Annotated in this window: 59 protein-coding genes, 1 pseudogene and 1 other annotated feature (2 of these 61 cut by a window edge); of the genes and pseudogenes, 36 read left to right on the top strand and 24 right to left on the bottom strand. The window is 45.1% G+C overall.

The window, feature by feature from the left end:
• Window positions 1-836 carry the 5' portion of a catalase KatX gene (gene katX, locus M1D65_RS19305; RefSeq protein WP_014478383.1) on the bottom strand. It extends 808 nt beyond the left edge of the window, so the window shows 836 of its 1,644 coding nt (coding positions 1-836); it begins with the start codon at window positions 834-836; the stop codon falls past the left edge of the window.
• Window positions 837-964: 128 nt separating this feature from the next.
• Between katX and M1D65_RS19300 the strand changes: the two genes are divergently transcribed.
• The 7 genes from M1D65_RS19300 (at window position 965) to licH (ending at window position 7,316) form a co-directional block, all read left to right on the top strand.
• Window positions 965-1,555, top strand: coding sequence for a DNA-3-methyladenine glycosylase (locus M1D65_RS19300; protein ID WP_003227303.1), 591 nt, complete (start codon window positions 965-967; stop codon window positions 1,553-1,555).
• A 28-nt stretch (window positions 1,556-1,583) separates the two neighbouring features.
• On the top strand, window positions 1,584-1,742 hold the full coding sequence (locus M1D65_RS19295; protein WP_009968374.1) for a hypothetical protein: 159 nt from the start codon (window positions 1,584-1,586) through the stop codon (window positions 1,740-1,742).
• A 161-nt stretch (window positions 1,743-1,903) separates the two neighbouring features.
• Window positions 1,904-3,829, top strand: coding sequence for a transcriptional regulator LicR (gene licR / locus M1D65_RS19290; protein ID WP_456270691.1), 1,926 nt, complete (start codon window positions 1,904-1,906; stop codon window positions 3,827-3,829).
• A gap of 128 nt (window positions 3,830-3,957) precedes the next feature.
• Complete coding sequence (gene licB, locus M1D65_RS19285) at window positions 3,958-4,266, top strand: PTS lichenan transporter subunit IIB (RefSeq protein WP_003218755.1); 309 nt, start codon at window positions 3,958-3,960, stop codon at window positions 4,264-4,266.
• A gap of 15 nt (window positions 4,267-4,281) precedes the next feature.
• Entirely contained in the window at window positions 4,282-5,640 is a 1,359-nt protein-coding gene (gene licC / locus M1D65_RS19280; RefSeq protein WP_003227311.1) for a PTS lichenan transporter subunit IIC, read from the top strand.
• 18 nt (window positions 5,641-5,658) lie between these two features.
• Window positions 5,659-5,991, top strand: coding sequence for a PTS lichenan transporter subunit IIA (gene licA, locus M1D65_RS19275; RefSeq protein ID WP_003227313.1), 333 nt, complete (start codon window positions 5,659-5,661; stop codon window positions 5,989-5,991).
• Window positions 5,988-7,316 (top strand): 6-phospho-beta-glucosidase LicH, encoded by a 1,329-nt coding sequence (gene licH, locus M1D65_RS19270; RefSeq protein ID WP_120027618.1) that lies wholly within the window; start codon window positions 5,988-5,990, stop codon window positions 7,314-7,316. Before licA ends, licH begins: the two co-directional genes overlap by 4 nt.
• 33 nt (window positions 7,317-7,349) lie before the next feature.
• On the opposite strand, the gene M1D65_RS19265 is transcribed toward licH, so the two are convergent.
• The 7 genes from M1D65_RS19265 to M1D65_RS19235 all read right to left on the bottom strand — a co-directional run bounded on the left by M1D65_RS19265 (window position 7,350) and on the right by M1D65_RS19235 (window position 13,724).
• A complete protein-coding gene (locus M1D65_RS19265) occupies window positions 7,350-8,441 on the bottom strand; it encodes a branched-chain amino acid aminotransferase (protein WP_003244231.1) in 1,092 nt (363 codons plus the stop codon).
• Between the two features lie 140 nt (window positions 8,442-8,581).
• Window positions 8,582-9,340 carry an SDR family oxidoreductase gene (locus tag M1D65_RS19260; protein ID WP_003242574.1) on the bottom strand — a complete coding sequence of 253 codons (759 nt, stop codon included), beginning with the start codon at window positions 9,338-9,340 and terminating at the stop codon, window positions 8,582-8,584.
• 90 nt (window positions 9,341-9,430) lie between these two features.
• Window positions 9,431-10,609 (bottom strand): D-alanyl-lipoteichoic acid biosynthesis protein DltD, encoded by a 1,179-nt coding sequence (gene dltD, locus M1D65_RS19255; RefSeq protein WP_003227323.1) that lies wholly within the window; start codon window positions 10,607-10,609, stop codon window positions 9,431-9,433.
• On the bottom strand, window positions 10,609-10,845 hold the full coding sequence (dltC, locus tag M1D65_RS19250) for a D-alanine--poly(phosphoribitol) ligase subunit DltC (RefSeq protein WP_003227325.1): 237 nt from the start codon (window positions 10,843-10,845) through the stop codon (window positions 10,609-10,611). Before dltC ends, dltD begins: the two co-directional genes overlap by 1 nt.
• A 16-nt stretch (window positions 10,846-10,861) precedes the next feature.
• Window positions 10,862-12,049, bottom strand: coding sequence for a D-alanyl-lipoteichoic acid biosynthesis protein DltB (gene dltB, locus M1D65_RS19245; protein WP_003227327.1), 1,188 nt, complete (start codon window positions 12,047-12,049; stop codon window positions 10,862-10,864).
• Entirely contained in the window at window positions 12,046-13,557 is a 1,512-nt protein-coding gene (gene dltA, locus M1D65_RS19240) for a D-alanine--poly(phosphoribitol) ligase subunit DltA (RefSeq protein ID WP_049140910.1), read from the bottom strand. Before dltA ends, dltB begins: the two co-directional genes overlap by 4 nt.
• A 17-nt stretch (window positions 13,558-13,574) precedes the next feature.
• The gene (locus M1D65_RS19235; protein WP_003227330.1) at window positions 13,575-13,724 is read right to left on the bottom strand and encodes a teichoic acid D-Ala incorporation-associated protein DltX; all 150 of its coding nucleotides are present in this window, start codon (window positions 13,722-13,724) and stop codon (window positions 13,575-13,577) included.
• A gap of 149 nt (window positions 13,725-13,873) precedes the next feature.
• On the opposite strand from M1D65_RS19235, the gene M1D65_RS19230 reads away from it, so the two are divergent.
• From M1D65_RS19230 to M1D65_RS19205, 6 genes are all read left to right on the top strand, one after another.
• The gene (locus tag M1D65_RS19230) at window positions 13,874-14,008 is read left to right on the top strand and encodes a hypothetical protein (protein ID WP_021480955.1); all 135 of its coding nucleotides are present in this window, start codon (window positions 13,874-13,876) and stop codon (window positions 14,006-14,008) included.
• Window positions 14,009-14,170: 162 nt separating this feature from the next.
• On the top strand, window positions 14,171-15,106 hold the full coding sequence (locus tag M1D65_RS19225) for a 1,4-dihydroxy-2-naphthoate polyprenyltransferase (protein ID WP_015250916.1): 936 nt from the start codon (window positions 14,171-14,173) through the stop codon (window positions 15,104-15,106).
• Window positions 15,107-15,247: 141 nt separating this feature from the next.
• Entirely contained in the window at window positions 15,248-15,880 is a 633-nt protein-coding gene (gene ywaC, locus M1D65_RS19220; RefSeq protein ID WP_003244564.1) for a GTP pyrophosphokinase YwaC, read from the top strand.
• Between the two features lie 129 nt (window positions 15,881-16,009).
• On the top strand, window positions 16,010-17,203 hold the full coding sequence (locus M1D65_RS19215) for an MFS transporter (RefSeq protein ID WP_064671786.1): 1,194 nt from the start codon (window positions 16,010-16,012) through the stop codon (window positions 17,201-17,203).
• Window positions 17,204-17,209: 6 nt separating this feature from the next.
• Window positions 17,210-17,593, top strand: coding sequence for a carboxymuconolactone decarboxylase family protein (locus tag M1D65_RS19210; RefSeq protein WP_064671787.1), 384 nt, complete (start codon window positions 17,210-17,212; stop codon window positions 17,591-17,593).
• 66 nt (window positions 17,594-17,659) lie between these two features.
• Complete coding sequence (locus tag M1D65_RS19205) at window positions 17,660-18,499, top strand: helix-turn-helix transcriptional regulator (protein WP_064671788.1); 840 nt, start codon at window positions 17,660-17,662, stop codon at window positions 18,497-18,499.
• Between the two features lie 48 nt (window positions 18,500-18,547).
• On the opposite strand, the gene ywaD is transcribed toward M1D65_RS19205, so the two are convergent.
• From ywaD to ywaE, 3 genes are all read right to left on the bottom strand, one after another.
• A complete protein-coding gene (gene ywaD, locus M1D65_RS19200; protein ID WP_456270690.1) occupies window positions 18,548-19,915 on the bottom strand; it encodes an aminopeptidase YwaD in 1,368 nt (455 codons plus the stop codon).
• A 155-nt stretch (window positions 19,916-20,070) separates the two neighbouring features.
• Complete coding sequence (gene tyrS, locus M1D65_RS19195) at window positions 20,071-21,312, bottom strand: tyrosine--tRNA ligase (protein ID WP_456270689.1); 1,242 nt, start codon at window positions 21,310-21,312, stop codon at window positions 20,071-20,073.
• Between the two features lie 41 nt (window positions 21,313-21,353).
• Window positions 21,354-21,568, bottom strand: a binding site (T-box leader).
• On the bottom strand, window positions 21,563-22,078 hold the full coding sequence (ywaE, locus tag M1D65_RS19190) for a tyrZ transcriptional regulator YwaE (RefSeq protein ID WP_064671790.1): 516 nt from the start codon (window positions 22,076-22,078) through the stop codon (window positions 21,563-21,565). (Overlaps the previous feature by 6 nt.)
• Before the next feature lie 149 nt (window positions 22,079-22,227).
• On the opposite strand from ywaE, the gene M1D65_RS19185 reads away from it, so the two are divergent.
• Complete coding sequence (locus M1D65_RS19185) at window positions 22,228-22,941, top strand: YwaF family protein (protein WP_064671791.1); 714 nt, start codon at window positions 22,228-22,230, stop codon at window positions 22,939-22,941.
• A gap of 109 nt (window positions 22,942-23,050) precedes the next feature.
• A complete protein-coding gene (locus tag M1D65_RS19180) occupies window positions 23,051-23,911 on the top strand; it encodes a glycosyltransferase family 8 protein (RefSeq protein ID WP_003242748.1) in 861 nt (286 codons plus the stop codon).
• A gap of 48 nt (window positions 23,912-23,959) precedes the next feature.
• Here the strand turns inward: M1D65_RS19180 and sacY are convergent, their stop codons facing one another.
• From sacY to epr, 3 genes are all read right to left on the bottom strand, one after another.
• Window positions 23,960-24,802, bottom strand: a complete 843-nt coding sequence (gene sacY, locus M1D65_RS19175) for a transcription antiterminator SacY (RefSeq protein ID WP_003227349.1) — start codon at window positions 24,800-24,802, stop codon at window positions 23,960-23,962.
• Between the two features lie 53 nt (window positions 24,803-24,855).
• A complete protein-coding gene (gene sacX / locus M1D65_RS19170; RefSeq protein ID WP_163135956.1) occupies window positions 24,856-26,235 on the bottom strand; it encodes a SacY negative regulator SacX in 1,380 nt (459 codons plus the stop codon).
• A 427-nt stretch (window positions 26,236-26,662) separates the two neighbouring features.
• A complete protein-coding gene (gene epr, locus M1D65_RS19165; RefSeq protein ID WP_456270688.1) occupies window positions 26,663-28,600 on the bottom strand; it encodes a minor protease Epr in 1,938 nt (645 codons plus the stop codon).
• Between the two features lie 227 nt (window positions 28,601-28,827).
• Between epr and celB the strand changes: the two genes are divergently transcribed.
• Together celB and M1D65_RS19155 are read left to right on the top strand one after the other, a co-directional pair.
• Window positions 28,828-30,162, top strand: coding sequence for a PTS cellobiose transporter subunit IIC (gene celB, locus M1D65_RS19160; protein WP_456270687.1), 1,335 nt, complete (start codon window positions 28,828-28,830; stop codon window positions 30,160-30,162).
• 78 nt (window positions 30,163-30,240) lie between these two features.
• Complete coding sequence (locus M1D65_RS19155; protein WP_456270388.1) at window positions 30,241-30,918, top strand: DUF2711 domain-containing protein; 678 nt, start codon at window positions 30,241-30,243, stop codon at window positions 30,916-30,918.
• A gap of 37 nt (window positions 30,919-30,955) precedes the next feature.
• Here M1D65_RS19155 and glxA read toward each other — a convergent pair whose 3' ends face one another.
• The gene (gene glxA, locus M1D65_RS19150) at window positions 30,956-31,336 is read right to left on the bottom strand and encodes a glyoxalase GlxA (protein WP_003243380.1); all 381 of its coding nucleotides are present in this window, start codon (window positions 31,334-31,336) and stop codon (window positions 30,956-30,958) included.
• A 120-nt stretch (window positions 31,337-31,456) separates the two neighbouring features.
• Between glxA and M1D65_RS19145 the strand changes: the two genes are divergently transcribed.
• A complete protein-coding gene (locus M1D65_RS19145; protein ID WP_064671795.1) occupies window positions 31,457-32,644 on the top strand; it encodes a class I SAM-dependent rRNA methyltransferase in 1,188 nt (395 codons plus the stop codon).
• Between the two features lie 33 nt (window positions 32,645-32,677).
• Here M1D65_RS19145 and M1D65_RS19140 read toward each other — a convergent pair whose 3' ends face one another.
• From M1D65_RS19140 to M1D65_RS19125, 4 genes and pseudogenes are all read right to left on the bottom strand, one after another.
• A complete protein-coding gene (locus M1D65_RS19140) occupies window positions 32,678-32,875 on the bottom strand; it encodes a YwbE family protein (RefSeq protein ID WP_015385004.1) in 198 nt (65 codons plus the stop codon).
• 33 nt (window positions 32,876-32,908) lie between these two features.
• Window positions 32,909-34,112: pseudogene (locus M1D65_RS19135) on the bottom strand (MFS transporter).
• Window positions 34,113-34,216: 104 nt separating this feature from the next.
• Window positions 34,217-34,894, bottom strand: coding sequence for a CidB/LrgB family autolysis modulator (locus tag M1D65_RS19130; RefSeq protein WP_003227371.1), 678 nt, complete (start codon window positions 34,892-34,894; stop codon window positions 34,217-34,219).
• Window positions 34,876-35,262 carry a CidA/LrgA family holin-like protein gene (locus M1D65_RS19125; RefSeq protein ID WP_003227375.1) on the bottom strand — a complete coding sequence of 129 codons (387 nt, stop codon included), beginning with the start codon at window positions 35,260-35,262 and terminating at the stop codon, window positions 34,876-34,878. The genes M1D65_RS19130 and M1D65_RS19125 overlap by 19 nt, the downstream gene beginning before the upstream one ends.
• A 105-nt stretch (window positions 35,263-35,367) precedes the next feature.
• Between M1D65_RS19125 and cidR the strand changes: the two genes are divergently transcribed.
• The 7 genes from cidR (at window position 35,368) to M1D65_RS19090 (ending at window position 42,692) form a co-directional block, all read left to right on the top strand.
• Window positions 35,368-36,273, top strand: a complete 906-nt coding sequence (gene cidR / locus M1D65_RS19120; protein ID WP_003227377.1) for a cidABC operon transcriptional activator CidR — start codon at window positions 35,368-35,370, stop codon at window positions 36,271-36,273.
• A 7-nt stretch (window positions 36,274-36,280) separates the two neighbouring features.
• On the top strand, window positions 36,281-37,099 hold the full coding sequence (gene thiM / locus M1D65_RS19115) for a hydroxyethylthiazole kinase (protein WP_456270686.1): 819 nt from the start codon (window positions 36,281-36,283) through the stop codon (window positions 37,097-37,099).
• Window positions 37,096-37,764 (top strand): thiamine phosphate synthase, encoded by a 669-nt coding sequence (thiE, locus tag M1D65_RS19110; RefSeq protein WP_108029178.1) that lies wholly within the window; start codon window positions 37,096-37,098, stop codon window positions 37,762-37,764. The genes thiM and thiE overlap by 4 nt, the downstream gene beginning before the upstream one ends.
• Before the next feature lie 156 nt (window positions 37,765-37,920).
• Window positions 37,921-39,366, top strand: coding sequence for a ferrous ion permease EfeU (gene efeU, locus M1D65_RS19105; RefSeq protein WP_276354495.1), 1,446 nt, complete (start codon window positions 37,921-37,923; stop codon window positions 39,364-39,366).
• A complete protein-coding gene (efeM, locus tag M1D65_RS19100) occupies window positions 39,363-40,520 on the top strand; it encodes an iron uptake system lipoprotein EfeM (RefSeq protein WP_276354318.1) in 1,158 nt (385 codons plus the stop codon). The genes efeU and efeM overlap by 4 nt, the downstream gene beginning before the upstream one ends.
• 18 nt (window positions 40,521-40,538) lie before the next feature.
• On the top strand, window positions 40,539-41,789 hold the full coding sequence (gene efeB, locus M1D65_RS19095) for an iron uptake transporter deferrochelatase/peroxidase subunit (protein ID WP_064671799.1): 1,251 nt from the start codon (window positions 40,539-40,541) through the stop codon (window positions 41,787-41,789).
• Window positions 41,790-42,071: 282 nt separating this feature from the next.
• Window positions 42,072-42,692, top strand: coding sequence for a DsbA family oxidoreductase (locus tag M1D65_RS19090; protein ID WP_021480940.1), 621 nt, complete (start codon window positions 42,072-42,074; stop codon window positions 42,690-42,692).
• 12 nt (window positions 42,693-42,704) lie between these two features.
• Here the strand turns inward: M1D65_RS19090 and M1D65_RS19085 are convergent, their stop codons facing one another.
• From M1D65_RS19085 to slrA, 3 genes are all read right to left on the bottom strand, one after another.
• Entirely contained in the window at window positions 42,705-44,246 is a 1,542-nt protein-coding gene (locus tag M1D65_RS19085) for a solute symporter family protein (RefSeq protein ID WP_064671801.1), read from the bottom strand.
• Window positions 44,243-44,551: a DUF485 domain-containing protein gene (locus tag M1D65_RS19080; RefSeq protein WP_003222190.1), complete on the bottom strand. Its 309-nt coding sequence runs from the start codon at window positions 44,549-44,551 to the stop codon at window positions 44,243-44,245. The genes M1D65_RS19085 and M1D65_RS19080 overlap by 4 nt, the downstream gene beginning before the upstream one ends.
• Window positions 44,552-44,993: 442 nt before the next feature.
• Complete coding sequence (gene slrA, locus M1D65_RS19075; protein ID WP_014478351.1) at window positions 44,994-45,152, bottom strand: transcriptional regulator SlrA; 159 nt, start codon at window positions 45,150-45,152, stop codon at window positions 44,994-44,996.
• 354 nt (window positions 45,153-45,506) lie between these two features.
• Here slrA and slrC point away from each other — a divergent pair, with 354 nt between their 5' ends.
• From slrC to galT, 4 genes are all read left to right on the top strand, one after another.
• On the top strand, window positions 45,507-46,178 hold the full coding sequence (gene slrC, locus M1D65_RS19070) for a transcriptional regulator SlrC (RefSeq protein ID WP_014478350.1): 672 nt from the start codon (window positions 45,507-45,509) through the stop codon (window positions 46,176-46,178).
• Window positions 46,179-46,195: 17 nt separating this feature from the next.
• Window positions 46,196-46,579 (top strand): GtrA family protein, encoded by a 384-nt coding sequence (locus M1D65_RS19065; RefSeq protein WP_029726203.1) that lies wholly within the window; start codon window positions 46,196-46,198, stop codon window positions 46,577-46,579.
• 82 nt (window positions 46,580-46,661) lie between these two features.
• Window positions 46,662-47,834, top strand: a complete 1,173-nt coding sequence (locus tag M1D65_RS19060; RefSeq protein WP_032725135.1) for a galactokinase — start codon at window positions 46,662-46,664, stop codon at window positions 47,832-47,834.
• 3 nt (window positions 47,835-47,837) lie between these two features.
• Window positions 47,838-49,379, top strand: a complete 1,542-nt coding sequence (galT, locus tag M1D65_RS19055; RefSeq protein WP_064671802.1) for a UDP-glucose--hexose-1-phosphate uridylyltransferase — start codon at window positions 47,838-47,840, stop codon at window positions 49,377-49,379.
• Between the two features lie 70 nt (window positions 49,380-49,449).
• On the opposite strand, the gene M1D65_RS19050 is transcribed toward galT, so the two are convergent.
• Window positions 49,450-49,695 carry a GlsB/YeaQ/YmgE family stress response membrane protein gene (locus tag M1D65_RS19050; RefSeq protein ID WP_009968363.1) on the bottom strand — a complete coding sequence of 82 codons (246 nt, stop codon included), beginning with the start codon at window positions 49,693-49,695 and terminating at the stop codon, window positions 49,450-49,452.
• 515 nt (window positions 49,696-50,210) lie between these two features.
• Here M1D65_RS19050 and qoxA point away from each other — a divergent pair.
• The 4 genes from qoxA to qoxD are packed head-to-tail and all read left to right on the top strand — an operon-like array spanning window position 50,211 to window position 54,157.
• Window positions 50,211-51,176: a cytochrome aa3 quinol oxidase subunit II gene (gene qoxA, locus M1D65_RS19045; RefSeq protein ID WP_010886637.1), complete on the top strand. Its 966-nt coding sequence runs from the start codon at window positions 50,211-50,213 to the stop codon at window positions 51,174-51,176.
• Between the two features lie 27 nt (window positions 51,177-51,203).
• Window positions 51,204-53,153 (top strand): cytochrome aa3 quinol oxidase subunit I, encoded by a 1,950-nt coding sequence (gene qoxB, locus M1D65_RS19040; RefSeq protein ID WP_003227407.1) that lies wholly within the window; start codon window positions 51,204-51,206, stop codon window positions 53,151-53,153.
• Window positions 53,154-53,166: 13 nt separating this feature from the next.
• Window positions 53,167-53,781 carry a cytochrome aa3 quinol oxidase subunit III gene (gene qoxC, locus M1D65_RS19035; RefSeq protein WP_003227409.1) on the top strand — a complete coding sequence of 205 codons (615 nt, stop codon included), beginning with the start codon at window positions 53,167-53,169 and terminating at the stop codon, window positions 53,779-53,781.
• Window position 53,782: 1 nt separating this feature from the next.
• Window positions 53,783-54,157, top strand: coding sequence for a cytochrome aa3 quinol oxidase subunit IV (qoxD, locus tag M1D65_RS19030; RefSeq protein WP_003227410.1), 375 nt, complete (start codon window positions 53,783-53,785; stop codon window positions 54,155-54,157).
• A gap of 41 nt (window positions 54,158-54,198) precedes the next feature.
• Here the strand turns inward: qoxD and ywcE are convergent, their stop codons facing one another.
• Complete coding sequence (gene ywcE, locus M1D65_RS19025) at window positions 54,199-54,462, bottom strand: spore morphogenesis/germination protein YwcE (protein WP_003227411.1); 264 nt, start codon at window positions 54,460-54,462, stop codon at window positions 54,199-54,201.
• Window positions 54,463-54,957: 495 nt separating this feature from the next.
• Between ywcE and M1D65_RS19020 the strand changes: the two genes are divergently transcribed.
• The 3 genes from M1D65_RS19020 to M1D65_RS19010 form a co-directional block, all read left to right on the top strand.
• A complete protein-coding gene (locus M1D65_RS19020; RefSeq protein ID WP_064671803.1) occupies window positions 54,958-56,142 on the top strand; it encodes an FtsW/RodA/SpoVE family cell cycle protein in 1,185 nt (394 codons plus the stop codon).
• 105 nt (window positions 56,143-56,247) lie between these two features.
• A complete protein-coding gene (gene nfsA / locus M1D65_RS19015) occupies window positions 56,248-56,997 on the top strand; it encodes an oxygen-insensitive NADPH nitroreductase (RefSeq protein WP_003244098.1) in 750 nt (249 codons plus the stop codon).
• A 173-nt stretch (window positions 56,998-57,170) separates the two neighbouring features.
• On the top strand, window positions 57,171-57,504 hold the 5' end (the start) of the coding sequence (locus M1D65_RS19010) for an LLM class flavin-dependent oxidoreductase (protein ID WP_064671804.1). The gene runs 668 nt beyond the window's last position; 334 of the gene's 1,002 nt are visible here — the first part of the coding sequence; its start codon is at window positions 57,171-57,173; the stop codon falls past the right edge of the window.

The raw sequence follows: 57,504 nt of genomic DNA, 5'->3' as shown, positions 1-57,504 counted from the left end.
TATAAATCCTGTGTGGCATGGTTAAAGTTTTTCCCTTGAATCTCTTCTGCTTCCTTCTGTGTCAGGTTGCGGATGCCCTGCTTCGGTTCAAAATGGTATTTCACAAGAACGGCCTTGCCCTCCTCATTCACCCATTTATAGGCATGTACGCCTGAACCCTGCATTTGCCGGTAGTTGGCCGGAATGCCCCAAGGCGAAAACAAGAAGGTGATCATGTGTGTCGCTTCAGGAGATTGAGAAATGAAATCGAAAATACGTTCACCATCCTGGATGTTGGTCACTGGATCAGGCTGAAATGCATGTACAAGATCCGGAAATTTCAGCGGGTCGCGGATAAAAAAGATTTTTAGGTTGTTCCCGACCAAATCCCAGTTTCCGTCTTCTGTATATAGTTTTACAGCAAAACCGCGCGGGTCTCTCAATGTTTCAGGCGAGTGTTTTCCATGATTCACAGTTGAAAAACGGACAAATGCCGGTGTTTTCTTGCCTTTTTCCTGAAAGAGCTTGGCTCGTGTGTATGTTGAAATCGGTTCGTCTCCGAAGCTTCCGTACGCTTCAAAATACCCGTGTGCACCTGCTCCCCTGGCATGAACAACCCGCTCAGGGATGCGTTCCCGGTCGAAGTGGCTGATCTTTTCGAGAAAATCATAGTTCTCAAGTGTTGTAGGCCCTCTATTCCCGACGGTTCTCACATTCTGGTTGTCAGTAACAGGATGCCCCTGCCTATTCGTTAAGGTATCCTCTGACTCGTTTTTCCCGGATGTCTTATGGGAAAGCGCTTCCTCGCTCCCTTGGGCATTTGATTGGTGCTGCTTGTTTTGATGATCATCTTTCAATGGTTGGCCCTCCTTTTTTGAACGGTAACAATATTCCCTGAATGGAAAGATTTTAAAACAGCCGTTTTTTTTGATCTGCTTCGGGAATGGTACAATGTACAAAAATCGGTAAAAGGAGAGGTCGATTCGTGACGAGAGAAAAAAATCCGCTGCCCATCACGTTTTATCAAAAAACCGCTCTTGAGCTTGCCCCATCGCTTCTGGGCTGCCTTCTTGTAAAAGAAACAGACGAAGGCACAGCGTCAGGCTATATTGTGGAAACAGAGGCCTATATGGGTGCTGGAGACAGAGCGGCACACAGCTTTAACAACCGCCGGACGAAGCGGACTGAGATCATGTTTGCAGAAGCTGGGCGGGTATATACATACGTGATGCACACCCATACATTGCTGAATGTCGTTGCCGCGGAAGAGGATGTCCCGCAAGCGGTATTAATCAGGGCGATTGAGCCGCATGAAGGCCAGCTGTTAATGGAGGAGAGAAGGCCGGGCAGGAGTCCGAGGGAATGGACAAACGGACCAGGAAAGCTGACGAAAGCGCTTGGCGTCACGATGAATGACTACGGACGCTGGATCACGGAACAGCCGCTTTACATCGAAAGCGGGTACACACCGGAAGCAATTTCAACCGGCCCGCGCATCGGCATTGACAACAGCGGGGAGGCACGCGATTATCCATGGCGTTTCTGGGTGACGGGAAACAGGTACGTGTCGCGTTAGAATGTTTAAGGAAGAGGCAATCAGGGGAATGGTTGAGAAAAAAGAAGGGAGAATCGGAGCTTTGAAAAAGATGATCAAAACCGTTATCAAATGGGCGCCGGTCATTTACCCGATTGTTCGAAAAATCATGAAGGATCGCAAGGCGTCTAAACAAAAGAATATGTCCGCATCTAGAACAGCCGGCTGATCCCGGCTGTTTTTTATAGGTCAGTTTTCCCTCTAGTCCTCCGGATGTTCATTGACTTGCCATTCTCTCCATTATAGAATTTATATACATTTCGCATCCCTTCTTCATCCTTTCTGCCTATTCACTGAATCCCTGCATCTACTAGTTAGGAGGTTTTTCTCATGCTTCATGGGCGACTACGTGATATTCTGCGCTTGCTGATGGCGGCTGAAGCCCCGGTGACAAGTTCGTTTTTTGCCGCGCAATTAAACGTAACGACGCGGACAGTCCGCAATGATATAAAGGAACTTCAAGGTGTGCTAAGCGGTCACGGTGCCTTTGTACAATCTGTAAGAGGCTCCGGCTACAAGCTCCGCATTGATGACGAGCAAGTATTCAGAACACTGCTGCAAGATGAGTTTCAGCAAAAAAAGGGCCTGCCGGTATTGCCGGAGGAGAGAATGGCCTATCTTATGAAACGTCTGCTGCTGGCGGACCATTATCTCAAGCTCGATGAACTTGCTGAAGAACTATTTATCTCAAAATCTACACTCCAAACGGATTTAAAGGAAGTAAAGAAACGTCTGCTGCCTTACCGCATCGTCATGGAAACACGTCCGAATTACGGCTTCAAGCTGCGCGGGGACGAGGTGCAGATGAGGTACTGCATGGCGGAGTACATTGTCGATGAAAGAGAAACGGAGATAGATGTTTTAAATGAAAAGGCTGATATTTTGCCAAAAGAAGAAATTGAGATCATCCGTTCCGCCATCTTGAAAAAAATGAAAAACGACCGCATCCCTCTGTCCAACATGGGACTGAATAACCTCATTATCCATATCGCTATCGCCTGTAAACGGATCAGAACGGAAAACTATGTATCTCTTTTCCCGAAAGATATGGATCATATCCTGCATCAAAAGGAGTACCAGGCTGCAGAAGCCATCGTAAAAGAGCTGGAATCAGCGCTTGCCGTTACGTTTCCGAAAGACGAGACGGCCTACATCACCATGCATCTCCTTGGCACAAAACGAATGACACAATCACAATGCGGAGAGGACACATTTTCAATAGAGGAGGAAACCGATCAGCTGACACTTGCCATGATCAAAGCTGTTGATCGTGAACTGAAGCTTGGCATCCTGCATGACAAAGAGCTGAAAATCGGATTGGCCCTGCATATGAAGCCGGCGATCAGCCGCAACCGATACGGCATGAATCTTCGAAATCCGATGCTGGCAGCGATCAAGGAACATTATCCACTCGCTTTTGAAGCCGGGATCATTGCCGGAATCGTGATAAAGGAACATACGGGTATTGAGATTCATGAAAACGAAGTTGGATATTTGGCTCTCCACTTTGGCGCCGCGATTGAACGAAAAAAAACAGAAAGCCCGCCGAAACGCTGTATCATTGTATGCGCATCGGGTGCCGGAAGCGCCCAGCTTCTGCGCGAAAAACTGCGTTCCCATTTCGGCAAGCGGCTCGATATTCTTGGAACGGCTGAGTATTATAGTCTTGATCAAATGTCCTACGAATCAATTGATTTTGTCATCAGCACCATTCCGATTAAAAAAGAGCTCCCTGTACCAGTACTGAAGGTTAACACCATCTTAGGCGGAACTGACTTTACAAAAATAGAATCTATTCTGAGTGATGAAAAGGAAAAAGCCAATCGCTACCTAAAAAAAGAACTCGTTTTTTTTCAGGAGGATCTGCGCTCAAAAGAAGAAGTGATTCAATTTTTAGGGCAGAAAGCGGTCGAATGCGGCTTTGCCGATGAAGAAATCATAGATTCCATTTTTGAAAGAGAAGACATGTCGCCAACGTGTTTTGGCAATCTTGTTGCCATCCCGCACCCGCTTGTTCCGCAGACGAAAACAACGTTTTGGGCCGTTTGTACGCTCAAAAAACCGATCAATTGGGAGAGTCAGCGAGTTCAATTTGTCTGTCTGCTTTGTGTCGAAAAGGAGAACAAAGCGGATTTGCAAAGCATGTATAAACTGCTTGGCAGCATTTTGGATGACCCGGCGGCGGTGAACCAGCTGATCAAATGTCGTTCATATCAAGAGCTTTCGGATGTGTTTGACCAAAAAATGCTGAGCTGACAGCCTGTATATACCTTTTTTCCGTTGCCTGCGGAAAAACCCTGAGTGTTTATGAAAGCGATTTCATAATATGATGATAGCAACAGCAGGACATTACAAAATTGATCAAACTCTAGGGGGTCTTTTACATGAATATATTACTCGTTTGTGCAGCAGGCATGTCTACTAGCTTACTGGTGAGCAAGATGGAAAAAAGTGCGCAGGAACAGGGAAAAGACTATACCATTTGGGCAGTTTCAGGCGATTCTGTACAAAATCATATCGATAAAGCGGATGTATTGCTTCTCGGTCCGCAAGTCCGTTACATGCTTCCGCAGCTCAAAAAATTAGGAGAGTCAAAGGGGGTTCCGGTAGACGTCATTAATACCGTCCATTATGGCACGTGCAACGGGGCGGAAGTGCTGAAATCAGCTGAACAGCTTGGACATGTGTCATAGAGAGGGGCGGGCTATGTGAATAAAGTCAATCAGATCTTAGAAGAAAAGGTCATGCCTATAGCGGGAAGAATTGCGGGACAGCGTCATTTGCAGGCGCTGCGTGATGGTATCATCCTCACGATGCCCCTGATTATCATCGGTTCCTTTTTCCTCATCATTGGCAACCTCCCGATCCCGGGATACGCTGAGTTTATGGCAAAAACGTTTGGCAGCTCCTGGTCTGAAAAACTGGCCTACCCAGTCGACGCGACCTTTGAAATTATGGGTCTTGTCGCCGCGTTCGGCATCGCCTACCGGCTCGCCGAGAAATACGGTGTTGATGCCTTGTCGGCCGGAGCCATTTCACTTGCGGCATTTTTATTAGCAACACCTTATCAAGTGCCGTTTATGCCGGATGGCGCGACGAAAGAAATCATGGTTGGCGGCGGGATTCCGCTTTCGCTCATGGGAAGCAAAGGCTTATTTGTCGCCATGATTATCGCAATGGTGTCCACAGAGATTTACCGCCTTATTATCCAGCGCAATTTAGTCTTCAAAATGCCGGACGGTGTCCCGCCGGCGGTAAGCAAGTCATTTGTCGCGTTAATCCCCGGCTTTGCCGTCATCTTCCTAATTTGGGCAGCCCGGCTGATTGTTGAAGCGACACCGTTTGAAAGCCTTCATAATATTGTAAGCGTTTTATTAGGGACTCCGCTTTCCATTCTGGGAGGAAGCCTTGGAGGAAGCCTTGTCGCCGAAGCCGTCAAAATGCTTTTATGGGCCTGCGGCCTTCACGGTGCAAACATTGTCGGAGGCGTCATGGCACCAATTTGGTACGGCGCAATGGATGCCAACCGGATCGCATTCCAAGCCGGTGAGGAGCTTCCTAAGATTTTCACCCAGCAATTTTTCGATATCTGGGTCAATATCGGCGGAAGCGGCGCCACATTGGCACTGGTTGTCACGATGTTCCTGCGCGCCCGAAGCAAACAAATGAAGCAGCTCGGGAAGCTTGCGGTCGGCCCGGCCATCTTCAATATTAACGAACCGATTATATTCGGAATGCCGATCGTCATGAACCCAATGCTCTTACTTCCGTTTATCATCACACCGCTTGTCACAGTGACACTTACGTACATCGGAATGAGCACCGGCCTTGTCGCAAAACCGGCGGGTATCGCAGTGCCGTGGACCATGCCGCCGATCTTTTCAGGCTACTTGGCGACAGGAGGAAAAGTCTCAGGCGCGGTCATGCAAGCCATTAATATTGTCGTATCCTTTGTTGTCTACTACCCGTTCTTCAGAATGTGGGATAAGCAGAAGCTGAAAGAAGAAAACGATCTGGAGCTGGTTCAAACGCCTGCAGCATCAGATGACAAAGAAGCGGCTCTGTAGAGAAAGGAAGTGAATCGCGTGAATGAGGAAATGGAACAAATCATTTTTCAAATCATCCTTCACGGAGGAAACGGTAGGAGCTCCGCAATGGAGGCCATTGCCGCTGCGAAAAGCGGTGACGCAGAAGAAGCGCGGAAAAAGCTTCAAGACGCTGCTGAAGAATTGTCAAAAGCCCATCATTATCAGACAGAGCTGATCCAAAATGAAGCGGGCGGAGAAAAGACGGAAATGACGCTTCTGATGGTTCATGCACAGGATCATTTAATGAATGCAATGACAGTGAAGGATATGGCTGCAGAGATCATTGAGTTATATGAAAAAATCACCGAGCAAAGGGGAGCAAGCATATGACAAAAGGATTGAAGATTGTAACGATTGGCGGAGGTTCAAGCTATACGCCCGAGCTAGTGGAAGGGTTTATTAAACGGTATGATGAGCTGCCTGTGCGCGAATTATGGCTCGTCGATATCCCTGAGGGCGAAGAAAAGCTGAATATTGTCGGCACACTCGCCAAACGGATGGTTGAAAAAGCTGGCGTCCCGATTGACATTCATCTTACGCTCGACCGGAGAAAAGCGCTGAAAGACGCAGACTTTGTTACGACCCAATTCCGTGTCGGACTTTTGCAGGCAAGAGCAAAGGATGAGCGCATTCCGCTAAAATACGGTGTAATAGGCCAGGAAACAAACGGCCCGGGAGGCCTGTTTAAAGGATTGCGCACAATTCCGGTCATCCTTGAGATCGCAAAGGACATAGAAGAGCTTTGCCCGAACGCTTGGCTTGTTAACTTCACAAACCCTGCCGGCATGGTAACAGAAGCCTTGCTTCGCTACTCCAACCTGAAGAAAGTCGTCGGTCTTTGCAATGTTCCAATCGGCATCAAAATGGGCGTAGCCAAAGCGCTTGATGTAGATGTGGACCGCGTAGAAGTCCAATTTGCCGGACTGAACCATATGGTATTCGGGCTGGATGTTTTCTTGGACGGCGTAAGTGTGAAAGAGCAAGTCATCGAGGCGATGGGTGACCCGAAAAACGCGATGACGATGAAAAATATATCAGGCGCCGAATGGGAACCAGATTTCTTAAAAGCGCTCAATGTGATCCCTTGCGGCTATCACCGTTACTATTTCAAAACAAAAGAGATGCTGGAGCACGAACTGGAAGCATCACAAACGGAGGGCACCCGCGCTGAAGTCGTACAGAAGGTCGAAAAAGAGCTGTTCGAGCTTTATAAAGATCCGAACCTTGCGATCAAACCGCCGCAGCTGGAAAAACGGGGCGGGGCTTACTACAGTGATGCAGCATGTAACTTAATCAGCTCCATTTATAATGATAAACATGACATTCAGCCGGTGAATACGATCAATAATGGTGCAATAGCGAGTATTCCAGACGATTCCGCAGTTGAAGTGAACTGTGTGATGACGAAAACCGGCCCTAAGCCAATTGCTGTCGGCGACTTGCCGGTGTCTGTCCGCGGCCTCGTCCAGCAAATCAAATCCTTTGAACGTGTCGCGGCAGAAGCGGCAGTTACAGGTGACTATCAAACTGCACTCCTTGCCATGACGATTAACCCGCTTGTCCCGTCCGATACTGTGGCCAAACAGATTTTAGACGAAATGCTGGAGGCGCACAAAGGGTATCTGCCGCAGTTTTTCAACAAAATTGAAGCGTAAAAAAAGCCGGCCTGTAATGGGCCGGCTTTTTTCTTACTTGCTTTCAGTCAGCGCTGCAACTTCGGTCGTCCATCCGAATTCGTCTGCGACAGCGCCTTTTTGAATGCCTGTAATCGTGTCATATAGTTTTTTTGCGATTTCTCCTGTTTCACCGTTGTTGATCGAAAGTGTTTCATCCTGCCAGATCAGCTCGCCGACTGGGGAAATAACAGCTGCTGTACCTGTTCCGAAGGCTTCTTCCAGGATGCCGTCTTTATGGGCTTGGATGACCTCATCGATCGCAATTTTCCGTTCTGAAACTTGAAGGCCCCAATGCTTAAGCAAGGCGATGACTGAATTGCGCGTAATGCCTTCCAGGATGCTTCCGTTCAGCATCGGCGTTACGATTTCACCGTTGATTTTGAAGAAGATGTTCATGCTTCCAACTTCTTCGATGTATTTCTTCTCAATGCCGTCCAGCCAAAGCACTTGGGAAAATCCTTTCTCTTCGGCGACCTGCTGCGCTTTTAAGCTTGAAGCGTAGTTCCCTGCGGTTTTGGCATTTCCTGTTCCGCCTTTTACCGCACGGACAAATTCACTTTCAACAGCGATTTTGACCGGCTTAATGCCTTCTTTGTAATAAGAGCCGACCGGAGAAAGAATGATCAAGAGCTTATACGTATGAGATGCCGCAACACCAAGGAAAGGCTCGGTTGCGATGATGAACGGACGGATGTATAGGGACGTGCCCTCCGCATTTGGAATCCAGTCTTTATCAATTGCGACAAGCTGCTTTAAGCCTTCAAGAACCTGTTCTTCATCAATTTGCGGGATGCAGAGGCGGTCGTTTGATTGATTCAGGCGTTCCATATTTTTTTCCGGTCTGAAAAGCAGAACATGGTCATCCTCTGACACGTAAGCCTTTAACCCTTCAAACACGGTTTGGCCGTAGTGATAGACCATTGCGGCCGGATCCATTGATAAGGGCTGATAAGGAATGATTCTTGGATCGTACCAACCTTTATCTGCGGCATAGTCCATTACAAACATGTGGTCTGTAAACACTCTTCCGAACGAAAGCTGATTTGGGTCTGGTTTCGGTTTTTTTGTTGATGTCAATTCAACGCGAATTGTTTGTTTAGTCATGGTCAATCTCCCTGCTGTTAAATTGTTTATATTATCAAACTTATTTGAAAATAATTATATTCTATTGTATACCTTCAACAAATAATCGCAATAGGTTTGCTCAAATTTGTAAGAAATTCATATGAAAAAAGCAGGAGAAATTAATTCTCCTGCGTGTTCATTTGCTCGAATAACCTGTCATAATCGGCGCGAGTGGCATCCCGAAGACCTTCAACACGTTCATTTGTAATCTCCTGTTTGCCTTCCTTCAAGCCGTCCAAGAAATATTGAACATATTCTTCAGATGAAATGCCCCGGTACGTCAGGCCTTGTTTATCGCGTGATTTTTGGTTTAAGCCCGTGTCCACCATAGGCGGTGCCATTTCAATCACTTCCACGCTCGTGTCGCGGAGCTGGTGTCTGAGCGTAAGCGAGAACGAGTGAAGTGCTGCTTTTGTTGCGCAGTACACCGGATAAACAGCTAACGGGTTAAACGCAAGCCCGGATGTGACCTGAACGATTGCCGCCTCGGGCTGCTTCATCAAATGAGGTGTGAAAAGGGCGGATAAATGGACAGGCGCTTGGAAATTAAGTTCAATTTCATCACCGTCCACAAAAAGCTCCTCTGTCCCTTTTTTAAAGTCAATTTCCTTTTGAATGCCGGCGTTGTTGACGAGAACATTCAAGTTCGGATATTCCTTTAAAGCCCATTCATACAATGCTTCCCGCTGCGAACGGTCTGCAACATCACATTGCTTTGTATGGATGTTTGGGAGCTGCTGCTTCGCTTCTGCAAGACGTGCTTCGCTGCGTCCGCAAATGATAACTTCATTGCCGAGTTCCAGCAGGCGCTTGGCCAGTTCAAGCCCGATGCCAGCAGAACCCCCTGTGATTAAAACCGTATTATTTGTCATCTTCATTGGATGTAACACCTCTTAATTAAGTTGGCTGTGATTCCTTTACTATTTCAAATCTTAGCAGGAAATATGCAGCCGCGTCCTATGAGATGCTCAGGATGAAGTGACTTTTCCGGTTTTATAAAATTCGTCAATTGCTTTATCGACATACACCCAGCCTTTCCAGCCGATGTGAATGGTGTCTTTCATGAAATACGGGTCATATTCATGCCCTGAGAAATCAGCAACCTGGAAGCCCTTCGCTCTGATTTGTTTATTTACCTTTTTGTAATAGTCAGTGCGTCCTTTTTTCGGGAAGCCCGTGTAATCGTACCATTTCCCGTTAACAGGAATGGTGACAAACATAGGCTCTGCGCCCGCATCCTTCAGGATATCGAGCATCATTTCAAAGTCGCCATATTCCGGTGACACCGCATACGATCTTCCTTTGTTTTTCCCTTTCAGCTTAGGCACTTTCGGCTTCAGCTTTTTATAGACAGGGTTGTCGATGTGAAAATCGTTAGAACCGGAGTGGCGTTTGCCTGATTGATCCGCTAGTTTATTCAATTCAGACCATGACTTATCCTTTACTGACTGCGAGATATAGCGCTTTGGCCCGGATGATTCTGTCGTTGAATAATACAGATCTTTCTTTTCCAGCATGCTGTAATACACTTTCGCCGCCGGCTTCAGCGCGTTCACTTTCCACGTCTGGCCGTTTACCATTGCTTTGTACAGCTCAGAAAGAATGGCATCGTTTTGCACAGCCTTAAAGCGAAGCATGCGTTTCATCATTTTCTTTTTAATTTCAGGATCGATCTGATCGTTAAATGCCAAATCAAGCCCTTGCAGCGCAGAATAGTTCGGCGCGAAATGCTGTTCATCAGACCCGCGCTTAATAAACCATTGCGGAGACACGATGAATACGATTTTTTTGCCCTTCAGCTGATCCATATGGGCAGCGAAGTTTAAAGAATGAATCAATGACTGGGATCCGCCTTTGCCGACAAGGTATGGCGTGAATCCCTCATTGTTTACCTGAAAATAATTAGATGGGTGGAACTCGTCCAGCCGAGAAAGCTCAGAAGACCCGTAAATCGGAAGATATGTCGGATCTTTGAGCATCTGATCTTGTAAATATAGCCCTTGAAACATACTCGGATTCAAGGCTGTTGCTGACTCTTTCACACGCTTATCGGTGATGAAGCCTGTCAGCCATGAAGATGGAATTGCGATGGCGCCTGCGAATAGAATAAACGCCAAAATAATTGGACCGAAAAAACGCTTTTTCATTATTTCAACTCAGACAGCTGATTTACAATGTTGTTAGGTGTATTCCAAACGTCCCGGTCAAATTCAGTGATCGGCACTAAAATATCAAAACGGTTTTCAATCGCAAGCAGCAATTCTACTGTTCCAAAAGAATCAAGCAAACCTTCTTCAAAAATTTCAATATCAGGATTTTCCTTTACGATGTCATCTTGGCAAACCTCTGCTAAAACGTCTAATACCTCTTGTTTAAAATCCATAGCTTTCTAATCTCCTTTAATGGTGGTGATGAAATGGTTTTCCTGAGAAAATATAAAACCCGAAGCAAACGAAATGGAATGTGATCACAATCGCGAGAATGGTTGTCCAGCGGTTGGACGGCAGCCATTTATATTTCTTATTCCACTTCTCGAAAAAGTTGTAACACGTCATCAGAACGGCGTGATAGAGGCCGTAAATGATATATTGCGGCGCGAGCCCGTGCCAAACCCCCATCAGCATAAACAGCAGGAAATACCCGATGTTTGAGACGGCCATACGGTTTTTGATCCACTTTTTCTTAGTCATCCAAAATACGAATCTCATAAACACATAATCTCTGAACCAAAATGACAGAGACATATGCCAGCGATTCCAGAAATCTTTAATATTTTTACTGATAAACGGTTTATTAAAGTTTTCCGGTGATTTAATGCCCATAATGTAGCTGACCCCGACGGCAAACATCGTGTAGCCGGCGAAATCAAAGAATAAATACATGCTGTAGCCGTACATGTACAGCAGGTTCCCAAGAATCTTATTGTGCGTGATTGCGGGAAGATTCATGATGAAGTACGTATTGATCGCGTAGCCGATAATAAATTTATACAGAAAACCGATGAAGATTTTATGGATTCCCGTATACAACAGGTCGGCGTATTCTTCTTTCGTCCAGGCCTTCTGTTCATCCTTGACGAACCGGCGGTATCTGTCGATCGGGCCGGAGGAAATCGTCGGGAAAAACAGGATGAAATACAGCAGGCGGTGCAATGGCAGCTGTTCTTTCAGCAGTCCGTCTCTTGCTTCCATAATCAGCTGAACGCCTTTAAAGGTTAAATATGAAATCCCTAAAAAGCTGATCAGGTTATGCGGCGGATGATGCGGCTGCGGGTGTGAAAGAAACGGCCATATTTTTGACAGAAATAAAGGCAGAATCGACGCGATAACAGCCCCGCAAAAGACAAAGCCGCTGTTCGCTTTCTGCCGGTATGCCAGATAGCCGCTGATCAGGAGCACCTGCCATATTGTAAACAGGCACAGCGCGATGACCCCGTGTAAGTCGTGCGAAAAAATTAAAGCCAATATAATGATAGATATGAACATGTTGTATGCTTGAAATCTTTTTCCGTTTAAGCCGAGAATGATCGTCGGCAGAAGAAGAATGCCAAGCAGTATAAAGAATAAAAACGAGCTGTAAGGCGTCATACAAGAACCTCTTCGCCAATGCGTTTTCGGTCAATTTTGCCGTTAGCCGTCATTTGAATGTGATCCTGATAGATAAATTTTCTCGGGATCATATATGCCGGAAGAGAAGCGGCAAGCTCTTTTTTAATAGCGCTTGTCAGCTGGAATTCCTTCTCGAACTCATGCTCCTCAGGCACAATAGCAGCGATCAGGTACTCAACTGTTCCGTTTGGCTGATAAGGAATCACGACAGCAGAGCGAACGTACTGTGACTGTCTGACATGGAACTCGATTTCCTCCAGCTCCATTCGATAGCCGTGAAGTTTAATCTGAAAATCCAAACGTCCTTGGCAGAAAATCTGACCGTCTTGAATAAAGCCGGCATCGCCAGTTCGGTATGCCCACTGGCCTTCATGAGAGAAAAACGCTTTTTCCGTCAGCTCTGGCTCACCAAGGTAGCCTCGGCTTACACTCGGCCCTGCAATGACGATTTCTCCTTTTTCTCCATCAGGAAGCGGCTGTCCCTGTTCATCCATAATGAAAATGTTCATATCTGGTTTGGCGAAGCCCACTGGAAGCGATTCGCTGCGGCTGATGACGTCAGCCGTAATTTCAACCGATGTGACAGCCACTGTCGCTTCAGTCGGGCCGTACGTATTAAAAATCTTCGCTTTCGGAAAACGCTCAAGCAGCGCTTTTGCCACAGAAACCGGAAGAACCTCTCCGCAAAACATAAATGTGTCCGCATGAGGCAGCAGATCCTGTGAAAAACCCGGATCCATCAGGCACATTTGCACAAAGGAAGGTGTTGATGTCCACACATTCAGTCCGGACTTCTTCAGCTCTTCAAATAAGACTTTCGGCTTGTTCACAGCATCCTTTGTCACGCAATGTAAAGTCCCGCCTGATTGAAGGCACGGATATAGGTCCATGACAGACAAATCAAATGAGAACGGCGCTTGGTTTAAAAATATTTTTCCTCCGCTGACTGGAAAGTCTGCACAAATCCAGTCTGTGAAGCTTTGAAGATTCGCAGCGGAAATCTGCACGCCTTTCGGATTTCCTGTGCTTCCGGAAGTGTAAATGATATAAAACGTTTCGTGTTCTTTGACCCATTGATCTTGGCTGACAGAGCCGCCTTCGTTTTCCAGCAGTTCTTCCGCAGAAACTGTCTGAATCTGCTGGCCGACTGCATCAATTGAGAGTCCTGCTGCATGGATCAGCAATTCTGCTCCAGAGCTTTCGATAATTTTCGCAATCCGTTCGGACGGAATAGAAAGGTCAACCGGAATATAAGGATGTCCCGCTTTGACACTTCCCAAGAAGGAAACGATCATGTGCGGCTCCATGTGGCCGTACACAAGGATAGGAGATTTCTTTTCCCCAGAAATGCGTTTTTGGATCGCGGCAGCCGCGCGGTCAGACTGCTCCCATAATTCCTGATACGTGAGCGACTGGCCTTGAGAGCGGAAGGCATCGGTTTGCGGATAAGTTTCCGCATGTGTTTGAATAGCATGTAAAAGTTTCATAGTTATTCTCTCTCCAATTAGAAATCGTTATAAATATATGAACCGGTATTCGCGGTGTGAAAACCATACATAAAAAACAAAACAAGCAGTATCATCAAATAAAAGCCTGTATGACATGTCCACTTGACAGCGGGTTTTTCATACAGCTGTTTCATTAATTGCAGCATATCAAAAATTCCCTTCCCGTTTTTTCGACAATCACATGATTATTTGACGATCAGATGCTCAAAAAGTTTCATTTTTTCCCTAATCTCCCTCAAATTAATATATCGGCGTATGTTTTTGAAAATGAATCTTTATACCTGCAAGGGCAAGAATGGAATGTTTCGAGCTGATTCATAATAAAGGAAAAGATAGCTGGAGTCAAAAGATCTTTTTAACTTTTAAAAAGTGTAATGTACTTAAAAAAATTTTTCTGTACCTGTTCGTTCAAGTGAAAGCAGAAACCTAATGAAATCAGGGCGAGAAGCGTATAATAAGAAAGAAAACGCCTTCTTGCGGTATCTTGTGAAATAAGGGAGAAGTCATTATGATAGATAAGGAAGCAAAAGGAGTTTTTTATTAAGCTGCCGGCTGAAAAAAAGTAAGCCTTTTAATAGAAAGGAAGAGGAAGATGAACCAAACAAATAAGGGTGAGGGTCAGACAGCGCCGCAAAAAGAAAGCATGGGGCAGATCCTTTGGCAGTTAACCCGTCCTCATACGTTAACCGCATCGTTTGTGCCTGTGCTGCTCGGAACCGTTTTGGCGATGTTTTATGTGAAGGTTGATCTGCTGCTGTTTTTGGCTATGCTGTTTTCTTGCCTATGGATCCAGATCGCGACGAACTTATTTAATGAATACTATGATTTTAAACGCGGATTAGATACAGCAGAATCAGTCGGAATCGGAGGGGCAATTGTACGCCACGGAATGAAGCCTAAAACGATTTTGCAATTAGCTCTGGCCTCATACGGGATTGCCATTTTGCTCGGTGTCTATATTTGTGCGAGCAGCAGCTGGTGGCTTGCGCTGATCGGCCTTGTCGGCATGGCGATCGGCTACCTGTATACAGGCGGGCCGCTGCCGATTGCGTACACGCCGTTCGGTGAATTATTCTCAGGCATTTGCATGGGTTCGGTGTTTGTGCTGATTTCGTTTTTCATTCAGACAGATATGATCAACACGCAAAGCATTTTGATTTCCATCCCGATTGCGATTCTTGTCGGCGCGATTAACCTGTCGAACAACATTCGTGATATTGAAGAGGACAAAAAAGGCGGACGCAAAACATTGGCGATTTTGATGGGGCATAAGGGAGCTGTTACTCTGTTAGCTGCGTCGTTTGCCGTCGCTTATATCTGGGTTGTCGGTTTGGTTATTACCGGTGCCGCAAGCCCATGGCTGTTTGTCGTCTTTTTAAGCGTGCCTAAGCCGGTTCAAGCAGTGAAGGGTTTCGTCCAAAAAGAAATGCCGATGAATATGATTGTTGCAATGAAATCAACAGCCCAAACAAATACATTTTTCGGATTCCTGCTCTCGATCGGATTATTGATCAGCTATTTCCGATAATAAAAAAGACCGCTCGTTTCGTGCGGTCTTTTTTTGTTACAATCGACCGCATTTTGTAAAAAAATTCATAGAACCTTGCAGCAGACAGAGACGTCTAGTACATGGACAGCGGATAAAGTTCCGTTAAAGGAGATGACGAACATGGATTTATCTGTAACACATATGGACGATTTAAAAACAGTAATGGAAGATTGGAAAAATGAGTTATTAGTTTATAAATTTGCGCTAGATGCGCTCGATACAAAGTTCTCAATTATCAGCCAGGAATATAACCTCATTCACGGACACAACCCGATTGAACATACAAAATCCCGTGTCAAAAGCTTTGAAAGCATCGTGAATAAGTTAATGAGAAAGGGCTGTGAGATTACGACGAAGGAAATGAAGGAGCATATTCACGACATTGCCGGCGTGCGCATCATCTGTTCCTTTATTTCTGACATTTATAATGTCGTGAATGTGTTGAAGCAGCATGAAGATTTGAGAATCGTAAAGGTAAAGGATTATATCCAGACACCCAAACCGAATGGCTATCGAAGCCTGCATTTAATCATTGAGATGCCTGTGAATTTAACGAACCGTGTGGAATACGTCAAAGCAGAAATTCAAATCCGGACAATCGCGATGGATTTCTGGGCGAGCCTTGAACATAAAATTTATTATAAATTGAACAATGATGTTCCTAAGCAATTAACAGATGAGCTGAAGGAAGCCGCGGAGATTGCCCATTACCTAGATGAGAAAATGCTGGGGATTAAGAAAGAAGTGGATTGATAACAAAAGCGAAGCCTGACAGGGTTTCGCTTTTTTGCTTTGCTTGCTAGTACTTTTTATACCAGTATAAACTCACTTCTGTTTCCATGATTGAACCTGCTTTATCATGCATGAAGAAAGGAGGTAAACATGAACCATTCCATTTCATTATCGAGAGGTTTGATTTTTCTTATCGCGGTGACTAGCGGGTTTACGGTAGCCAATGTCTATATCAATCAAACATTGCTTGTCAGCATGGCAGGCACGTTTCATATGACGCCGGCACAAGCTGGAATGATTGCTACATTGGCGCAGATTGGCTATGCGGCGGGGAACCTTCTGCTTGTTCCATTGGGAGATCTTTTTGAACGCCGCCGCTTAATTGTGAGCCTGCTATTCTTAGTGGGGGTTTGTTCGGCCGCTTCAGCGTTAGCTGTAAGCTTTCTATGGCTAGTCATCACAAATTTATTATTGGGATTCTTCACGATTATTCCTCAAATCCTTGTGCCGTTTGCGGCAGGTTTAGCAAATGACAGGAACAGAGGAAAAGTACTCGGAAACGTAGCCATCGGCTTGGTTTGCGGAATTTTAGGGGCGAGAGTGGTCAGCGGGGCGATAGATGCCCATTATGGCTGGCGCGTGATGTATTGGATTGCCTGTGCAGCAGCCGTCATCATTATGTTGATTATTCACTTCTGCTTTCCGAAAAGCAAAGGGACACATGCATTTCATTACGGAAAACTCATTTCTTCATTATTTCCGCTTTTGATCAAGGAGAAAGTGTTAAGAAAAGCATGTGTAAACCAAGGCTTCATGTTCGGCGCCTTCAGTTTATTTTGGACGACGTTAGTGTTTATGGTGAGTGAACCTCCATTCTCGTTTGGCAGCCAGACTGCCGGAACAATCGGTTTGGTGGGAATTGGCGGGGCTTTTGCAACTCCGCTGATCGGCCGGATTATTGATCAAAAAGGAGCTGCTTTTTCCAACAAGCTTTGTATGTCTTTTACCTTATTGTCATTTGTTTTATTAATGGCAGGCCAGACTTCATTGATTGTGATTGTATTGGGCGCTTTATTCATCACCATGGGCATTCAGGCGAATCAGGTGGCGTGTCAGGCGGAGATTTTCCAATTGTCGGCTGAAATGAGAAGCAGATTGAATGGCCTCTTTATGGTCAGCACGTTTTTAGGCGGCGCCTTGGGATCGTATGCAGGAGGTGCAGTCTGGATGCTGTTTCATTGGAACGGTGTTTGTATTCTGGGGATGATCATGGTCGGTATTGCCTTCAGTTCAAGGATTACCATAAATCGTACTACTAAAAAAACGATATTGGAAGGGAGATAGAAGCTGGTGCGAACAAGTGAACGTTATAAAAAAGGGTTAGATATTCTGAAACAAATTGATGAGAAGAACTATGAAGCGATCGTGGACAATTTTAAACATTCCATCGCTCCAGACCTTGGTGTGCTTGCCGTGGAGTTTAACTACGGTCAGATTTTTTCAAGACCAGGTCTTGATCTGAAATCCAGATTATTAGCAACCGTTGCTGGATTGACTGCATTGGGCAATACCCAGCAGCTAAAATTCTATATTAACGGAGCCCTGAATGTCGGATGGACACAAGAAGAACTCATAGAAGTCATGATGCAGATGATTATTTACTCAGGTTTCCCGAATGCACTGAATACCATTCTTCCTGTGGCCGCGGAAGTATTTGCAGAACGAAACAAATAATATAAAAACCTTCTCCTTTTTATGTAGAATACTAATAGGAAATTCTATGCAGAAGGAGAGTGTGTTGTGGACAGTATCGCAGAAAAACGGAAAGAGCTAGGGGAGTTTTTAAAACTGAAAAGGGCACAGCTTTCTCCGCAAGAATTTGGATTGCCTATGGGCACCAGAAGGAAAACAACAGGCTTGAGAAGAGAGGAATTGGCCCAGCTGTCCGGTATAGGTGTCACATGGTACACATGGCTGGAGCAGGGAAGGGATATTCGGGTATCAACACAGGTACTGGAAAGCATATCGAGAGTGCTCAAATTGAATTATGAGGAAAAGCGTCATGTCTTTCTGTTGGCTGGCCATCATGTTCCTTTAGATGATCAGGATGAAGATAATAAGAGCCTTCCTCTGGCTGTGCGGCACTTTATTGATCATTTAACCAATTGCCCTGTTTATGTGACTGACGAAAAGTGGGACGTTATTGCTTGGAACACAGCAGCTTGTGCTGTGTTCGGCAATTTTGGCCAAATGGGCAGTAAGGAAAGGAACGCCATATGGCGATGTTTCACCTCGAAGGAGTATCGGAATCTGCTTGACGACTGGGAAAGCCACGCCAAAAAACTTATCGCACAGTTTCGATCGACAGCCAGCCGGTTTCTTGGGGAAGCATGGATAAAAGAGCTGATCGATGAGTTAACTGAAAGAAGCCCCGAATTTAAAAAATGGTGGAACCACCACGAAGTATTAGGCACACACGCAGGAGAAAAAGTACTTCATCACCCGGCAGCCGGAACAATGGTGATGGAGCATATGACATTACAAATATATGACTCTCCTGATTTGAAACTGACCATTTATCGGCCGTTAGAAAAAGAAAATACAGTTGATAAACTGAAAGCTTTACTTATAGACGGCTAAACAGCTGATCATTATAAAAAAAAGACGGCACCCAAGTGCCGTCTTTTTTTATTTGATATCTTCAAAAATGTCAGTTGCTTTGGCCTTCATTTGTTTCTTAATGGTTTTCGGTTTCTTCTCTTTTTTCACAGCCTCATAGACAGCGGCTGTCACAAGATCGCCTGCTTGCTGGAGGCGTTCTTTGCTGATATGTTCAATCGAGTCTTCAGGGGTATGATACCACGGCTCAACTTCTTCTGTTTCCGGGTCTCCCCAAATAAAGTTGGCGGAATCAATGCCGGCTTCGTGGAATGGCACATGATCAGATGATCCTCCCTGTGTCAGAGACAGGCTGTCAAACCCAATTTTTTCAGCAGCCGTATGGCTGGATTCCCAAACATAGTTAGATTGGCCGTCCAATGTGTTGACATACAACTCAGACGCTTTTTCCCAGCTTGTGCCTACCATATCTAAGTTGAAGTTCACTTCGCTTCGTTTCAGCTCTTTTTCCGATAGATGATCTACATAGTGAGAGGAGCCGAGCAGGCCGAGCTCTTCGGCGCCGAAAGCGATAAAGCGGATTTCTTTATCAGATGGAACGCTTTTTAAGACACGCGCCATCTCCAGCATAACAGAGGTTCCTGAGCCGTTGTCATTTGCTCCGGGTGAAAAAGGAACACTGTCGTAATGGGCCGTCACGTACACAATGTCTGGATGTTTGATGTTCTTTGGTTTTTTAATTCCGATGATGTTCTGAGAGGTTTGGTTTGTGAATGCTTTTAGTTTTAAGGTGGCTTCTTTTTGCTGGGTAAGTGCTTCGCCGTCTTCTTTCTTAATGCCGACGACCGGAATGCCGACTTTATTTCCCGACAGGTTTGGCGTCATAGGCACGAGGCTTTCTTTGTTGTTATAAATGATGACAGCTTTCGCTCCGGCGGCTTCGGCATTTTTGGCTTTCTCGTAATAAGTCAGGTCTCCTCTGGAAATCAAGGCGATTTTGCCCTTGGCGTCAGCGGTAAAGTCCTTTTGATAGCCCAATCCCGCATTGTAAAGCGGGGCCGTCAGCCCTTGTTCCTCAGTCGGAGTTGAGCCCGACGCCGCTTGGAGAAGAATATCGCGTCCTGCTGAAGACAGTGTACCCTCAAGCCGGTCAGGAATGTTGAATCGTTGAACCTTCACATCAAGCTTTAATTTTCTCAAGGATGAGGCGATCAATAGGGCACTCTTTTTTTCAGCTGCAGTTCCGGCTATTCTGGGGCCGATTGCTTCACTTAGCTGAGAAATGGTAGAGTACGCATGCTTTGCTTTGAATGGAAGCTCGCGCTCGCTATTTGATATTTGTAAAGCGTGCGCGGCAGGGGTGACACTCTGTGCCGGCAAGAGCAGTGTGCCGGCAGTTAAAACAGCCATCGTCATGACAGTCAAAAGCTTTTTCATCAAAAATAAACCTCCCCTAAATGTATGGTTGGGGAATATTTCGGGATGCTAAAGGAGTTTCCTGCAAGATGGAGAGCGTTTTTGAAAAGACAGTGCTTTATACCTGCAAAAAAACGCTTATGAATGAAGGGTCATAAGCGTTTCGGAATATCAAACTATTGGAGCTTTAAAAACTTGCGTTTGCCGACTTGGATGATCATATTCTCTCTTATCTCTGCTTTGGCGTGAATATCTGTTATTTTCTCTCCGTCGATGCGTACACCGCCGTTTTGAATCATGCGGCGCGCCTCGCTCTTCGAAGAGAGGAGTTTTAGCTTGACGAGCAGATCAATCATCGCTATCGTTTTTTCGCCTTTCCAGTTTACGGTCGGTATATCTTCCGGCAGGCTGTTTTCCTGAAAGACTGTTTTAAACGAGTGTTCGGCAGCTTCTGCTGCTTTCTCTCCGTGATACATTCGGACGATTGTTTTGGCTAAAAGCATTTTGGCATCACGCGGATGAACGGCGCCGGTTTCTAAGTCTTTTACGAGCTGTTTTTTCTCTTCAAGCTCTAAGTCTGTCGCCAAGTGGATGTATTTTTTCATCAGGCTGTCGGGCAGTGACATCGTTTTTCCGTACATGTCGTTTGGATGTTCGTTAATGCCAATGTAGTTGTGTTTCGACTTCGACATTTTCTCGACGCCATCCAAGCCTTCCAAGAGCGGCATAAGGATGACGACTTGTTTTTCTTTGTTGTATCGTTCTTGGAAATGCCGTCCCATGAGGACATTGAAATGCTGATCCGTTCCGCCTAATTCAATATCACTTTCGAGAACGACAGAATCATATCCCTGCATCAATGGGTAAAAGAATTCATGCAGTGAGATTGGTTTTTGCATGGCGATGCGTTCTTCAAAGTCGTCGCGCTCCATCAGGCGGGCTACCGTTATTTTCCCTGCTAATTCAATGACATCTTCCAGATTCAATGTTTTCAGCCATTTTGAGTTATAGTGAAGCTCGACTTTTTCTGGATCAAGCACTTTTCCGAATTGCTCAAAGTAGGTTTTGGCATTGTGCTGAACTTCTTCATCAGTCAGTTGCTTTCGGGCTGCCGATTTTCCGGTCGGATCACCAATTTTTCCTGTGAAATCCCCAATTAACAGCTGGACAATGTGGCCGTTTTCTTGAAATTGGCGAAGCTTATTTAACACAACCGTATGGCCCAAATGTACATCCGGTGCAGACGGATCTAATCCGAGCTTAATTTTAAGCGGCGTGCCCGTGGAAATTGATTTCACGAGCTTTGCCTTTAATTCCTCCGGCGGTATGACTTCGTGGGCGCCTGTCATGTATAGCTGAAGCTGTCTTTCTACCTCTTTTTGCTGTGACGCTGTGAGCTGCTCAAATGTTCTCATCATTTTTCCTCCTTTTTTACAAACACAAAAAAGAGCCCATCCCAATAAGGGACGTGGCTCAATGCACGCGGTACCACCCTGGTTGAAGACATTGTCTTCCGCTCATTCGAATAACGGTTTCCCGTTCTTTGCTACTTTTAAGGTTCACAAAGAAAGCTCGGGGAGGTAATTCACGTTTGCTGTGTGCCGGCTCGCACCTTCCGCCGGCTCTCTGAAACAGGGAGACAAACCGCTACTGGATTCCCGTCAAAGCTTATGTTGTATGAAGATTGTCAGCTACCTTTCTAAGCAGCCCTGTCAATATTTTCTGTTCGTCCTTCGTCATTCCCGCAATGAGCTCTGTTTCCCCTTTGTGAAACTCCGGGTAGAGTTCTTCGATCGCTTGTTTGCCGGAATCGGTGATTGAGACAAACACGAGTCGCCGATCTCTTGTGTCGATGCTTTTACTGCAAAAACTCTTTTTTTCGAGCGTTTTGATCACGTTGCTTGCTGTAGCTGTAGATATCCCTGACAGCTCAGCGATTTTTCTCGTTTCGAGCGCTCCCCATACCCATAGATCATAAAGAATGGAGAAAGCGGTCCAAGAAAGGTTATAGGAAGAAAGAACCTCAGTCTCCATTTTGACACGGAGCCTTTGTGCAGACCGATACAGATTCGTAGCGATCGAAATTGCTTCTAGGTTGAGTGACTCGACGGGCATTTGTTTGAGCTTAGAAAGTGTATCGTGTTCTTCCTTCCGAAGCTGCTGATGTTGATGGGAACGTTCCATTTTTTAGGCCTGCCTTAAATTATCAGAATCATTAGCTATGAAACGAATTGTAACAGACTCTGATGTGAACTTCAAGCCCATATATCGGTGAATAAAAAAAGCCCAAACAACGCCAAAATAAACAAAAACCCGCAAACGGGGGTGCAGTTTTGCAAAAATATGTTCAATCCGTCTATAAGCATGATCCGTTTCATCTGTTTTCGACAGAGCATGTAGTGACGTTAGCGATTATCGCCCTTTTGGCCATTCTGTTGTTTTTGTTCCAAGAGGGGGTCAAGCAGCCGAGGGCCAGCCGGTTTTTACGTTCTCTGTTTGTGTTTCTTTTGCTTGGTTCGCAAATCGGCTATCAAATATGGATGATCGCCACGGGCAGGTGGTCGGTGCGCACTTCATTGCCTCTCCAGCTTAGTGACCTGTCGGTGTATTTGTCAGCTATTATGTTAGTGACAAAAAGCAGAAAGCTGTTTGTGTTTTTGTTTTTTGTCGGCATCGGCAGTTCGATTCAGGCTCTTGCCACTCCTGACCTCGGAATGTTTTCATTTCCGCATATCCGATATATCCTCTTTTTTATTTCTCACGGGTCTGTGTTTTTATCCTGTCTGCTGATGGCTGTGATTGGCACCTACAGAATGGGCCAGCGCTCGTTATGGGTGACAGTCCTGCTTGTTAATGTGTACGGCGTCTGTATTTTTCTGATTGATCGCTGGCTTGGCGCGAATTATATGTATTTGACGAAAAAACCGGGCGGTTCCTCTCTCTTAGATGTTCTCGGGCCATGGCCTTGGTATATCGTCTCGGCTGAAGCCATCACGATCGCCAGCTTTTTCATTCTTTATTTGCTTTATCGCATCTTCAAAAAATGACACCTTTTTTGTTGTATCACACATTCTGTTTAAAAAAATGTCGGAGAACGTGTTTATTTTTTTGAAAAAGGGTATGTAACTTGTACAACAAAAAGGGAGATGAATACCATTGAGGAAAGATGAAATCATGCATATCGTATCATGCGCAGATGATAATTATGCTCGTCATTTAGGTGGGATGTTCGTTTCTTTATTGACTAACATGGATCAGGAGAGAGAGGTAAAATTATACGTCATTGATGGCGGAATTAAGCCTGATAACAAAAAAAGACTGGAAGAAACCACTTTGAAATTCGGAGTGCCGATTGAGTTTTTAGAAGTGGATACCAACATGTATGAACATGCGGTAGAGAGCAGCCATATTACAAAAGCCGCGTATTACCGCATTTCGATTCCCGACTTAATTAAGGATGAAAGCATCAAACGAATGATTTACATCGATTGTGATGCGCTTGTCCTAGAGGATATTTCTAAGCTATGGGACTTAGACATTGCGCCATACACCGTAGCCGCTGTTGAGGATGCGGGGCAGCATGAACGACTGAAAGAAATGAACGTCACTGATACAGGGAAGTATTTTAACTCAGGTATCATGATTATTGATTTTGAGTCTTGGAGAAAGCAAAACATCACAGAGAAAGTCATCAACTTTATCAATGAACACCCAGACGAAGACTTTCTTGTGCTGCATGACCAAGATGCACTGAATGCGATCTTGTATGATCAGTGGTATGAACTTCATCCGCGCTGGAACGCTCAAACCTATATCATGTTAAAGCTGAAAACCCCATCGACTCTGTTAGGGCGGAAGCAATATAATGAAACGAGAGAAAACCCGGCAATCGTGCACTTCTGCGGCGGAGAAAAGCCTTGGAACTCCAATACAAAACATCCGTATCGCGATGAGTATTTCCATTACATGTCCTATACGAAGTGGAATACGATTGGGAATCCGGCGATCAACCAATAAATTAGATAAAAAAACGCTTTTGAGATGATCAAAAGCGTTTTTTTTGTCTCAGCGTGCGACTGACCGTTGGTAGAACCGCTGAATATGCATGGCGATGTAGCATAATTCTTTTTCAGGAAACTCAAAGCCGTACTCCTTCTTCACAAAGGTGCCGATGCTTAGGGCACACAGGAAGGCATCCTTAAACTTCTCTTTAATGATGTCGATCATTTCTGCGTCCAGCTCGTAAATGGATTCGCCTGCTTTGATATGCTGAATGGCAAAGCGGAGATGGGTCACAAGCCGTTCATAAGAGATGGTATCTTCAACGATATTAATAGACAATTGAATTTCGATAATCTCGATAATATCACGGATCATTGTTGTAATATCAAGCGTTTGTGTCATATCGCCGGCATTGTTTCTTGCTGTGTGGATATGCATGGCGATATTGCCGATTTCATCATCAGGAATGTGAATCCCCAGTTTATCTTTAATCAGTGTTCTGGCCCATAAGCCGATCTGGAACTCCTTTGGATAAAGGACTTTGATTTCATTCAGCAGCGGATTTTTGATAACCATCCCATTGCTCAGGCGTTCAATCGCAAAGGAAAGATGGTCTGAAAAAGCGACATGAATGCGCTCGTTGATTTTGATATTCAGCTCTTTTTCGGCATGAGAGATAATTTGCTCAGAAATCTGAATGTGGTCTTCAGGCAATGTTTCTAAAATCTCTTCGAACTGCTTATAGTCAGGTGTATCTTTTCTGATAAAGGTTTTTTCTATTTTTGACGGATCGACAATATCATTCTTCTTTTTGTTAAACGCAATTCCTGCACCTAAGAGAATCTTCTCTTCATTTTGATCCTTTACGACGATAGCATTATGATTTAAGATTCTTTTAATTTTCATAGCTTTTTTGTCCTTTCATCCCCCGTTTTATGAATGAAAACGAATAAATCCAGTTATTCTGTCTCTTCTTTAAACCCGAGAAACAATGTAGCTATAAAAGCAGAGACGGCTGCGATCAAGAAACCGATCATATAATGAACAAAATTAGCGGCGCCAAACGGCAGCACGATTGAAATCATCGGAATGCCTGTCAGTCCGTATGAATTTGCCACAACTTGTACCGCAACCACGTATGCTCCGCCAATAGCACCGCCGATGGCTGCTCCGATAAAGGGACGGATCAATTTGAGATTTACCCCGAATACAATCGGCTCAACAATGCCTAAAAACGCGGTCAGAGAAGCGGGGAGCGCAATTTTCTTCAGGCTTGATTGTTTCGTTTTGAGGAATACCGCAAGCCCCGCTCCGCCTTGGGCCACATTCGCCATCGACCATATCGGCACTAAAAAGTTGACACCGACATGCGGATTAGCAAGCAGCGTTGCCTCAATTGCATAAAAGCTATGATGCAATCCAGATAGGACGATGGTGGAGTAGATGCCGCCGAAAAGAGCTCCGGCGGCAATGCCGGCGTGATCATAAATATAGACGATCGATTGTGTCATGATCTGGCCGATGATGGACGCGGCGGGATTCATCACAATCAGCGCGAGGCATCCTGTCACCATGACCGTAATAAAGGGAATGATCACGACATCAAGCGACTTCGGCACAATCGATTTTAATAGCTTCTCAATTTTGCTCATGACAAAAACGGAAAGAAGAATCGGTATCATGGAACCCTGATAGCCCATCATTGGGATATGAAGCCCCCATATGTCTAAAGAAGACGGGGTTTTGCTGCCGAGCATAGACGGGTCCAGCAGATCAGGATGCGTCAAAAGCCCTGCAATCACTGCCCCTAGGTATGGGTTGCTGCCAAATTGCCGTGCAGCACTGAAGCCGACTAAAATCGGCAGTAAAATAAAGGCTGTGCTGGACACGAGGTCGAGCATTTTAATCCATGGGCTGCCGGCAGCGAACCAGTGAAACACTTTAATCATGCCGATCAGCCCCATGAGCAGGCCGCTTGCTGTTATTGCCGGAATAATCGGCACAAAAATATCGGACAGTGTTTTCGCAAAAGCTGCGGCAGGGTTCAGCTTCCGGCTGGCTTTTTTCTGGTGGACAGGTTCTTCAGAAGGCGCGTTCTCCCATACATGAACGACTTCTTTATATATTTTGTTGACGACGCCTGCTCCGAAGATAATCTGGAAAAGCCCATAACGGAAAAAGGTGCCCTGCACACCTTGCAGGTTCTCAATGGCATGTATATCAATTTTCGTCTCGTCCTTTACATCAAAACGAAGACGGGTCGTACAATGGCTGATGCTGATAACATTGTTTTTTCCTCCTGCGAGCAGCAGTAATTCTTTTGCAATCTCTTTATGCAAGCAATCAAAACCTCCTTTGCTGAAGAAAAGTCGGCTTGTTCATCGTATCAAATGAAAAGTTGACAATCAAAATGAAAAAAGTGAGAAATACCGGCTGAAAATGACAAAAATGCCCGCGTCGACGACGGAGCATGAGAATAGGGGGTTGTCCAAGGCGCCGTTATGAGCCCAACACGAAAAGAAGAGTTAAAATGCCCTGCTTTTTAGGCATTAATACTCCCTTTGCATCATTGGGTCTTGCCTGCCTGCCCAGTCACAATCCCGCCATATGTGGTGATAACTGTAATAACGTTCATTTTATGCTGTTCATGGCTCTATAGCAATAGTATGAAAAGCCTGTACAATGGATGGGAAAAAGGTTGTGTGTGATGTTCTTAGAATGTAAAAAACCTTTAAGACCTGGAATGTAAGTCTTAAAGGTTTTTGGTTACTTTTTCGGTTTGACGGCGTTCAGCCGTTTTTGCAGCTTTGTTTTTTCATGGGATGCTTTTAATTGATTCACTGCAGACTGAGCGGATGTCTTTGATTTCTTTGTTTTGTCTTTTTCCGCTTTCTTCACTTTTGCCTTGGCAGTTTCGACTTTTTTTGCTTCAGCCGCCGCCACCTTTTTCTTCACCTTGTCTAACCGTTTTTGCAATGCTGTTTTGTCCTTGCCTGCTTGAAGCTGATTGACGGCTGATTGTGCTTTTTCCGCATTTGCATCAGTTGATTTCTTTTCAGCCGCAGATACGGATTGCTGTGCCGTCTTCAAATTGGTGCTCTTCACTTTGTTAAGGCGTTTCTGCAGGGACGTTTTTTCTGAACTTGCAGGCAGCTTGCCAATTGCTGATTGTGCGCTGTCCACATCTGTTTTCTTTTTGCTTTTTTCCGCTTTCGCAACTTTGTCTTTCGCTTGCTTTGACGCGATGTATCGTTTTACTTGGTCTAAGCGTTTTTGAAGGTTCTTTTTGTCTGTTCCGTTTGGCAGCTTGTTGATGGCAGTTTGTGCTGTGTCAACGGTTTGCTGTGTTTTATATTTTTCTGCCTTTGCGACTTTGTCTTTCGCATCTTTTACATTTCTGTATGACTGTACTTTATCCAGTCTTTTGTGCAGGGCAGTTTTGGCGTCGGAGCCCGGCAGCTGGCTGATGAGTTCTCGCGCTTTGTTGATATCGATTTGTGCTTTTGTTTGTTCCGCTTTTTTCACCGCTTGCTCTGCTGCCGCGTACGCTGAATCTGTTGCCTGTGCTTTATACTGGATTAAGCCGTAGCCAAATTGCTGATCGCGGCCTGCGGTACCAAGATCAACGATGTTTTTCCGCATTTCCTCGCGAAGCTGGACGTTTGTCTCGGCAGGATCACGCTGTTTTAACAAGGCAAACATGGCAGCGGCGTGCGGTGTCGCTTGGGATGTTCCGCTTCCCGTTGCATAATACTGGTTTAAGTAAGTGCTTGTGATGTTTGTCCCCGGTGCTGAAAATTCAACTTCATCTCCAGTTGTTGAAAAGGAGGCAAGCTGATTCTTTTCGTTTGTTGCTGAAACCGCAACGACACTGCTGTATGCCGCCGGATAATTCACTGGCTTACCGTTTCCGTCGTTACCGCTTGCGGCAACAAGCAGAACGCCTTGTTCATATGCTTTGTTCACGGCGTCATGAAGGATTTTGCTGTCTGACGTCGTGCCAAGGCTCATATTGACGATGTCCATCCCGTTTGCGATCGACCAGTCAATTCCTTGGAGAAGGCTTTGAAGATCCCCCGAGCCGTTCTGATCAAGCGCTTTAACCGCGTATATTTGTGCTTCCGGTGCGATGCCGTCAATTCCGTAGCCGTTATGCTTGGCTCCGATAATCCCTGCGACATGTGTTCCGTGGCCGTTATCATCTTTGTAAGAAGAGGTATAACTGACAGCTGAATACCCGCCGGCAATCGACAGGTCATCGTGGGGGGAGATCCCGCTGTCAATGACGGCAATTTTGATATTTTTTCCTGTCAGTCCTGCCTTCCAAGCCTGTTTCACCTGAATGGGCTCAAGGTTCCATTGCTCAAAGTTGTCAGAGGTGTCAGTGCCGTCTGACAGCACTTTGAAATCCGTGCTGTCTGCTGCGGTAAATGATACGTTGTTTTCTACATACAAAATATCAGGATCCTGCTTTAATTCTTTTACTGTCTCCTGGTCTGCTGTGACCGCTACCGCGGGAAGATGCTTATACTGCTGTTCAACATCAGCATCACTATCCAGGATGGTTTCCTTTCCGGCCTTGTTTTTATAAACCACAATAACCTCTTTCTCGCTGCTGTTTTGCGCATGAGCGAGAGGGCCTATGGCGAGAAAACTGAAAAACAAAGTGACTGATACAACAAGTTTGCAAGACATGTTTTTCATGATTCATCTCCTTTTTCTATGATGTTTGATATATATATCGGAGAAAAAAAGAGAGATTAATAGTAAGAAGGAAAAAAATTTTCATGGGCAGGGTTGTTTAGCAAAATACAGATTTTTTCCGCATGAACAGGAAATTTTCCAAATGAATTTGTAAGCGTTTTCAAAATAAGATAAAGAAAACATTGCGGAGGTTGTTCACAAAGCAATGAGAAAAGGGGGCTTTTAAGATGAGCACATTCACTCGGGTGATGGAGGAAAAAATAATGCCTGTCGCCGGGAAAATTGCCGGGCAGCGGCATCTCAGCGCTTTGCGTGACGGAATTATCCTGACCATGCCGCTGATTATTATCGGGTCTGTCTTCTTGATTTTAACGAGCCTGCCGATTCCGGGGTATGCTGATTTCATGGCGAGTGTGTTTGGGAAAGAGTGGGCTGATAAGCTCGGATATCCTGTTAACGCATCGTTTGATATTATGGCGATGATTGCCGCTTTTGGGATCGCCTATCGGCTGGCAGAAAGCTATGGTGTCGATGCCCTTTCTGCCGGAGCGATTTCAATTGCCGCATTTCTGCTGGCAACGCCGTTTGAGGTGCCGTTTACACCGCATGGCTCAACGGAGTCCATCATGGTAGGGGGCGGAATCCCGATCACGCTGCTCGGCAGCAAGGGCTTATTTGTCGCCATGCTGATCGCCTTGTTTTCAACCGAAATCTATCGGTACATTATTCAAAAAAATATCGTCTTCAAAATGCCAGACGGTGTGCCGCCTGCGGTAAGCAAATCGTTTGTCGCGCTGATTCCCGGCTTTATCATTGTGTTTCTCGTGTGGCTGGCGCGCCTTTTGATTGAAATGACACCTTTTCAGAGTCTGCACAATGTCGTAGGAGACCTGCTTGGGACACCGCTTTCCATCCTTGGCGGCAGTCTCGGCGGAAGCCTGATCGCTGAATTTGTGCAGATGCTGCTTTGGTCGTGCGGGATTCACGGGGCTTCCATCATTGGCGGAATCATGGCGCCGATTTGGTACGGCGCGATGGATGCCAACCGTCTTGCCTTCCAAGCGGGCGAGGTGTTGCCGAGTATTTTTACGACTCAGTTTTTTCAAATTTGGATCAATGTCGGCGGAAGCGGGGCGACGTTGGCGCTTGTCCTGACGATGCTTGTGCGCTCCCGGAGCAAACAAATGAAGCAGCTTGGACGATTAGGAATCGGCCCTGCGCTATTTAATATCAACGAGCCGATCATTTTCGGCATGCCGATTGTCATGAATCCGCTCCTTATTGTCCCATTTATCATCGCACCTCTCCTCACGATTACCGCGACTTATATCGGCATGAGCACCGGGCTGGTGGCAAGACCGGCCGGAATCGCGGTGCCATGGACGATGCCGCCGCTCATATCAGGTTACCTGGCGACAGGCGGAAAGGTGTCGGGCGCCGTTATGCAGCTGGTAAATCTGCTGATCACCTGTGCTATCTACTATCCGTTTTTCAGAATATGGGATCATCAAAAATGGCGGGAAGAGAGTGCGGTTGAATCTGGGGATAAAAATGTGATGTGATAGATGATCAGCCTGTCATAGGGCTGATCATCTCCTTTTAAATGAAAGAGAATGTTAGAATATGTAAAGGAGGTGCGCATGCTAGATTATATATGGTTAGATGACGAATCACCAACCTTACAACAAGTACCAGTTGAATACTCATCTGCTGCTATTATCTTTTCTCCTTTTATCCAAATGCCTGAAGGATGGGGAAATGCAAAAAGAAAAAATGATTATGAACATATTTATCCAAACGATGATGAAATAAGAGGAATAGGCAAGGCTGTTTCCTGGAAGAAGGTTATGTCTTCTTGTTGCTTTCAAACACATGCTGAGCTGGCGCTAGCTTTAATGACGTCGATAGGCGCTTTAAGGGACGAGTTCGCGAGAGAGGATTTGGCTGAGGTGTTATATGAAAACATAAATGGAGACCTCTATTATCCCAGTGAGGATCATATTTCAAATTTTCATATTCCGAGTTTGGTAAAGGTATTAGGTGCGAACGGATCCAATCGGTTTTATTACGCAGAACCGATTGTGGAAAACCGCGGCGTTTTGGACATAACTGAAGCCAACTTGCGGACGGTTCTTGATGAAGCCGCAGCAGAGCTCGTTTTAACTGATGAGAAAATGGACTTTGTGTTTATGAGTGTATATGACTCATTCATTAATGTCTTTTTAGCCAAAGATAAAAACATCCATGAATTGGTTGAGCGTATGGGCTGGGAAGCTATGATTTGCGATGAGTCAACGTATATCAGTTGGTATAGATAAAAAAGAACGTACATCACAAAATGTACGTTCTTTATTTTTACCGCTGAAAGAACTCAATCCACTCACCGTCAGGGCCTTCGATATAGAAATAACGGTATCCGTTTGGAAGTGTTGTGATCTCCTCGTCGATAAATTTTGCGTTCATTTTTTCCGCTTTTGTATATTCAGCCGCGATGTCATCAGTCAGCAGGGCAATGTGGTGCACTTTTCCTTCAGCAGGAAGCTCGCTGCTGTAGCCTTGAATCAGTTCGATTTCTGTTTCCGGGCCGTCTTCAAAGCCGAGAAAAGCAAGCTCGATTACACCGTTCGTATGTGTGATGCGATCCTTCAATTTCATGCCTAGTACCTCTTCATAAAATGTGATGGACGCGTTAATATCTCTTACCATGATGCCTGTATGGTCAATTCGTTTTGCCATGCTGCTCCTCCTCGTAACTCTTTTTGTCTATCGTAGAAAAACCTTTCCTTTCTGTCAATGCAGACATCTTGGCGTTTTGTGGTACCATAAGAGAAAGCAAACGGAAAGAGGACGACATATATGAAGCTACTCACCCTAAAAAAAGCACACGCTGCCAAAATAAAAAAAGGCTATCCCCTTATTGAAAAAGAAGCTCTCGCAGGGAGTGCGGGGCACATGAAAGAAGGAGACCTCGTTGATATCGTGTCTGAGAGCGGCGAGTTTCTCGCGCGGGGCTATTACGGCCTGCAAAACAAAGGGGTCGGCTGGACGCTTACCCGCAATAAACATGAACGGGTTGACCAGGCATTTTTTCTCACCAAATTAACAAAAGCGGCCCAAGCGCGCGCCAAACTATTTGAGGCTCAAGATACAACAGCTTTCCGCCTGTTCAACGGTGAGGGCGACGGTGTCGGGGGCGTCACCATCGACTATTATGACGGCTACCTGCTGATTCAATGGTACAGCAAGGGGATTTACACCTTTAAAGACATGCTGATTTCCGCATTGGATGAGATGGATCTTGATTATAAAGCGATTTACGAGAAGAAACGCTTCGACACAGCTGGACAATACGTTGAAGATGATGACTTCGTGAAAGGGAGAAGAGGCGAGTTCCCGATCATCATCCAGGAGAATGGCATTCAATATGCGGTGGATCTGAATGAAGGCGCCATGACGGGCATCTTTTTGGATCAGAGACATGTGCGCAAGGCGATCAGAGACCGCTATGCAAAAGGGAAAACCGTTTTAAATACGTTTTCTTATACGGGTGCATTCTCCGTGGCAGCGGCGCTTGGCGGAGCGGAGAAAACAACAAGCGTTGACGTGGCAAACCGAAGCCTGGCCAAAACGATCGAGCAATTCAGCGTGAACAAGCTGGATTACGAAGCGCACGACATTAAAGTGATGGACGTGTTTAACTATTTTTCATATGCTGCAAAAAAGGATTTGCGCTTTGATCTGATTATTCTCGATCCGCCTTCCTTTGCGCGCACAAAAAAACGCACCTTCAGCGCGGCCAAGGATTATAAAAACCTGCTGAAGGAAACGATCGCCATCACTGCTGACAAGGGTGTCATTGTTGCCTCTACAAACAGCAGCGCCTTTGGCATGAAGAAATTCAAAGGCTTTATCGATGCCGCATTTAAAGAAACAAACGAACGCTACACCATCATTGAGGAATTTACGCTGCCGGAGGATTTCAAAACGATTTCGGCATTTCCGGAAGGCAACTACCTGAAAGTGGTCCTTCTGCAGAAAAAATAATGAAAAAGCTGCCCTGTTCAGGGGCAGCTTTTTTTATGTAGAAATGATCTGCTGGACGCGGCCGATGCGGCCATCTTCAAGCCGGACTTTAATGCCATGCGGATGAAAGCTTGATTTCGTCAAAATATCCTTCACTGTCCCTCTCGTCAGTTTTCCTGTTTTTTGATCTGCTTTCAATACAATATCAACCTGCAACCCTTTCGAAATGCTGTTTCGCTCTTGCCCGTTCATAACGCACATCCTTTCTTTTGTTCATTATAGTCATTATGGTTTAAAAGTAACAGCCGGCTGATGAAGTGTATGTTTGTTTTTTTTCAGCCTTCATTAAATATAATGTCAGGCCAAAGCCTGCTATGCTCAGAATGCCAAAAAGCAAGTAGACTGCGAAAATCGACACGTAGTCAAAAATGTACCCGCCTGCAAATGTGCAGAACCAGTTGCCGAACCCGTTGCCAATGGCGGCGTACATAGTCAGCGCCGTCGCTTCAACGTGTCTTGGGGTAATCTTTTTCACATATTGAAGCGCCGCCGGGATAAATAAACCGATGGCCACTCCCTGAAGAAAGACCGTCGCATAAATGATCCATAGTGAAGGCGCCGTGAAATAGAGCGCCCACCTGAATAATGAGACTCCGCCTGACAGCATAATGACGTTGAGCAGCCCCATTTTATCTATAAATGTTTGGGCGAATCTCATAAATGGAATTTCTGAAATCACGCCGATGAAAAATAAAATGCCGATAGCGGAAAGTGACGCGCCGCTTTTGTCCAGAAAAAGACTGAAATACGTATTGTTCGCTAAGTTTGGAGCAAATGTCGTAAAGGTGATGATCATAAAGATGAGGAAGGTTTTGTTGCTGATAAGCTCCCGGAATCCTTTGCGGATATTGACCTTTGTTTTTGTTTTCTGCTGGCCGGGCATTTGTGAAGCCAATAAGGCAGCAATGCACAGAAAGGCACAGCCAAAGATAAAGATCACGTGAATGGGGTACAGCTGGTTCGTTACCTGTCCCATGGCAAACACCGCGACGCCGAAGCCGAGAGAACCAAACAGGCGGATTCCGCCGTAGTTGCCGTTTGTTTCTTGTGTGTACCTTAGTGAAATGCTGTCCGAAAGTGGAATAATCGTGCTTTGAAAGGCTGCAAAACAGGCCGCAATCAAAATAAACAGAGGGAAACTGTCAAATGCAATATAGGCTAATCCAATGATGCCTGTGATTGATGTGCAAACCGCCAGCAGGCCTTTCGTTTTTTGCGTATAGTCGCTCAGCATGCCCCAAAACGGCTGAAAGAAAATCATCACAATCGGGCCCAGTGACATGATCAAGCCGACCTGTGATCCACTTAAATGCTGTTCCTTCGTTAAATACATACTGAGTAAGGGAATTATGCTGCCCGTACCGAGAAAAGCAAACAAATAAAATCCTTTTAACGCGGCATAATGCCGCCTCACCTGCAAGTTGTGCATCAGGGTGCCTCCTTTGGTATCCACAAATACATTATATTGGAATTCGCCAGCTTTTCAATAAGGGGAAGCACATAAAAAAAACTGCCCTCGAGAGGACAGTTTTTTTACATAAATGAAAGCAAAAATGGTGCAGCGCAAAGCGTCATAATCGCAGCCAAGATCATCGACACGCTGGAAATCGTGCCGGACACAGAGCTGAGCTCAAATGCCTTTGACGTTCCCGCTCCGTGTGCGCTTGTGCCAAGCAGCACGCCCCGCGCGATTTCGTTATCAATACGGAAATAGCGGATGACCATCGGGCCGATCACTGTGCCGAGCAAAGCGGTTAAAATCACAAACACGGCTGTGACGGCAGGCATTCCGCCGATCATTTCAGATACGTTCATCGCGATCGGCGTTGTCACTGATCTCGGGACGAGGCTGTCAATTAAGCCGGTGCCGAGGTGAAGCCATTTCGCAATAAGAGCGGTAGAAATAATCGCGATGCATGAACCGACGGCCACATTCAAAATAATTTCCACTGCGTATTTCTTTAAAACAGGGAAATATTTATATAACGGGATCGCGAATGCCACGGTGGCCGGCTGTAGCATATCGGTCAGCAATCCGCCGCCGAGATTATAGGACTCGTACGGGACATTCACCAGCAGCAGCAGACCGACTAATACAGCGGGCGTCACCAATAGCGGCGACGTATAAACACGCGGAAAGCGTTGATATACCTTTTTTGCTCCTAAATACACCAAAACCGTTAAAAACAAACTTACAATTCCGATGAACACGTATGCTTTTTCTCCTTTCTCTTTGCAATGAGTTGTGTAAGCGTTCCTGTAGACACCATCACGACAAACGTGCTGATGATGACAACAAGCAGGATGCTGACACCAAATTTCGACATAATGTCTCCGTATTCAATCACTCCGACGGCAGACGGGATAAAAAATAAAAGCAGCTCCCCGAGAAGCCACGCTGCACCAAGCTCGATCCATTCAAGCTTGATAATGTTAAAGTGCAATAATGTGAAAAGAATCACAATCCCTATTATACTGCCGGGAATATTTATATGAAGAAGGGCTGTCACCCAATTAATCAGCCGAGCAAATATAAATAACAGAGCGATTTGAATAACGGTTAGCAACAGTTTTTTCATATTGATGCCTCCCTTATATACTTATTGTACATAAGGTCTCTCTATAGGTAAAATATATATTAAGAATAAGAAGTATTCCTTTTGTCTATAGAAAGGGTGAAGCGCATGGATATCCGCCATTTAACATATTTCTTGGAAGTCGCCCGTTTAAAAAGTTTTACGAAGGCTTCCCAATCCCTTTATGTTTCTCAGCCGACGATATCAAAAATGATCAAAAATTTAGAAGAAGAGCTCGGAATTGAACTGTTTTACCGAAACGGCAGGCAGGTGGAACTGACTGATGCCGGTCATAGCATGTATGTGCAGGCGCAGGAAATCATTAAATCATTTCAAAACCTGACGTCAGAATTAAATGATATTATGGAAGTCAAGAAAGGGCACGTACGGATTGGACTGCCGCCGATGATCGGATCGGGGTTTTTCCCCAGAGTGCTCGGCGATTTCCGTGAAAACTATCCGAATGTCACCTTTCAGCTAGTCGAAGACGGTTCTATAAAAGTCCAAGAAGGTGTCGGGGACGGCTCTCTTGATATCGGCGTTGTGGTCCTTCCCGCAAACGAAGATATCTTTCATTCGTTTACAATCGTAAAAGAAACCTTAATGCTTGTCGTTCACCCTTCCCACAGGCTGGCTGATGAGAAAGAATGTCAGCTACGTGAGTTGAAGGACGAGCCTTTTATTTTCTTCAGGGAGGATTTTGTCCTGCACAACCGAATTATGACGGAATGTATCAAGGCTGGGTTCCGGCCCCATATCATTTATGAAACATCACAATGGGATTTTATTAGTGAGATGGTATCCGCCAACCTTGGGATCGGGCTTTTGCCGGAACGGATCTGCCGCGGCCTTGACCCGGAAAAAGTGAAAGTCATTCCGCTTGTCGATCCGGTCATCCCTTGGCACCTCGCCATTATTTGGAGAAAGGACAGGTACTTGTCGTTTGCCGCCAGAGCTTGGCTCGAACATACGAAATCGTATTTATGGGACCCGAAAAAAGATAGTAAAGGATGATGCAAACATGGATGCACAATCAGCAGCAAAATGTCTTACGGCTGTCCGCCGGCATAGCCCACTGGTGCATAGCATAACCAACAATGTCGTAACGAATTTCACAGCAAACGGCCTGCTTGCGCTCGGCGCATCGCCCGTTATGGCGTACGCAAAAGAAGAGATCGCCGATATGGCGAAGATTGCGGGTGCACTCGCTTTAAATATCGGAACGCTGAGCAAGGAGTCAGTCGAAGCGATGATCATCGCGGGGAAATCAGCTAATGAACATGGCGTTCCCGTCATTCTTGATCCTGTCGGTGCCGGAGCAACACCGTTCCGCACTGAATCGGCACGTGACATCATTCGTGAGGTGCGCCTTGCTGCAATCAGAGGAAATGCGGCGGAAATTGCCCATACCGTCGGCGTGACCGATTGGCTGATCAAAGGTGTTGATGCGGGTGAAGGCGGAGGCGACATCATCCGGCTGGCTCAGCAGGCGGCACAAAAGCTAAACACGGTCATTGCGATAACTGGTGAAGTTGATGTCATAGCCGACACGTCACATGTATACACCCTTCATAACGGCCACAAGCTGCTGACAAAAGTGACAGGCGCCGGTTGCCTGCTGACTTCCGTCGTCGGTGCGTTTTGCGCTGTGGAGGAAAATCCATTGTTTGCTGCTATTGCGGCCATTTCCTCGTATGGGGTCGCCGCTCAGCTTGCCGCACAGCAGACGGCTGACAAAGGCCCTGGAAGCTTTCAGATTGAATTGCTGAACAAGCTTTCAACTGTTACTGAACAAGACGTCCAAGAATGGGCGACTATGGAAAGGGTGACTGTCTCATGACTCGTATTTCTCGGGAAATGATGAAAGAGTTATTATCTGTATACTTCATTATGGGGTCAAACAATACGAAAGCCGATCCTGTTACAGTTGTACAAAAAGCGTTAAAAGGCGGTGCCACCCTGTACCAGTTCCGTGAAAAAGGCGGGGATGCGCTGACAGGAGAGGCTCGGATTAAATTTGCTGAAAAAGCGCAGGCAGCTTGCCGTGAAGCTGGTATTCCGTTCATTGTCAATGATGATGTGGAATTGGCTCTGAATCTGAAAGCTGACGGTATCCACATCGGCCAGGAAGACGCAAATGCGAAAGAGGTAAGAGCTGCCATAGGTGATATGATTCTCGGCGTTTCTGCCCATACGATGTCTGAGGTGAAGCAAGCTGAAGAAGACGGAGCCGATTATGTCGGGCTTGGGCCGATCTATCCGACTGAAACGAAAAAGGATACGAGAGCGGTACAGGGTGTATCACTTATCGAAGCAGTGCGCCGCCAAGGCATCAGCATTCCAATTGTCGGCATCGGCGGAATCACAATAGATAATGCCGCACCTGTTATCCAAGCGGGGGCCGATGGTGTCAGTATGATCAGCGCCATCAGTCAGGCGGAGGATCCTGAGAGTGCTGCACGCAAGTTTCGTGAGGAAATTCAAACGTATAAAACAGGAAGATAATCGTTCATTTTCCTTCAAAGGGCTGTTCTGTAAAAGGACAGCTTTTTTGCTGTCCATCAAGGTTTTCAGACCTTCAAATTTTAATTGACAAAGGACAGGAACTGGCTATGATTATGTTATACAATGATAATCATTTTCAATTATAGGAGGAACATGATGGCTCGGGGGCTGGCACTTATTCTATTCAGCTTGTTGATGGTTTTCGGTTCTGCGGCACATGCGGAAGATGATCCGATCGCCGCATTAATTCAATTAAACAAGCAAATGATCAAATCCGTAAAAGACGGGGATATGGATTCGGCACAACAAACGTTTGACACCTTCAAAGCGAAGTGGAAAAAAGAAGAACCTTCTATTAAGAAAGAAAACCTTTCTTCTCACAGTGAAATGGACGCGAATATCGCGATGATTTCTCTTTCTTTTATCAATCAAGACGCACGTAAGCTCAAAACACAGCTTGAAGAGCTTGCGTCTCATTTAGAAACCTATCAGCAGGCTGTCGTGCTGAAAAAGACATCCTCAGGTCAATCAAGGGCGTCCTTAACAGCCTATATACAAAGCTTGAAAGACACAAAACAGTTCATAGAAAAAAAACAATTGGATGAAGCGTCATCCGCAATCGACAATTTAGTTACATCCTGGCTCGCTGTTGAGGGAGATGTCGTGTCCCAATCGAAAGAAGCCTATACGACATCGGAGGAAAATCTGGCGCTGATGAAGGCGGAGATCGGCAGCCATCCTGAAAAGGTATCAAAGCAAATTGACGAAATGATTCAATTGCTCGAGCCGATCGCTTCAAGCAGCTACAGCTGGTGGGATGCGGCGCTGATCCCGGTTCGTGAAGGAATGGAGGCCCTCCTTGTCATCGGAGCGCTATTAACCATGACAAAAAAAGCGCGGGTTACGCGTTCCTTGACATGGATCTGGGGCGGGGCGTCCGCCGGCATGGCTGTTTCCTTAGCAGCCGGCATCGGTGTCACGGTTCTGTTCTCCTCCAGTGTATTCGGAGAAAACAATTTCTTGCTTGGCGGCGTTACCGGCGTACTGTCCGCTGTCATGCTTTTGTATGTCGGGGTGTGGCTGCACAGAAACGCCTCAATGGATAAATGGAGAGAAAAAATCAATATCCAGAAGTCACAGGCACTAAAAAAACGAAGCCTGCTTTCCTTTGCGCTCATTGCATTTCTGGCAGTTGTAAGAGAAGGTCTCGAAACGGTCATCTTTTTCATCGGGCTTGTCGGGAAGCTCCCGCTCACTGAACTGATCGGCGGAACTGCCGCAGGGCTTATCGTTCTCGTCATCGTCGGTGTTCTGATGATCAAGCTCGGAATGCGTATTCCATTGAAGCCGTTTTTTCTTCTATCAATGGCGGTTGTCCTGTATATGTGCGTGAAATTTCTCGGAACCGGCGTTCACAGCCTTCAGCTGGCGGGCATTCTTCCGTCTGATGCAGAAAGCTGGCTGCCGTCTGTATCGGTGCTAGGAATTTATCCGTCCGTGTACAGCACGATTCCGCAAATGTTGATTTTACTCTTTTTACTGATTGCGCTTGTTTCAGAAGCGGCAAAACATTTTACAAACGGAAAGGAACTGACAAAATGAATTTCACAAAAATCGCTGTATCAGCCGGATGCATCCTTGCGCTGTGCGCAGGCTGCGGAGCCAATGACACATCTTCAACTAAAGAAAAAGCTTCATCTGAAAAAAGCGGGGTCACTAAAGAAATCACCGCATCCGTAAATAAAATGGAAACCATCATTTCTAAGCTGAATGACTCAGTGGAAATAGGAGACCAAAAAGAGATTGAAAAGAAGGGGAAAGAGTTAAACAGCTACTGGCTTTCCTTTGAAAACGATATTCGCAGCGACTATCCATTCGAATATACAGAAATCGAAAAGCATCTTCAGCCAATCTACACAGAAGCGCAAAAAGACAAACCGGATGCAGCAAAAATCAAGACAGAATCCGAGTCATTGAAAGCATCCTTAGAAGACCTGACAGAAGCGAAGAAGAGCGGCAAAAAGGCTAGCGATCAGCTGGCAAAAGCAGCGGATGAGTATAAAGGCTATGTCAAAGAGCAGAGTGACCAGCTTGTCAAAGCGACTGAAGCATTTACGGGTGCTGTGAAATCCGGCGATATCGAAAAGTCCAAAACGTTATATGCGAAAGCGCGTGTTTATTACGAGCGAATCGAACCGATCGCTGAAAGCCTCGGAGATCTTGATCCGAAAATTGACGCCCGAGAAAACGATGTTGAAGAAGGAGACAAATGGACAGGCTTCCATAAGCTTGAGAAGGCCATTTGGAAGGATCAAGATATTTCCGGGGAAAAGGCAACAGCTGACCAGCTTCTCAAAGATGTAAAAGAGCTTGACGGTTCAATTCAATCACTGAAATTAACCCCTGAACAAATTGTTGCAGGCGCGATGGAGCTTCTGAACGAAGCCGGAATTTCGAAAATCACGGGAGAAGAAGAACGCTACTCACGAATTGATTTAGTTGACCTTATGGCAAATGTGGAAGGCTCCGAAGCCGTTTATCAAACAGTGAAAAGCGCGCTTGTAAAAGATCACTCCGACTTGACGGAAAAACTGGATACGGAGTTCAGCGAATTTGAAGTTTTAATGGCAAAATACAAAACAAATGATCAGTCCTATACGTCTTATGATAAATTAAGTGAAAAGCAAATCAGAGAGCTGAGCACTAAGCTGACGACTCTTTCTGAAACCATGTCGAAGATTGCGAATGTGCTATAAAAGGAGTTTTGTAACATCATGAGCGATGAACAAAAAAAGCCAGAACAAATTCACAGACGGGACATTTTAAAATGGGGAGCAATGGCGGGGGCAGCCGTTGCGATCGGGGCCAGCGGACTCGGCGGACTCGCTCCGCTTGTTCAGACCGCGTCTAAGCCATCGAAAAAGGATGAAAAAGAGGATGATCAGGTTGTTCCGTTTTACGGAAAGCATCAGGCCGGAATCACAACTGCCCATCAAACGTATGTCTATTTTGCTGCACTGGATGTAACAGCAAAAGACAAAAGCGACATCATTACGTTATTTAGAAACTGGACAAGTCTCACACAGATGCTGACATCTGGAAAGAAAATGTCAGCGGAGCAGAGAAATCAGTATCTGCCGCCGCAGGATACAGGTGAGTCTGCTGATTTATCCCCTTCCAACTTAACGGTCACATTCGGATTCGGGCCTGGCTTTTTTGAAAAAGACGGAAAGGACCGCTTCGGACTGAAAAGCAAAAAACCGAAGCACCTAGCCGCTCTTCCAGCGATGCCCAATGACAACCTGGATGAAAAGCAGGGAGGCGGGGACATCTGCATTCAAGTATGTGCAGACGATGAGCAAGTGGCGTTTCACGCGCTGCGTAACCTGCTAAATCAAGCGGTCGGCACTTGTGAGGTCCGTTTTGTGAACAAAGGCTTTCTAAGCGGTGGAAAAAATGGTGAAACACCGCGCAACCTGTTCGGGTTTAAAGATGGAACAGGCAACCAGAGCACGAAGGATGACAGCTTGATGAACTCGATCGTGTGGGTTCAGTCCGGTGAGCCTGACTGGATGACGGGCGGCACCTATATGGCTTTCCGGAAAATTAAAATGTTCCTTGAGATATGGGACCGCTCTTCCCTCAAGGACCAAGAGGATACCTTCGGCCGCAGAAAAAGCTCAGGGGCGCCTTTTGGGCAGAAAAAGGAAACAGATCCCGTGAAGCTGAATCAAATTCCGTCTAATTCACACGTCAGTCTAGCGAAATCTACGGGAAAACAAATTTTGCGAAGAGCTTTCTCTTACACAGAGGGACTTGATCCGAAAACCGGCTATATGGATGCAGGTCTCCTGTTTATCAGTTTTCAAAAAAATCCCGACAATCAGTTTATCCCGATGCTGAAGGCTCTTTCAGCAAAGGATGCGTTAAACGAATATACACAAACAATCGGTTCTGCTTTATACGCATGCCCAGGCGGCTGCAAAAAAGGAGAATATATTGCCCAGCGTTTGCTGGAATCATAAAAGAAGCCTTTACAGGCTTCTTTCAGCGTGTCGACAAACCCTCGCATTCGTTGTCAAGCCTGTGCGTTGGTGCTCACGAATTAGAGCATTCGCTCCGCTCCAATGCTCGGCTTTCCTAGACTTCAAGGGTTTTCAATCACGCTGAAAGGATGACAAAATCCTAAAACTTTTTAGGATTTTGTCATCAATCTGAAAGAAGCCTTAATCGGCTTCTTTATTTAAAAAACAGTTGTAACTTTAATTGTTACAGTTTAAAATCAATTTATACGAAAGGAGATTATCATGACAGTACACATTAAAGTTTATTCAGATTACGTCTGCCCATTTTGTTTTGTTGGAAAAGCCGCTTTTGAAGAAGCGATAAAAGGAAAGGATGTTGAAGTCGAGTGGATGCCGTTTGAACTGCGCCCAAGCCCATCTCCTCAGCTTGATCCGGTCAATGATCCTTCCAAACAGTACATGTGGCAGACATCTATTCAGCCAATGGCGGAGAAATTAGGAGTCGAGATCAATTTTCCAAACGTCTCGCCTCATCCGTATACAGACCTTGCGTTTGAAGGCTTCCATTTTGCGAAGGAATACAATAAAGGACATGAATACAACACCCGTGTCTTTCAGGCGTTTTTCCAGGAGGGCCAAAATATTGGCGATATTGACATCTTGACGAAGCTCGCCGAGGAAGTGGGATTAGACGGTGCATCATTCAAATCAGCACTGGAAACAAGAACATATCAGGACGTGCAGCGCCAAGCCTTGAAGCACGCTTATGAAGAGGCTGACATCACAGCCGTTCCAACCTTTATTATTGGCGACACTGTCATTCCAGGTGCTGCCGGCAAGGATGTATTTGAAAAAGCGATTTCTGAAGAACAGAAGAAAAGACAAGGAAAAAGCTCTCTATAAAGAGAGCTTTTTTTATTCCTGTTCCATATGGACGCCAGTATGCGCCTTCACCTGTATTTCTGCAAACGTATCTTCATCAATTGTTTTATCAGACGACAACACCGTTCCGAGCCACGCGCCGAGAAAGCCGAGCGGGATGGAAATAATTCCTGGATTAGACAGCGGAATGAGCGGATCACCGGTAAAAATAGCACCTCCGGCCGGGTCCCACACACTAGGGCTCATCGATACCAGCACAAGCGCGCTGATCAGGCCTGTCAGGCTGCCCCATAAAGCGCCTGAGGCATTGAATCGTTTCCAGAAGACTGTAAACACAATCAGCGGAAGGTTTGCGCTGGCGGCTACTGCAAACGCGAGTGCAACAAGGAACGCCACATTTAAGGATTGTGCAAAAATCGCAAGGAGAATCGAGAGTACTGACACGGCGACAGAAGCCCATCTGGCCGCTTTCATTTGTTCTTTTTCAGTTGCTTCTCCCTTTCTGATGATCTGGCTGTAAATATCATGGGCAAATGCTGAGGCGGCAGACAGCACCAACCCTGTCACGACAGCCAAAATGGTGGCAAAGGCGATGGCTGATACAAACGCGAACAGAAAGTCTCCTCCGAGCGCTTTTGCTAAAAGCGGAGCCGCCATATTTCCCGCTTGATCAGCCCCTGTAATCGCGTCAAAACCGACAAATGCCGCGGCACCAAAGCCGAGAAACACCGTCATAATGTAAAACACACCGATAATCCATGTCGCTGACACAACGGATGTACGGGCCGTCTTGGCATCCTTAACGGTATAAAACCGGATCAATATATGCGGAAGCCCGGCGGTTCCCAGCACGAGTGCCAAGTTTAACGACAAGGTCTCAAGCGGCACCTTGTATTTATTTCCGGGATTCAAAAAATCAGCGCCAAGCGGAGTAGCCGTTTTCATCTGTTCAAACATGGTATTAAGGCTAAAGCCGAATTTCGAAAACACGATAATCGAAATCACGAGTGTACCGGCCATCAGCAAAACGGCTTTAATAATTTGAACCCAGCTTGTCGCGATCATGCCGCCAAACACGACATAAATGGTCATCAGCACTCCGACGATGAGGACAGCCGCGGTATAATCCAGCCCTAGAAGCAGTTTGATCAGCGCTCCCGCCCCCACGAGCTGAGCGATCATATAAAAAGTAGAGATGGCAATGGTATTGAGAGCCGCGACACCGCGGATTTTCTTTTCTTTAAAGCGAGCGGCAATCATGTCTGCCATCGTGTACTTTCCAAGATTCCGAAGCGGCTCCGCCACGATGTACAAGACAACGAGATAAGCCACCAGAAAACCGATGCTGTAAAAGAAGCCATCAAATCCATATAACGCAATCATTCCGGCAATCCCGAGAAACGAGGCGGCAGACATGTAGTCACCGGCAATTGCCAGTCCATTCTGAACGCCGGTGAGCCCGCCGCCCGCCGTATAAAACTCACTCGTCGTTTTCGTCCGCTTCGCGGCAAAATACGTGATAATAAGCGTCAGGCCAACAATCGCCAAAAACAATAAAAAAGCAGTCATATTCATGTCTGTTCACCCTTCAGATCCTCTTTTAAAGCGCTTACATACCGATCGAAATGAGCGGCTCTCCGGGAATACACAGTACTCAGTATCCAGGTCATAGCGAATTGGGCGATGGCGAACAGCCAAGCCCATGAAACAGCTCCAATGGCCGGTGCATTCAAAAAGGTGAAATAAGATGTCAAAACAGGGAGTGAAAAATAAAAGACAAAAAAGAAAATCGCAGAAGGAACAATAAAAGCGCGTTTCTGCTTTAAAAAAGCTTGAAAAGACGGCGTTGCAGCAATCTGTTTATAATCAGCTTTGTACATGGCTTTCCTCCTTTTATTCGCTAAACGTAAGCAAAAAGGTACACCAATAGGTATGTACTGAAAGTCCGATTTATGCGTTGAACAATATCTGGAGGATGAAAAAAGAAGGAGGTCGTGAAGAGGTGAACACAGTGGTCTAAAGACAGGCGAAGGTTTTCAAGCTCGGCCGTGTATAAACGAGTTTGCTTTCAAAACCTCACCGAATGCAGCTTGTTCTCAGCAAAGCTGCTGTTTACCAGAGCACGGTTATCATGTTCGCATCACCTCTTTATGACAATGCATGTGCCAAGAGGTGATCGCATCACCGGCTGTCTGTCGTAGTTAGCTGACACACCGTTTGTCCTCAAGCTCAGCGCAGCGATTTGCTTTTGAATAGAGGATATGGTGAAAACTCAGATCAGGTGATAGAAAAGCCAGAGGTAAATAGATCCGCCTGTTCGGACTAGTCTTGCCGGACGGTTTTTTTGTGGTTTTTCTTTCTCGATGCTGTCTCAGATTCTAAAAACTGCCTCACATCATGAATGCCTAATCCAATGGATCTAGCTTCTTGAATTAACATATGCCAATCTTTGTCCAAATCTTTTTTAACATGAGTTTTCATAGTAACCTCCAATTGTATAAAATGTTTTCCTGCAACATGCGGGCAATAAAAGACAAGCCAGCGCGATGATGAGGCGAGTACAACAAATTTCACACATAGTTGCTCGGTGTTCACAAACTGAAGGAAAAACCACCTACCTATTCCCTAAAAAAATGACTAATATAACCAATGGACCTTATTTATAATAATAAACAATTAAATACTGACTGGATAGTATGTAAATGAAAATAAATCATTTAGCCTATTAAAAATGACCCCTGGGAAACCGAATAGCATAACCGTTCAAAGAAATAAATACCGCTAAAGATTGATCCGGTGTAAGATAAGGGTAATCATTACCGCCAGGAGAAAAATATGAAAAAAAACAAATTTCAAATTAAAAGAGAAGCAACATTTGAAAGTTTTATAGACGCTGGCGTGAATTTGTTGATTGACCGAGCGTATGATCCGGTTTCTGTAGAAGATATCAGCAGAGCCGCCGGGTACAGCAAAGGAGCATTTTATGTTCATTTTGTCAGCAAGGACGATTTTCTGCTGTATCTTCTAGAAAAACGTCAGATGAAAAAAAAGATCATTATAGGGTATCTTGATCAAATGGAGCGGGAGTCAGTGAAATCGCTGACATTGGACGAGGCTGCAAAACACGCTGCAGAACTGCTTTATTCCTATTACATAAATAAGCCATCGTGGGACATCACCTCGTTTGCCATGAACATGCCGACGTATAAAGTCTTAAAGAAATGCAAGGCCTATGTCCGGCTGTACGAATTGTGGGTGGAAGAAAATGTGTTATATATTAAGTGGCTGAAGGAGAGAAAGCTGATTGACGCCTGTATTGATCCTGAATATACGGCTAAAATAATATGTGCAGTCCTCGACGGAATCATCAAACAATCATATGTATTGGGCCAGCCAGCCACCTTCCGCAGCTTTTTAGACGCACTCTCGGTATTTTTCACTTTAGACAGAGAGCACGAGACGCCAAGAATTTTGAAAAGTTTTTCAGAAAGCGAGGAACATCAGTGAAGTATAGAGAAATAATTATGTATATCATTATGGGGGTTTTCACAACCATTGTGAATATCGCCAGCTTTTATATATTGGTAGAGATCATGAATATGGATTACAAAGCCGCCACTGTCGCCGCTTGGATTTTGTCCGTGCTGTTTGCTTACATAACAAATAAATTATATGTGTTTCAGCAAAAAACACATGATCTGCAGAGCCTGCTGAAAGAGCTCACTGCTTTTTTCAGCGTTCGGGTCCTGTCTCTCGGCATAGATTTAGGCATGATGATCATTCTTGTCAGCCAGTTCAATACAAATGAAACCTTGGCCAAAATACTCGACAACGCTGTCATTGTTGTCGTCAACTATGTTGCGAGCAAATGGCTCGTCTTTAAAAAAACAAAAGAAGAAGGGGTATGACAGAGGACAGCAGCATATGATCTGCCGTTTTCTATGGAGAAATAAGGGGAATAAAAAATAAAAACCAGAAAGGTGATTGCACATGCGGGAAGAGCTAAAGGGGATATTTGCAAGTGTATTCGGAGAAAAAGAGGGGTTACGGTTTTTTTTCGCACCTGGAAGAGTGAATCTGATTGGAGAACATACAGACTATAACGGCGGGCATGTCTTTCCGTGCGCGCTGACAATGGGTACATATGCTGCTGTTGCAGAAAGAAAAGACGGGGTTGTCCGGATGTATTCAGACAACTTTAAAGACGCGGGGATCAAGGAATGCAGCCTTGACGACATTCGCTATCAAAAAGAAGACGACTGGGCGAACTACCCAAAAGGCGTTATTTATGAATTTCAACAGAGGGGATATGCAGTTCCCCATGGCTTTGACATTGTATTTTCAGGGAATATTCCAAACGGGGCGGGGCTGTCGTCTTCCGCTTCTATTGAACTGCTGATGGGGGTCGTGCTCCAAAGCTATTTTCATCCTGAAGTAGATGCGCTAGAGCTTGTGAAAATGGCGCAGCATGCGGAAAACCATTTTATCGGCGTCAATTGCGGAATTATGGACCAATTTGCAATTGGAATGGGGAAAAAACATCATGCGATGCTGCTGAACTGTGACACGCTTGACTATGAATATAGCAAACTCAATGTCTCAGGCCTCGCGCTGGTCATCGCGAACACGAACAAAAAAAGGACATTGGCTGACTCCAGCTATAATACGAGACGCCAAGAATGCAATGATGCATTGCTTGATCTGAAAAAAGGCCTCGATATTGCCGCACTGGGCGACATCAAGCCTTCTGATTTCGATGCGCATTCCAGCCTGATCCAAAATGAAACGAACAGACGCCGGGCAAAGCACGCTGTATACGAAAATCATCGTGCTATTAAGACGGCCCATATGTTCAAAGAGAACAATATAGATGAAATCGGGCAGTTAATGAAGGAATCCCACCTTTCATTGAAGGATGACTATGAAGTAACATGCCCTGAACTTGATGAGCTTGTGTTTGCGGCATGGGATCACGAAGGTGTAATTGGATCAAGAATGACGGGAGCAGGCTTTGGCGGCTGCACCATCAGCATTGTAAAAGATGAGTTCGTTGATGATTTTATTCAGAAGGTTGGAGACAGATATCAAGAAAAAACAGGGCTCCGAGCGGACTTTTATGTCGCGGATATCGGAGAGGGAGCGAGAGAACTAAAGGGGGAGTGACATATGAGTATTATTGAACATCTGGAACAGCTGCTTGAGTATGGCCTGGAACGAAAATTGATTTCGATCTGGGATCGGGAATATACGAGAAACCGTCTTTATGAAGCGCTGGGCATCACACATCCCGAGCCGATCTCCAGCACCAGCATCAAGCAGTCACAAAGCCTGCCGGACTTGCTCGCTCCCATCTATAAATGGGCTGCGGAAACCGGCCGAATGGAAGCGGATACAGATACGTACCGTGACCTGCTCAGCGCAAAGCTGATGGGCTGTTTTGTGCCTGCCCCGTCCGAGGTCATTCGCAAATTTGAAGAGACAAAAGCATTATACGGCCCAAAACAGGCGACAAAGGAATTCTATCAATATTCAGAGGATGTCTATTATATACGGACTGACAGAATTGCCAAAAATGTTCATTGGACGGTGCCGACCGAATATGGCGAGCTGGAAATGACCATTAACCTATCAAAGCCTGAAAAGGACCCGAAAGCGATTGCGGCTGCAAAAGAGCAGGAACAGACAAATTATCCGATGTGTTTGCTGTGTAAAGAAAATGTCGGCTTCGAGGGAAGCGTGAATCATCCAGCCCGGCAAAATCACAGAATCATTCCGGTCATTCTTGAGGACGAACAATGGTTCCTGCAATTCTCGCCATATGTCTATTATCCGGAGCACTGCATTGTCTTAAAAGGTGAACATGAACCGATGGAGATCAGCAAAAAAACATTTGAAAGGCTGCTGTCATTTCTTGGCCAATATCCGCATTATTTTATCGGTTCAAACGCGGATCTGCCGATTGTCGGCGGCAGCATCCTAAGCCATGATCATTTCCAAGGCGGCGCGCATGATTTTCCAATGGCACGTGCAGAAGCGGAAGACGTTTATGAATTAAATGATTATCCCGGCGTGTCGCTGGGCTTAGTGAAGTGGCCGATGTCTGTGCTCAGGCTCCAAGGAGACGAACCGGGTCATGTCGCCGAAGCTGCTGACCATATCTTCCGCACGTGGCAGACGTATTCCGATGAAAAAGCCGGCATTGCCGCCTATACAGGCGATACGCCCCATAATACGGTCACACCGATTGCGCGGCGCAGGGGAGAATTGTACGAACTCGATATCGTACTGAGGAACAACCGGACGGATGAGGAGCATCCATTAGGAATATTTCATCCTCATCAAGAAGTCCACCATATTAAAAAAGAAAATATCGGCCTGATTGAGGTCATGGGATTGGCGATATTGCCTGGCCGCTTACAGGAGGAAATGAAAGAAACGGCAGCGGCGCTATGTTCTGCTGATCCGAAAACAGCCTTAGAACAAAATCCGCTCACGGCAAAGCATAGTGAATGGGCTCTTCGGATGATGGAAAAAAGAACCATAACAAAAGAGAATGCAGATCTAGTCATAAAAGAAGAGCTGGGACATGTATTCGCTCGCATTCTTGAACACGCCGGTGTATTTAAGCAGACAGCAGTGGGAAAACAGGCCTTCAGAAGGTTCATCGATCAGTTGGGCGCCAAACCAGTCAAAAGCCTCAACCGCTAGGGTTGAGGCTTTTTCGATTTTTATCGCAAAACAAACACCCAAAGCGCTGACGCTTCGGGTGCTGCTGCTTTTATCCTCTTTTTCTGGTTAACAGGCTTACTAGAAAGACAACAATGGCTGCGCCGATTACCGCTGGAATAATGGCAAATCCGGCTAGGTGCGGCCCCCATGTTCCAAGCAGCCCGTGTCCGATCCAGGCGCCTATAAGACCTGCGATCATAGACCCGATAATTCCTCCGGGCATATCTCCTTTTACAAACAGGCTTCCAAGCCATCCGATAATAATAGCGACGATAAGTGAAATAAGAAAACTCATCATGCAACACATCCTATTTTTTATTTATTTGCTTATATCATTCCTCTTTTTTGTATAAGATAAACAACTGGATGCTCTCATAAAAAAATGCGGACAATTCAGAGCATATTGGCTCTTCATTGCGCCTTTTCTTTCAATATTTGATGCGTTAAAATGGTAACCGTGTGAAAAGATGCTAGACGAGGAAAAAATAATTCCTATCTAGAAAGTTTAACAAAATGAAATTTTTGATTGACCTAAGTTTTTTATTGTGGTAAACCTTAATTTGTCAGAATTAGTTCTTCATCATCTTTCTTTACTTTATATGCGGAAATAACTAGAAACTTTTCATATTAAGCGATAGATGTGAATAAAGTTGGAGCAATTTTTGTCGATTTTATGACATTTAAGCGAAAATGGGATGAAGTTTATAAAAAAATAAAGCTAATAAGTGAAGTTTTTGATAGCATAACAAAGTAGAGAAAAGATTTTGAGGAAGTATGCACTTCAGATTTATTACATCAATAGGAAGGATGGTGATCTTCTTGTTCAGAGCATTAAAACCGTTGCTTGTATTAGCGCTGTTAACTGTGGTTTTCGTCCTTGGGGGATGCAGCAATGCTTCAGTACTAGATCCGAAAGGACCTGTAGCTGAACAGCAAAGTGATTTAATCCTGTTATCTATCGGATTTATGCTGTTTATCGTCGGGGTCGTCTTTGTTCTATTTACCATTATTTTAGTAAAATACCGCGACCGTAAAGGCAAAGATAATGGATCTTATAACCCAGAAATTCACGGTAACACGTTTTTAGAAGTAGTCTGGACAGTGATCCCAATTTTAATCGTCATTGCACTTTCTGTGCCAACAGTACAGACGATATATTCGTTAGAAAAAGCTCCTGAAGCAACAAAAGACAAAGAGCCTCTTGTTGTTTATGCTACTTCGGTAGACTGGAAATGGGTATTTAGCTACCCTGAACAGGATATTGAAACGGTCAACTACTTAAACATTCCTGTCGACCGCCCGATCTTGTTCAAAATCTCATCTGCAGATTCAATGGCTTCGCTATGGATTCCTCAGCTTGGAGGGCAAAAATATGCGATGGCAGGAATGCTGATGGATCAATACTTACAGGCTGACAAAGTGGGTACTTACGAAGGCCGCAACGCGAACTTCACAGGTGAACATTTTGCAGACCAAGAGTTTGATGTGAATGCAGTCACAGAAAAAGACTTTAACAGCTGGGTGAAAAAGACTCAGAACGAGGCTCCTAAGCTGACAAAAGAGAAGTATGATGAATTGATGCTTCCTGAAAATGTGGACGAATTAACGTTCTCTTCTACTCACTTGAAATACGTTGATCACGGACAAGACGCTGAGTACGCGATGGAGGCGCGCAAACGCCTTGGCTATCAAGCCGTTTCACCGCACTCTAAAACAGATCCGTTTGAAAACGTAAAGAAAAACGAATTTAAGAAGTCTGATGATACAGAAGAATGATATTGATCAGGAAAGGAGGAAGCCTGCATGAAATTCAAATGGGACGAATTTTTCGTAACTGGTGACCCATTAATTCTGGGCGCACAAGTTTCCATTGCGCTTTCAACCATTGCCATTATTTTTGTTCTGACTTACTTCAAAAAGTGGAAATGGCTGTGGTCTGAATGGATAACTACTGTTGACCATAAAAAACTCGGAATCATGTATATTATATCTGCTGTAATTATGTTATTCCGCGGCGGTGTCGACGGTCTGATGATGCGTGCCCAGCTAGCGCTTCCGAATAACAGTTTTTTAGACTCAAACCACTATAATGAAATTTTTACAACTCACGGTACAATCATGATCATCTTCATGGCGATGCCGTTCTTAATCGGTCTTATCAACGTTGTTGTGCCTCTTCAAATCGGTGCCCGCGACGTTGCGTTCCCTTACTTGAACAACCTGAGCTTCTGGACGTTCTTTGTAGGGGCGATGCTTTTCAATATTTCTTTCGTTATCGGAGGTTCTCCGAACGCAGGCTGGACGAGTTATATGCCGCTTGCAAGTAACGACATGAGCCCTGGGCCGGGTGAGAACTACTACCTCCTCGGACTTCAGATTGCCGGTATCGGTACCCTGATGACAGGGATCAACTTTATGGTAACAATCTTAAAAATGAGAACAAAAGGCATGACATTAATGCGTATGCCGATGTTCACATGGACAACACTGATCACAATGGTTATTATCGTGTTTGCGTTCCCTGTACTTACAGTAGCATTAGCACTTTTATCATTTGATCGTTTGTTCGGCGCTCACTTTTTCACATTGGAAGCAGGCGGTATGCCGATGCTTTGGGCTAACTTGTTCTGGATTTGGGGACATCCTGAAGTATATATCGTTATTCTTCCGGCGTTTGGTATTTTCTCAGAAATCATCTCAAGCTTTGCAAGAAAACAACTGTTTGGTTACAAAGCGATGGTTGGTTCTATTATCGCCATCTCTGTATTGAGTTTCTTAGTTTGGACTCACCACTTCTTCACAATGGGGAACAGTGCGTCCGTTAACTCATTCTTCTCAATTACGACAATGGCAATCTCAATCCCAACCGGGGTTAAAATCTTTAACTGGCTCTTTACAATGTATAAAGGCCGAATCAGCTTTACAACACCTATGCTGTGGGCGCTTGCGTTCATTCCTAACTTCGTTATCGGCGGGGTTACAGGGGTTATGCTTGCGATGGCAGCAGCGGATTATCAATACCATAATACGTACTTCCTTGTATCTCACTTCCACTATGTGCTGATTGCGGGTACTGTATTTGCTTGTTTCGCCGGATTTATTTTCTGGTATCCAAAAATGTTCGGCCACAAGCTGAACGAAAGAATTGGAAAATGGTTCTTCTGGATCTTTATGATCGGGTTCAATATTTGTTTCTTCCCGCAATATTTCTTGGGGCTTCAAGGCATGCCTCGCCGTATTTACACATACGGACCGAATGACGGCTGGACAACATTGAACTTTATCTCAACAGTCGGAGCTTTCATGATGGGTGTAGGATTCTTAATCCTTTGCTATAACATCTACTACAGCTTCCGTTACTCTACTCGTGAAATCAGCGGAGATTCATGGGGTGTGGGACGTACGCTTGATTGGGCGACTTCTTCTGCGATTCCGCCGCATTACAACTTTGCGGTGCTTCCTGAAGTCAAATCTCAAGATGCATTCCTGCATATGAAAGAAGAAAAAACTGAATTATACCCTGAAAGCAAATTCAAGAAAATCCATATGCCAAGCAACTCAGGCAGACCGTTCTTTATGTCTGTTGCCTTCGGTCTTGCAGGCTTTGGACTTGTCTTTGAATGGTACTGGATGGGCGTAGTCGGATTGATCGGAGTCCTGCTCTGCATGGTTCTGCGTTCATTCGAATACGACAACGGCTACTACATTAGTGTTGATGAAATAAAAGAGACGGAAAGAAAGATTTCCGAATAAGGAGGCGTGAGTTATGGAACATGCAGAACACGGCAATTCTAACGCGCCTATGGAATATCAATCTGAAACCGGCAGACTTAATATTCTCGGGTTTTGGATCTTTTTAGGGGCAGAAATTGTGTTGTTCTCAACACTATTTGCAACCTTCTTCGTTCTTAAAAACAGAACAGCTGGAGGTGTCTTGCCAGACGAACTATTTGAAGTCAATCTGGTAATGATTATGACGTTCTTGCTGCTGATCAGCAGCTTTACCTGCGGGATCGCTGTTCATGAAATGCGCCGCGGAAGTTTAAAAGGCGTAGTCATTTGGACAATTATCACTCTTCTTCTCGGTGCCGGCTTCGTCGGATGCGAGATCAACGAGTTTGTTCACTATGTACATGAAGGAGCGGCTCTCAGTACAAGTGCGTTCTGGTCTGGATTCTTTGTTTTACTTGGAACTCACGGAACTCACGTAACAATCGGGATTTTCTGGATCACAGGAATTCTGATTCAGTTGAAGAAACGCGGCTTAACTCCGCAAACTTCATCTAAAATCTTTATCTCAAGCTTGTACTGGCACTTCTTAGATGTTGTATGGATTTTCATCTTTACAGGTGTCTATCTCATGGGATTGGGGGGTCTGTAAAATGGCAAACAAATCTGCTGAACACAGTCACTTTCCATGGAAACACATTGTAGGTTTTATCCTGTCTATCGTTTTGACCCTGCTGGCTCTATGGGTTGCAGTGTATACTGACCTGAGCTCATCAGCAAAACTTTGGATTATCTTCGGCTTCGCCTTCATTCAGGCGGCGCTGCAGCTTCTCATGTTCATGCATATGACAGAGAGCGAAAACGGCACGATCCAAGTCGGAAACACGCTGTTCGGATTCTTTGGCGCGATCGTTATCGTACTTGGATCCATCTGGATTTTCGCGGCTCACTATCACCATGGTGACCATATGGACGGAAATCCTCCTGGAGGCGCTGAACACTCAGAGCATTCAGGCCATAACGAATAATACAAAAACCCTCTTCATTGGAAGAGGGTTTTTTGCTGTCTTCAGCTGCTTCGCTTTCTGCGAAGATACGGAAGGCCGTAAATGATAAATGCGGCGATATGAGCGACAATGACGTTAACGGCAAACAAGATAATCATGAGAGTGTGTCCAAGTGGAGAAAGGCTTTCTGTTGCGTAAAAGAAGAAGAATACCCACATTAAAATGATTGGCGGAATAGCTGAGAGTGCGACTTTTTTGTTATCAAGCCAAATAAAGAGAGGCGTTGCGCTGGCAACCAGTAAGTAAGCAAAAAACATGTCCATCATACCCGTCTCCTTTCATTTTGTGATAACGTTTACAAAAATGAAATAGAGGAACTGAGTTGTGTCTGTTTTGTGATTGTTTTTTGAACATTCTGTTACAATTATTATACCATGTTTTCCAGAAATTGATACGTGTTTTTGCAGAAATGGACTGGATCTATCGTCTTATTTTTTTTGTTTAATGTGCTAGGAGAATGTATGGGCATGGGGCTCTGAATTTTTAACTATTTCTATATGAGGTATCACATTATTTGGGAACATAACACATTATCGTATTCGTTTTTTAACAAATTCTATTGGTATGGCGTTTTTTCATTTGAAAAGTTTTGTGTCAATCGAAACATTTCGGTTTATGATACGTCATATTTCGTGTAGCTGAAAAAGCGCCGCAAATGCTGAAAAAACATAAAAGGAAGCGAGCTTCACGTGTCATCTTGAACGTGGTTCATGTATAATAAACATTAGTGATTTTCCGATGAAAATGTAAGGCGGGATAGAATGAGTCGATATAAGAAACAGCAAAGCCCCTTTTACCAGGGGGATTTGATTTTTATATTTGGTGTGTTTTTTATTATAAGCGTAGTATCAATTTATGCTGCCGGTCAGTTTGGGCAGTATGGAGATAATGCCTGGACGAAACAAATTATTTATTATGCTTTGGGGGCTATTGCCATTTCGGTGCTGCTGTATTTCGATTTGGAGCAGCTTGAAAAACTGAGTTTATATGTATTTTTATTCGGGATTTTGCTTCTTTTGATATTGAGAGTCAGTCCTGAGTCTATTGCACCAGTGAAAAACGGCGCAAAAAGCTGGTTTCAGTTTGGTTCTGTAACGTTACAGCCCTCTGAATTTATGAAAATCGGGCTCATGATGATGGTAGCCTCAGTGATTTCAAAAGCAAGCCCTAAAAAAATCCGAACGCTCAGAGATGATGTGCATCTTTTGCTTAAGATTGCAGGTGTATCGGTAGTGCCGATCGGACTTATCCTTCTTCAGGATGCTGGTACAGCTGGGATATGTATGTTTATTGTGATTGTCATGATCTTTATGTCTGGAGTAAACTGGAAGCTGATTGCAATCATTGGTGGTTCTGGTATCTTACTTATTTCTCTTATCTTGTTAGTAATGATTAATTTTCCTGATGCTGCTAAATCAGTTGGGATTCAAGAGTATCAAATAAAGAGGGTAACATCCTGGGTTTCTGATACAAATGGAACAACTCAGGAAGATGCAAATAGCAGCTGGCAGGTTGATCAGGCTGTTATGGCTATCGGCTCAGGCGGCATTGTCGGAAATGGCGTTCACAATTTGAAGGTGTATGTACCGGAAGGACAGACCGACTTTATCTTCGCCATTTTAGGTGAAAGCTTTGGCTTTATAGGCTGTGCAATTGTTGTCATCATGTTCTTTTTCTTAATCTACAGGCTTGTGGTTCTGATAGACAAAATACATCCGTTTAACCGTTTTGCTTCTTTCTTTTGCGTTGGCTATACGGCGTTAATTGTCATCCACACATTCCAGAATATCGGAATGAACATCGGGATTATGCCTGTTACCGGGATTCCGCTGCTGTTTGTCAGCTACGGTGGAAGCTCGACGCTTGCAACGCTAATCGGATTTGGGATTGTATATAATGCAAGTGTGCAGCTGACGAAATACAGAAGTTATCTTTTTAATTCTTGATATGCAGACAGCCTTTACAGAGGCTGTCTTTTTTTGTGCAGAGCATTTCACTTTTGAGATCACTTTTTTTCGGATATGATAAAAAGTGATAAGGAGGTTTTTGTGATGAATAACACAATCGAAACCATTTTGAATCATCGGTCAATCCGGTCTTTTACTGATCAGCTTTTGACAGCTGAAGAAATTGATACATTAGTGAAAAGTGCGCAGGCTGCGTCTACATCCAGTTATGTGCAGGCATATTCGATTATCGGGGTTTCTGATCCTGAGAAAAAACGTGAGCTGTCTGTGCTTGCTGGGAATCAGCCTTACGTTGAGAAGAACGGACACTTTTTTGTATTTTGTGCGGATTTGTACCGCCATCAACAACTGGCTGAGGAAAAAGGTGAACATATTTCTGAGCTGCTCGAGAATACAGAAATGTTTATGGTTAGCTTGATTGATGCGGCGCTGGCAGCGCAAAATATGAGCATTGCCGCTGAATCCATGGGGCTTGGCATTTGCTATATCGGTGGCATTCGGAATGAACTGGACAAGGTGACAGAGGTGCTGCAAACGCCTGACCATGTGCTCCCGCTTTTCGGACTGGCAGTAGGCCATCCTGCGAACCTTTCTGGCAAAAAACCAAGATTGCCAAAGCAGGCCGTTTATCATGAGAATACGTATAATGTGAACACAGACGATTTCCGTCATACTATGAATACGTATGACAAAACCATTTCTGATTACTATAGAGAAAGAACAAACGGGAAGCGGGAAGAAACGTGGTCCGATCAAATACTGAACTTTATGAAGCAAAAGCCGCGTACGTATTTAAATGACTACGTGAAAGAAAAGGGCTTTAATAAAAACTAAAGCAAACCTCTCCGTCTGGAGGGGTTTTTATGTTTCACGTGTAACATATTCCGACAAATAGGGACATGCTTTCACAAATAAATGGCGAATGATAGGGGACACTGATAAGCAGTGTGAGCGGCTTTGGAGAAAAAATAGGGGATCAGTGATACGATGAGGATGAGGTGGTAGGGATGGTTTCATTAAGTATATTAGATCAATCTCCAGTATCAGAGGGCAGCAATGCAGAAACGGCCTTACAGCAAACCGTTGCGCTTGCCCAAGCTGCTGAGGACCTTGGATATAAGAGATTCTGGGTTTCTGAGCATCACTTTTCAAAACGGCTGGCAGGGTCCAGTCCTGAGGTGCTAATCAGTCATATAGCGGCGAAAACAAAGCGAATCCGTGTTGGATCAGGAGGAGTCATGCTGCCGCATTACAGTGCTTATAAAGTAGCTGAAAACTTTCGTGTTCTGGAGGGGCTGACACCAGGAAGAATTGACCTGGGGCTTGGCAGAGCACCGGGGG

This window comes from Bacillus sp. JZ39, from assembly GCF_053903145.1.
This window is presented reverse-complemented; position numbering and strand designations above follow the sequence as displayed.

Bases quoted from the DNA above. Each gene is read 5' to 3' on its own strand.
- M1D65_RS19090 (WP_021480940.1), top strand. From the start codon at position 42,072: ATGACAGTACACATTAAAGTTTATTCAGATTACGTCTGCCCATTTTGT.
- slrC (WP_014478350.1), top strand. From the start codon at position 45,507: ATGAAAAAAAACAAATTTCAAATTAAAAGAGAAGCAACATTTGAAAGT.
- M1D65_RS19080 (WP_003222190.1), bottom strand. From the start codon at position 44,551: ATGTACAAAGCTGATTATAAACAGATTGCTGCAACGCCGTCTTTTCAA.
- glxA (WP_003243380.1), bottom strand. From the start codon at position 31,336: ATGGCAAAACGAATTGACCATACAGGCATCATGGTAAGAGATATTAAC.
- M1D65_RS19065 (WP_029726203.1), top strand. From the start codon at position 46,196: ATGTATATCATTATGGGGGTTTTCACAACCATTGTGAATATCGCCAGC.
- thiM (WP_456270686.1), top strand. From the start codon at position 36,281: ATGGATGCACAATCAGCAGCAAAATGTCTTACGGCTGTCCGCCGGCAT.
- licR (WP_456270691.1), top strand. From the start codon at position 1,904: ATGCTTCATGGGCGACTACGTGATATTCTGCGCTTGCTGATGGCGGCT.
- M1D65_RS19145 (WP_064671795.1), top strand. From the start codon at position 31,457: ATGAAGCTACTCACCCTAAAAAAAGCACACGCTGCCAAAATAAAAAAA.
- M1D65_RS19260 (WP_003242574.1), bottom strand. From the start codon at position 9,340: ATGAAGATGACAAATAATACGGTTTTAATCACAGGGGGTTCTGCTGGC.
- qoxD (WP_003227410.1), top strand. From the start codon at position 53,783: ATGGCAAACAAATCTGCTGAACACAGTCACTTTCCATGGAAACACATT.
- M1D65_RS19215 (WP_064671786.1), top strand. From the start codon at position 16,010: ATGAACCATTCCATTTCATTATCGAGAGGTTTGATTTTTCTTATCGCG.
- licB (WP_003218755.1), top strand. From the start codon at position 3,958: ATGAATATATTACTCGTTTGTGCAGCAGGCATGTCTACTAGCTTACTG.
- dltB (WP_003227327.1), bottom strand. From the start codon at position 12,049: ATGACGCCTTACAGCTCGTTTTTATTCTTTATACTGCTTGGCATTCTT.
- slrA (WP_014478351.1), bottom strand. From the start codon at position 45,152: ATGAAAACTCATGTTAAAAAAGATTTGGACAAAGATTGGCATATGTTA.
- celB (WP_456270687.1), top strand. From the start codon at position 28,828: ATGAGCACATTCACTCGGGTGATGGAGGAAAAAATAATGCCTGTCGCC.
- epr (WP_456270688.1), bottom strand. From the start codon at position 28,600: ATGAAAAACATGTCTTGCAAACTTGTTGTATCAGTCACTTTGTTTTTC.
- M1D65_RS19230 (WP_021480955.1), top strand. From the start codon at position 13,874: ATGGAATGTTTCGAGCTGATTCATAATAAAGGAAAAGATAGCTGGAGT.
- M1D65_RS19235 (WP_003227330.1), bottom strand. From the start codon at position 13,724: ATGCTGCAATTAATGAAACAGCTGTATGAAAAACCCGCTGTCAAGTGG.
- efeB (WP_064671799.1), top strand. From the start codon at position 40,539: ATGAGCGATGAACAAAAAAAGCCAGAACAAATTCACAGACGGGACATT.
- cidR (WP_003227377.1), top strand. From the start codon at position 35,368: ATGGATATCCGCCATTTAACATATTTCTTGGAAGTCGCCCGTTTAAAA.
- ywcE (WP_003227411.1), bottom strand. From the start codon at position 54,462: ATGATGGACATGTTTTTTGCTTACTTACTGGTTGCCAGCGCAACGCCT.
- efeU (WP_276354495.1), top strand. From the start codon at position 37,921: ATGGCTCGGGGGCTGGCACTTATTCTATTCAGCTTGTTGATGGTTTTC.
- galT (WP_064671802.1), top strand. From the start codon at position 47,838: ATGAGTATTATTGAACATCTGGAACAGCTGCTTGAGTATGGCCTGGAA.
- licH (WP_120027618.1), top strand. From the start codon at position 5,988: ATGACAAAAGGATTGAAGATTGTAACGATTGGCGGAGGTTCAAGCTAT.
- M1D65_RS19295 (WP_009968374.1), top strand. From the start codon at position 1,584: ATGGTTGAGAAAAAAGAAGGGAGAATCGGAGCTTTGAAAAAGATGATC.
- qoxB (WP_003227407.1), top strand. From the start codon at position 51,204: ATGAAATTCAAATGGGACGAATTTTTCGTAACTGGTGACCCATTAATT.
- M1D65_RS19155 (WP_456270388.1), top strand. From the start codon at position 30,241: ATGCTAGATTATATATGGTTAGATGACGAATCACCAACCTTACAACAA.
- dltD (WP_003227323.1), bottom strand. From the start codon at position 10,609: ATGAAAAAGCGTTTTTTCGGTCCAATTATTTTGGCGTTTATTCTATTC.
- dltC (WP_003227325.1), bottom strand. From the start codon at position 10,845: ATGGATTTTAAACAAGAGGTATTAGACGTTTTAGCAGAGGTTTGCCAA.
- M1D65_RS19225 (WP_015250916.1), top strand. From the start codon at position 14,171: ATGAACCAAACAAATAAGGGTGAGGGTCAGACAGCGCCGCAAAAAGAA.
- M1D65_RS19125 (WP_003227375.1), bottom strand. From the start codon at position 35,262: ATGAAAAAACTGTTGCTAACCGTTATTCAAATCGCTCTGTTATTTATA.
- M1D65_RS19085 (WP_064671801.1), bottom strand. From the start codon at position 44,246: ATGAATATGACTGCTTTTTTATTGTTTTTGGCGATTGTTGGCCTGACG.
- sacY (WP_003227349.1), bottom strand. From the start codon at position 24,802: ATGAAAATTAAAAGAATCTTAAATCATAATGCTATCGTCGTAAAGGAT.
- M1D65_RS19020 (WP_064671803.1), top strand. From the start codon at position 54,958: ATGAGTCGATATAAGAAACAGCAAAGCCCCTTTTACCAGGGGGATTTG.
- M1D65_RS19050 (WP_009968363.1), bottom strand. From the start codon at position 49,695: ATGAGTTTTCTTATTTCACTTATCGTCGCTATTATTATCGGATGGCTT.
- ywaD (WP_456270690.1), bottom strand. From the start codon at position 19,915: ATGAAAAAGCTTTTGACTGTCATGACGATGGCTGTTTTAACTGCCGGC.
- ywaC (WP_003244564.1), top strand. From the start codon at position 15,248: ATGGATTTATCTGTAACACATATGGACGATTTAAAAACAGTAATGGAA.
- efeM (WP_276354318.1), top strand. From the start codon at position 39,363: ATGAATTTCACAAAAATCGCTGTATCAGCCGGATGCATCCTTGCGCTG.
- dltA (WP_049140910.1), bottom strand. From the start codon at position 13,557: ATGAAACTTTTACATGCTATTCAAACACATGCGGAAACTTATCCGCAA.
- qoxC (WP_003227409.1), top strand. From the start codon at position 53,167: ATGGAACATGCAGAACACGGCAATTCTAACGCGCCTATGGAATATCAA.
- M1D65_RS19140 (WP_015385004.1), bottom strand. From the start codon at position 32,875: ATGAACGGGCAAGAGCGAAACAGCATTTCGAAAGGGTTGCAGGTTGAT.
- M1D65_RS19265 (WP_003244231.1), bottom strand. From the start codon at position 8,441: ATGACTAAACAAACAATTCGCGTTGAATTGACATCAACAAAAAAACCG.
- M1D65_RS19060 (WP_032725135.1), top strand. From the start codon at position 46,662: ATGCGGGAAGAGCTAAAGGGGATATTTGCAAGTGTATTCGGAGAAAAA.
- thiE (WP_108029178.1), top strand. From the start codon at position 37,096: ATGACTCGTATTTCTCGGGAAATGATGAAAGAGTTATTATCTGTATAC.
- tyrS (WP_456270689.1), bottom strand. From the start codon at position 21,312: ATGATGAGAACATTTGAGCAGCTCACAGCGTCACAGCAAAAAGAGGTA.
- ywaE (WP_064671790.1), bottom strand. From the start codon at position 22,078: ATGGAACGTTCCCATCAACATCAGCAGCTTCGGAAGGAAGAACACGAT.
- nfsA (WP_003244098.1), top strand. From the start codon at position 56,248: ATGAATAACACAATCGAAACCATTTTGAATCATCGGTCAATCCGGTCT.